Annotated in this window: 49 protein-coding genes and 1 tRNA gene (1 of these 50 running past the window's edge); 9 read left to right on the plus strand and 41 right to left on the minus strand. The window is 43.5% G+C overall.

What is annotated here, in order from left to right; all coding sequences use genetic code 11:
* Nucleotides 1–442 precede the first annotated feature (442 nt).
* The 5 genes from CS948_RS03635 to CS948_RS03655 all read right to left on the minus strand — a co-directional run bounded on the left by CS948_RS03635 (nt 443) and on the right by CS948_RS03655 (nt 3,024).
* Nucleotides 443–1,069 (minus strand): DUF6266 family protein, encoded by a 627-nt coding sequence (locus tag CS948_RS03635; RefSeq protein WP_099290794.1) that lies wholly within the window; start codon nt 1,067–1,069, stop codon nt 443–445.
* Between the two features lie 80 nt (nt 1,070–1,149).
* Nucleotides 1,150–1,746, minus strand: a complete 597-nt coding sequence (locus tag CS948_RS03640; RefSeq protein ID WP_099290411.1) for an N-acetylmuramoyl-L-alanine amidase — start codon at nt 1,744–1,746, stop codon at nt 1,150–1,152.
* A gap of 17 nt (nt 1,747–1,763) precedes the next feature.
* A complete protein-coding gene (locus tag CS948_RS03645) occupies nt 1,764–2,135 on the minus strand; it encodes a 3TM-type holin (protein ID WP_099290412.1) in 372 nt (123 codons plus the stop codon).
* Entirely contained in the window at nt 2,132–2,758 is a 627-nt protein-coding gene (locus CS948_RS03650; RefSeq protein ID WP_099290413.1) for a DUF6266 family protein, read from the minus strand. Before CS948_RS03650 ends, CS948_RS03645 begins: the two co-directional genes overlap by 4 nt.
* On the minus strand, nt 2,758–3,024 hold the full coding sequence (locus CS948_RS03655; protein ID WP_141560876.1) for a hypothetical protein: 267 nt from the start codon (nt 3,022–3,024) through the stop codon (nt 2,758–2,760). The genes CS948_RS03650 and CS948_RS03655 overlap by 1 nt, the downstream gene beginning before the upstream one ends.
* Nucleotides 3,025–3,254: 230 nt before the next feature.
* Here CS948_RS03655 and CS948_RS03660 point away from each other — a divergent pair, with 230 nt between their 5' ends.
* Nucleotides 3,255–4,145, plus strand: a complete 891-nt coding sequence (locus CS948_RS03660; protein WP_099290415.1) for a hypothetical protein — start codon at nt 3,255–3,257, stop codon at nt 4,143–4,145.
* A 22-nt stretch (nt 4,146–4,167) separates the two neighbouring features.
* Nucleotides 4,168–4,527: a hypothetical protein gene (locus CS948_RS03665; RefSeq protein WP_099290416.1), complete on the plus strand. Its 360-nt coding sequence runs from the start codon at nt 4,168–4,170 to the stop codon at nt 4,525–4,527.
* A 51-nt stretch (nt 4,528–4,578) separates the two neighbouring features.
* Here the strand turns inward: CS948_RS03665 and CS948_RS03670 are convergent, their stop codons facing one another.
* The 17 genes from CS948_RS03670 to sufB form a co-directional block, all read right to left on the minus strand.
* Nucleotides 4,579–5,022, minus strand: coding sequence for a LytTR family DNA-binding domain-containing protein (locus tag CS948_RS03670; protein WP_099290417.1), 444 nt, complete (start codon nt 5,020–5,022; stop codon nt 4,579–4,581).
* Nucleotides 5,023–5,155: 133 nt separating this feature from the next.
* The gene (locus CS948_RS21585) at nt 5,156–5,299 is read right to left on the minus strand and encodes a hypothetical protein (protein ID WP_176554903.1); all 144 of its coding nucleotides are present in this window, start codon (nt 5,297–5,299) and stop codon (nt 5,156–5,158) included.
* Nucleotides 5,300–5,394: 95 nt separating this feature from the next.
* Nucleotides 5,395–7,398: a TlpA disulfide reductase family protein gene (locus CS948_RS03680; protein ID WP_176554904.1), complete on the minus strand. Its 2,004-nt coding sequence runs from the start codon at nt 7,396–7,398 to the stop codon at nt 5,395–5,397.
* Between the two features lie 44 nt (nt 7,399–7,442).
* Complete coding sequence (locus CS948_RS03685; RefSeq protein WP_099290420.1) at nt 7,443–8,369, minus strand: hypothetical protein; 927 nt, start codon at nt 8,367–8,369, stop codon at nt 7,443–7,445.
* A gap of 12 nt (nt 8,370–8,381) precedes the next feature.
* On the minus strand, nt 8,382–9,866 hold the full coding sequence (locus CS948_RS03690) for a RagB/SusD family nutrient uptake outer membrane protein (RefSeq protein ID WP_099290421.1): 1,485 nt from the start codon (nt 9,864–9,866) through the stop codon (nt 8,382–8,384).
* 22 nt (nt 9,867–9,888) lie between these two features.
* Complete coding sequence (locus CS948_RS03695; protein ID WP_099290422.1) at nt 9,889–13,416, minus strand: SusC/RagA family TonB-linked outer membrane protein; 3,528 nt, start codon at nt 13,414–13,416, stop codon at nt 9,889–9,891.
* Nucleotides 13,417–13,558: 142 nt separating this feature from the next.
* Nucleotides 13,559–14,707 (minus strand): FecR family protein, encoded by a 1,149-nt coding sequence (locus CS948_RS03700; protein ID WP_099290423.1) that lies wholly within the window; start codon nt 14,705–14,707, stop codon nt 13,559–13,561.
* 192 nt (nt 14,708–14,899) lie between these two features.
* Entirely contained in the window at nt 14,900–15,976 is a 1,077-nt protein-coding gene (locus CS948_RS03705) for an alpha/beta hydrolase (protein WP_099290424.1), read from the minus strand.
* A 120-nt stretch (nt 15,977–16,096) separates the two neighbouring features.
* A complete protein-coding gene (locus tag CS948_RS03710; RefSeq protein ID WP_099290425.1) occupies nt 16,097–16,942 on the minus strand; it encodes an AraC family transcriptional regulator in 846 nt (281 codons plus the stop codon).
* A gap of 5 nt (nt 16,943–16,947) precedes the next feature.
* Nucleotides 16,948–17,511: an RNA polymerase sigma-70 factor gene (locus CS948_RS03715; protein ID WP_176554905.1), complete on the minus strand. Its 564-nt coding sequence runs from the start codon at nt 17,509–17,511 to the stop codon at nt 16,948–16,950.
* Between the two features lie 59 nt (nt 17,512–17,570).
* A complete protein-coding gene (queG, locus tag CS948_RS03720; protein ID WP_099290427.1) occupies nt 17,571–18,488 on the minus strand; it encodes a tRNA epoxyqueuosine(34) reductase QueG in 918 nt (305 codons plus the stop codon).
* An 85-nt stretch (nt 18,489–18,573) separates the two neighbouring features.
* Nucleotides 18,574–18,888, minus strand: a complete 315-nt coding sequence (locus tag CS948_RS03725; protein ID WP_099290428.1) for a metal-sulfur cluster assembly factor — start codon at nt 18,886–18,888, stop codon at nt 18,574–18,576.
* 6 nt (nt 18,889–18,894) lie between these two features.
* Complete coding sequence (locus CS948_RS03730; RefSeq protein WP_099290429.1) at nt 18,895–19,311, minus strand: SufE family protein; 417 nt, start codon at nt 19,309–19,311, stop codon at nt 18,895–18,897.
* Nucleotides 19,312–19,316: 5 nt separating this feature from the next.
* Nucleotides 19,317–20,537 (minus strand): cysteine desulfurase, encoded by a 1,221-nt coding sequence (locus CS948_RS03735; protein ID WP_099290430.1) that lies wholly within the window; start codon nt 20,535–20,537, stop codon nt 19,317–19,319.
* A 3-nt stretch (nt 20,538–20,540) separates the two neighbouring features.
* A complete protein-coding gene (gene sufD / locus CS948_RS03740) occupies nt 20,541–21,902 on the minus strand; it encodes a Fe-S cluster assembly protein SufD (protein ID WP_099290431.1) in 1,362 nt (453 codons plus the stop codon).
* 6 nt (nt 21,903–21,908) lie between these two features.
* Nucleotides 21,909–22,676, minus strand: coding sequence for a Fe-S cluster assembly ATPase SufC (gene sufC / locus CS948_RS03745; protein ID WP_099290795.1), 768 nt, complete (start codon nt 22,674–22,676; stop codon nt 21,909–21,911).
* 124 nt (nt 22,677–22,800) lie between these two features.
* Nucleotides 22,801–24,246, minus strand: coding sequence for a Fe-S cluster assembly protein SufB (sufB, locus tag CS948_RS03750; protein WP_099290432.1), 1,446 nt, complete (start codon nt 24,244–24,246; stop codon nt 22,801–22,803).
* A gap of 508 nt (nt 24,247–24,754) precedes the next feature.
* Between sufB and thiL the strand changes: the two genes are divergently transcribed.
* Complete coding sequence (gene thiL / locus CS948_RS03755) at nt 24,755–25,807, plus strand: thiamine-phosphate kinase (RefSeq protein ID WP_099290433.1); 1,053 nt, start codon at nt 24,755–24,757, stop codon at nt 25,805–25,807.
* Nucleotides 25,808–25,817: 10 nt separating this feature from the next.
* On the plus strand, nt 25,818–26,420 hold the full coding sequence (locus CS948_RS03760; RefSeq protein ID WP_099290434.1) for a hypothetical protein: 603 nt from the start codon (nt 25,818–25,820) through the stop codon (nt 26,418–26,420).
* A gap of 344 nt (nt 26,421–26,764) precedes the next feature.
* Here the strand turns inward: CS948_RS03760 and CS948_RS03765 are convergent, their stop codons facing one another.
* The 9 genes from CS948_RS03765 to CS948_RS03805 all read right to left on the minus strand — a co-directional run bounded on the left by CS948_RS03765 (nt 26,765) and on the right by CS948_RS03805 (nt 39,821).
* Nucleotides 26,765–29,062 carry a Gldg family protein gene (locus CS948_RS03765; protein WP_099290435.1) on the minus strand — a complete coding sequence of 766 codons (2,298 nt, stop codon included), beginning with the start codon at nt 29,060–29,062 and terminating at the stop codon, nt 26,765–26,767.
* A gap of 20 nt (nt 29,063–29,082) precedes the next feature.
* Nucleotides 29,083–30,003: an ABC transporter ATP-binding protein gene (locus CS948_RS03770; protein ID WP_099290436.1), complete on the minus strand. Its 921-nt coding sequence runs from the start codon at nt 30,001–30,003 to the stop codon at nt 29,083–29,085.
* Between the two features lie 117 nt (nt 30,004–30,120).
* Nucleotides 30,121–31,746 (minus strand): hypothetical protein, encoded by a 1,626-nt coding sequence (locus CS948_RS03775; protein ID WP_099290437.1) that lies wholly within the window; start codon nt 31,744–31,746, stop codon nt 30,121–30,123.
* A gap of 37 nt (nt 31,747–31,783) precedes the next feature.
* Nucleotides 31,784–32,485, minus strand: coding sequence for a DUF4843 domain-containing protein (locus CS948_RS03780; protein WP_099290438.1), 702 nt, complete (start codon nt 32,483–32,485; stop codon nt 31,784–31,786).
* Nucleotides 32,486–32,508: 23 nt separating this feature from the next.
* Nucleotides 32,509–34,017, minus strand: coding sequence for a RagB/SusD family nutrient uptake outer membrane protein (locus tag CS948_RS03785; RefSeq protein ID WP_176554906.1), 1,509 nt, complete (start codon nt 34,015–34,017; stop codon nt 32,509–32,511).
* Nucleotides 34,018–34,029: 12 nt separating this feature from the next.
* Nucleotides 34,030–37,359 carry a SusC/RagA family TonB-linked outer membrane protein gene (locus CS948_RS03790; RefSeq protein ID WP_176554907.1) on the minus strand — a complete coding sequence of 1,110 codons (3,330 nt, stop codon included), beginning with the start codon at nt 37,357–37,359 and terminating at the stop codon, nt 34,030–34,032.
* Nucleotides 37,360–37,519: 160 nt separating this feature from the next.
* A complete protein-coding gene (locus tag CS948_RS03795; RefSeq protein ID WP_099290441.1) occupies nt 37,520–38,683 on the minus strand; it encodes a FecR family protein in 1,164 nt (387 codons plus the stop codon).
* Nucleotides 38,684–38,764: 81 nt separating this feature from the next.
* On the minus strand, nt 38,765–39,325 hold the full coding sequence (locus CS948_RS03800; RefSeq protein ID WP_141560877.1) for an RNA polymerase sigma-70 factor: 561 nt from the start codon (nt 39,323–39,325) through the stop codon (nt 38,765–38,767).
* 202 nt (nt 39,326–39,527) lie between these two features.
* On the minus strand, nt 39,528–39,821 hold the full coding sequence (locus tag CS948_RS03805) for an RNA-binding protein (RefSeq protein WP_099290796.1): 294 nt from the start codon (nt 39,819–39,821) through the stop codon (nt 39,528–39,530).
* Between the two features lie 304 nt (nt 39,822–40,125).
* Between CS948_RS03805 and CS948_RS03810 the strand changes: the two genes are divergently transcribed.
* Nucleotides 40,126–40,198, plus strand: a tRNA-Phe gene (locus CS948_RS03810).
* A 143-nt stretch (nt 40,199–40,341) separates the two neighbouring features.
* On the opposite strand, the gene CS948_RS03815 is transcribed toward CS948_RS03810, so the two are convergent.
* The 4 genes from CS948_RS03815 to CS948_RS03830 all read right to left on the minus strand — a co-directional run bounded on the left by CS948_RS03815 (nt 40,342) and on the right by CS948_RS03830 (nt 42,690).
* Complete coding sequence (locus CS948_RS03815) at nt 40,342–41,040, minus strand: nucleotidyl transferase AbiEii/AbiGii toxin family protein (protein ID WP_255301846.1); 699 nt, start codon at nt 41,038–41,040, stop codon at nt 40,342–40,344.
* Nucleotides 41,033–41,611, minus strand: coding sequence for a type IV toxin-antitoxin system AbiEi family antitoxin domain-containing protein (locus CS948_RS03820; RefSeq protein ID WP_099290443.1), 579 nt, complete (start codon nt 41,609–41,611; stop codon nt 41,033–41,035). Before CS948_RS03820 ends, CS948_RS03815 begins: the two co-directional genes overlap by 8 nt.
* Nucleotides 41,612–41,883: 272 nt before the next feature.
* Nucleotides 41,884–42,195 (minus strand): hypothetical protein, encoded by a 312-nt coding sequence (locus CS948_RS03825; protein WP_099290444.1) that lies wholly within the window; start codon nt 42,193–42,195, stop codon nt 41,884–41,886.
* Between the two features lie 96 nt (nt 42,196–42,291).
* A complete protein-coding gene (locus CS948_RS03830) occupies nt 42,292–42,690 on the minus strand; it encodes a hypothetical protein (RefSeq protein WP_099290445.1) in 399 nt (132 codons plus the stop codon).
* Between the two features lie 94 nt (nt 42,691–42,784).
* On the opposite strand from CS948_RS03830, the gene CS948_RS03835 reads away from it, so the two are divergent.
* The gene (locus tag CS948_RS03835; protein WP_099290446.1) at nt 42,785–43,810 is read left to right on the plus strand and encodes a helix-turn-helix transcriptional regulator; all 1,026 of its coding nucleotides are present in this window, start codon (nt 42,785–42,787) and stop codon (nt 43,808–43,810) included.
* 93 nt (nt 43,811–43,903) lie between these two features.
* Here the strand turns inward: CS948_RS03835 and CS948_RS03840 are convergent, their stop codons facing one another.
* From CS948_RS03840 to CS948_RS03855, 4 genes are read right to left on the minus strand one after another with little or no spacing between them, the layout of a single operon-like run.
* Entirely contained in the window at nt 43,904–45,517 is a 1,614-nt protein-coding gene (locus tag CS948_RS03840; RefSeq protein WP_099290447.1) for a PKD-like family lipoprotein, read from the minus strand.
* A gap of 17 nt (nt 45,518–45,534) precedes the next feature.
* Nucleotides 45,535–46,368 (minus strand): DUF4843 domain-containing protein, encoded by an 834-nt coding sequence (locus CS948_RS03845; RefSeq protein ID WP_099290448.1) that lies wholly within the window; start codon nt 46,366–46,368, stop codon nt 45,535–45,537.
* A 12-nt stretch (nt 46,369–46,380) separates the two neighbouring features.
* The gene (locus CS948_RS03850) at nt 46,381–47,856 is read right to left on the minus strand and encodes a RagB/SusD family nutrient uptake outer membrane protein (protein WP_176554908.1); all 1,476 of its coding nucleotides are present in this window, start codon (nt 47,854–47,856) and stop codon (nt 46,381–46,383) included.
* Nucleotides 47,857–47,868: 12 nt separating this feature from the next.
* A complete protein-coding gene (locus tag CS948_RS03855; RefSeq protein ID WP_099290450.1) occupies nt 47,869–50,979 on the minus strand; it encodes a SusC/RagA family TonB-linked outer membrane protein in 3,111 nt (1,036 codons plus the stop codon).
* A 410-nt stretch (nt 50,980–51,389) separates the two neighbouring features.
* Between CS948_RS03855 and CS948_RS03860 the strand changes: the two genes are divergently transcribed.
* From CS948_RS03860 to CS948_RS03875, 3 genes are all read left to right on the plus strand, one after another.
* On the plus strand, nt 51,390–51,638 hold the full coding sequence (locus CS948_RS03860) for a helix-turn-helix transcriptional regulator (RefSeq protein ID WP_099290451.1): 249 nt from the start codon (nt 51,390–51,392) through the stop codon (nt 51,636–51,638).
* 357 nt (nt 51,639–51,995) lie between these two features.
* Nucleotides 51,996–52,310 (plus strand): helix-turn-helix domain-containing protein, encoded by a 315-nt coding sequence (locus CS948_RS03865; RefSeq protein ID WP_099290452.1) that lies wholly within the window; start codon nt 51,996–51,998, stop codon nt 52,308–52,310.
* A 663-nt stretch (nt 52,311–52,973) separates the two neighbouring features.
* On the plus strand, nt 52,974–53,405 hold the full coding sequence (locus CS948_RS03875; protein WP_099290453.1) for a very short patch repair endonuclease: 432 nt from the start codon (nt 52,974–52,976) through the stop codon (nt 53,403–53,405).
* A gap of 122 nt (nt 53,406–53,527) precedes the next feature.
* Here the strand turns inward: CS948_RS03875 and CS948_RS03880 are convergent, their stop codons facing one another.
* Together CS948_RS03880 and CS948_RS03885 are read right to left on the minus strand one after the other, a co-directional pair.
* Entirely contained in the window at nt 53,528–55,180 is a 1,653-nt protein-coding gene (locus CS948_RS03880; RefSeq protein WP_099290454.1) for a response regulator receiver domain, read from the minus strand.
* A gap of 9 nt (nt 55,181–55,189) precedes the next feature.
* Nucleotides 55,190–57,671: the 3' portion of an ATP-binding protein gene (locus CS948_RS03885; protein WP_099290455.1), read on the minus strand. 419 nt of this gene lie beyond the right edge of the window; only the last 2,482 of its 2,901 coding nucleotides appear in the window; its start codon lies off the right edge, out of view — the gene reads right to left on this strand; it ends in the stop codon at nt 55,190–55,192.

The raw sequence follows: 57,671 nt of genomic DNA on the forward strand, positions 1-57,671 counted from the left end.
TCTCGTCTTCACCCTCGCCCTTTTCTCGAGGCGAAAGCGGATGCAAAGATAAAACGTTTTTCCCTTCCCTTCCAAATCTTTTTCAAAGTTTTTTCAAACTTTTTTCGCGGGGTGTCGTTACAACTAATTTTTACCCCCTCGCTTCATCCCGACAACATCTAAAGAACCTCGCTAACCGCTTCCCCTTCACTCGTCCCCTTCCGGTTTAGCGGGTGCAAAGATAACAGCATAAAATCCCCTTTTCCAAATTTTTTACCCTCTTTTTTTAAACTTTTTTACAAGACGCTAGAAAACAGAACCTTTCAGAAAACTACATGACACATGAGCTAAATAAAAAAACGAAGTAACACACGAGAGGGAGTATTTCGACACTCCCTCTCGTCCATAAAGTCTGAAAGTCCCTAAAGTCATAAAGTCAACGGACTTTATAGACTAATCAACTTCACGCTATCAACTTGCTATCCGACACTTCCTTTCCCCTCTTCAACATGGCAAAACAATACACTTTCACTTTCGTATTATCCCATTCTTCGGGAAGGGCATAACTTGTGCTACCGCTCTCGCCACGAGTTCTCAACTCCACCAATCTCGATCTGCCTCGCTCCGTTTCGTACAACACGGCATACACTTGGTCATCGACAAACGCGTAACCATCCTCTTCCGCTTGCTCCACTTGCGAGAACTGATATTTATTGTTTTCCTCGTCATACGTTACCGTCACCTTCGGCGGGTTCAATATTCCGGATGCTACCAACAACTGATCGAAATTAACGGTTGCCACGTTCTGTTCATTCACCTCTACCGCTTTCATATTCCGTGCCACGAAAGCATTCGAGGTAGAGCCGTTACCAATTCCCACGAATCCTTTTCGGATAACAGGTAAAAGATTCCGAGACAACTGCACCAACACTTTCATCCTTGCCCGTTGAGCTAACATCTCCGGTGTCGGGTTATCTTTCCTTGAAAAAATTTTCGCTTTCGCAATATTCTTTCTTCTCGTGTAACACAATGTGATGTTACCCACTGATTTTTTCGCTTTACCTAACAAATAAGAATTAAATTCTGCCATAATAATACAATTGAAAATGAATAATTGAAAATGAACTTTGCATCCCCGGTATAGATCCGAGTACCTCGGATGCATTTTTTTTAGTACAACGTAATTTCTGGTAGCGCCGGTCCCGGATCAATCTTACGGGGAGTAATATCCGAATGACGCAGAATATGCCTAATAGGGTATTCCGACACCAACACCCGACACACATCACGCAACACTCGTATTTGCCTATCCGTGTACTTGTGCCAATAAGAGATATTCCCACCCGAATCGTCCGCGTAAACATCTGATGCCGCTACCTCCGCACCACACTCTGCCACAAACCGTTTCCCGTCCCAACGCAACTTCCCGAGATTATCAAGCTCGATTCCAATCGAGAAATGATTGAACTCTGCACGTCCCCGGTAAAAACTCCTACCGGCATGCCACGCCTCGACATTAAACGACACCAGTTGAAACACCTTCCCGTCCCGCCCAATCACGACATGAGCGGATGCCCCCACGTCCGGGCGAGTAAGGTAGAACGATGACGTTTCGGCACTCCTGCCAGCCGTGTAATGTAACACGATAGTATTCGGATTTTTTAGCGGTCTGGTATTCTTCGAACAAACCAAATGCACCACCTCACCATCCACCAAACGATGGTTCACGATTGAAAATTGAGAATTAAAAATTGAAAATGAACTCATAACTCATAAATCTAAAATTAAAAACGTCGTTTCCGCGCGAAGACTTGTAAGATTTTCTCCCCACTTCTCCCCATCACGTACCCGCCTATCCCCACCTCCAGCAAATCCCAGAACCGGGAGGTATCGGCAAGAATCGGCAAACTTGTGAATGTCCCCACGAGCACAATCAAGGCGAAAGTCAACATCACCAACGGTCGCCACGAACGTTGCAACCAATTACCCCGGGCCTCTTCCGCCAGCACCTCCGATCGGGCTTCCATCACCCGTTGCTCCCACTCGACAAAAACTTTCAATAAATCAGTCTCCAGTTGTTTCTTCTCCCTCGCCGGAAGCGTCAGCCGGTCAACCAATTCGCTGACCGCACCGACAATACCTTTCACCGGACTCATACCTTCAAGTGTTGCGAATCCGAAACATACTCACCCCCGGGGGACACGAAAAAGCAATACAAATGAACCTCCACGTCTTTGATTCGCGACAACCGGAAGGTCACCGTTCCATCACGCCTCACGGCTTTCAAATCATCCACCACCTCCGGCGAGAACAACCGATCCCCGTAAAGCAAGGCCACCATCAAGCGATCATTCTCCCCTAGATAAAGGTCCTCGTCATCATCTCCCCACCGTAGCGTCACTTGCCCGGAACCATCAAGAGAAGCCTCAATATCGCGAGCGTCACAACGGTTTCCCACCGCCAAGCGTAACCCGTCAAAATCAACTATCCTGCCCTCGTGGTCGAACATATTCAAATTCTCCCTCATGAACAAAGTATAGCCCGTGAGTTTTGCCCTCTTCCCCGACAATCTCCAAATCTCCCCCAGCGGGGTATCCTTCAATCGCTGGTAAAAACGAAGTGCCACCCGAAACCTGGCACGCACCATTTGTTGCTTCGGCGTATTCGGGTTTGTCACCTTTGTCGCCACTGCCCGAGCGTAACATTTCCCGTTACGCCCGACAAAAATCGTGTTACCGATTCGTCCCCTGATCTTAAAAATACTGCTTACTTCTGCCATCACGCCACGTTTTTAAATGAACAATCCACGTTTCTCGTCCTATTTCCCCCGCGTACAAGAGGAAATGGAGATATAATAAAGATTCGCCAAGGACACTCAATCACGACAAGAATCGTATCACGATAGTCATGTCCGGTGTTAGTCAAATGGTTCTCGGGAGTATCTCTGGAGTTGTAGCCCGTTCTCTTCCTCTTCCCTCCCTGTTTTCTTCCCCTTCTCAACGGGAAACACGCCTGCTCCCCGGGGATGTCTGTCAATAATCTCATAACTTTGTTTTTTTTAATTACATCCCAAAAGTAACACGCTGTATAGCCGAACGCAAGTTTATTATTCGAGCTCGGGAGAACAAGACGCCCACCGGAAGTATTCTTCGTCTGAGAATACACAAGAATTTAAACTTCTAATTAATAAGATTTAATTTCACGCAATCTATCGAAGAAATTACATACACTTACAAAACTTATACACTATATTTGTACTGTATAACAATACTATTATGCATATAAATAGAAATATAAACATACAAGACGAAAAACTATCTAATGGTTTACAAGAAGTTTTAGTAATAATGGATCAAATCCAGAATAGTACAGACACCAAACATATTATAGATTTTAGCCACACTACATTTGTATCACCGACATTTGTACTTCCTTTAATGCTTTTTGTCAAAAGTTCTGACAAAGAAATCCACTTCATGAATATCACACCTTATATGAATCTTCTACATTTTGGCGATGGATTTTCCCCTGATCAAATAAGAAAAACCGAATTTACCGCACGAATGGAAGAGTACACAAGAAAAACATATATCCCTATCATCAATTTTCCCGCAACAGATAGTCACGAAGATGATAAAAACAATATTCTTTCAACAATAGAATTTATTATAACGAAACAACTCAATTTAACACCCAATATTATTACCGGATTAAAATATATGATTGGAGAAATTGTTGACAATATCACAGAACATTCTCATTCTGAACGCGGATATATATTTGCACAAGCGTACCCGACCAAAAAATATTTAGATATTTGTATCGCAGATAGTGGTATCACTTTATTAGGTAGCTATCAAAAAAATAATGAAGAAGAAATCGCTTCCGACCTCGAAGCGATTCAAGCTGCCAACAGGGGAATCTCCACGAAAAACCTTCCTAATGCAGAGAATAGAGGGTATGGTATCATAACCTCTCGCAGAATGCTAACGGATGGATTAAACGGACAATACATCATGATCTCTGGTAGTGCCATGTATGCACGTGACAGAAATTTAGATCAGTTTATTGTACTACCCGATAAAATTTATTGGAAGGGTACTATTATTGCTTTACGAATCCCATATATAAATCGTAAATTTCAATACATTAACTATATTGAATAAATAAATTTTGTAACTTTGCAATATGGATAAGATAACAATAGATATTTCAGCGATAATTAGCCAAGACCTTAAATCTAGAGTTGTGGTTCGAGATTTTGAATTATATATTAAAAATCTCCACGTTCCCGTAGTTATTGTTGATTTTCGTAATGTAAAATTTGCAACACGTAGTTTCATCGATGAATTTTACAATACATTTTTAAAATCAGAAAACGCTGAAACAAAAGTAGAACTCGAAAATATTCCCTCTGATTTACAAGCAATTTTCGAGGCTGTCAAGCTAACACAAAATCGTCCGAAAAGTAAAGACAACACAGGTGCTGTTGTTTACTTGGACAATATATCAGATATTAAAAAATTTTTTAGCACGTTAGCTTTATAAGATTTCACGAACCTGCCCGGGAGGTTGCCTCTCGGGACGGGTTATACATGTTTATTTATTATTTTTCACGAGTTTAGATTTGTGCAAGCCTTTTACCTTTCCTAAAAAGCGGAAACGGGAGTGTAAATCCTCCCTGTAGGCAGGACTCACGGGAAAATCCTGTTTGCCGATATAGATCGTGTTCCCGACCAACCGATCCACGAGGTCAAGGCAAACGGCGTAACTCCGGTGAACCCGAACGAAATCTTCCGGGGGAAGCATCGCCAACACGTCCTTCAACGGGTGAACCACGAGCATTTTAGTACCATTCTTGAAATGAAGGTAACAATAATCACGATCCGCTTGCAACCAAGCGATATTGGAACACAAGACAATCCGGTACGCGTCATTGTACCACACGAAAAATCGATCGTTACGACAACGATCACTTACCACGACGGCAATATCTGCCGGGAGGTTGTTTTCTATCTCGACGTTAGTTTGTTTTTCTGTCATAATATTTGAATATTATGTCCCGAGAAATAAACCTCCCAACAGATTACTATTTGTATTAAAAAAGCGGCACCACAAGTAGTACCGCTTTATCTCGAACTACATCGAGGTGATTTATAGAAAAGCACGCATCGAGTTAATTTACTTGTCCCCGAATAATCTCCACGATTCGTTCGTTATTGACAACAATCATCCTGCGTTTATCACCAGTAACTCCCGACTCCAAACGATAAGTACACATCGGCACGTTGCCCCGCATCATTGTAGATAAGTACCACATATCCCTTCGTTTCGTCAATCTCTCCCAATGTTTTCCAACATTCCCCCTCCCTTCTTGGATATAATTCTATTGATTCAATGTATTTTTCAATCTCATTATTTCTCATTCCTTAACATCTCAACCACATAAATTATCTCATCCATCAAAGCGCTGGGACTTCCAGCATAGCCTTCCGAACGATAACGAATTCGCCCATTCTTGAGTATCGCTTTTTGAGGGATCCCCGAAGTCCCTGCAAACATTGATTTATATACAGCATTTCTACTATTCTTTTTGCCTGTTTGATCAACATCATAAAGAACTTCCATATTTTCAAAATTACTTCTCTTCCATAAAGCATTGATTTTATCTTTCTTGGGTAAATCTTGTGTCATAATGAAATAAAATTTCACATTACTATCCTCCTTATAATGATTAACAGCCATTTGCATTCCATCCAATGCTGCAATACAAGGTCCGCACCATAATGCCCAAAAATCAATAACTACAATAGCATTCCCGAAATCTTTAGAATTCACAATACCTCCATTATGAGATTCCAAAACAAAAGGTTCGTAAGGTTCATTCACCATTTTTGCCCTAAGTTTCTCCTTTATCTTTTCCACTTCTTCTTCAGATTTTAATGACGTAAGCCACTCTTCAAAAGTAGTTGCGGGCTTCTTTCTCAAACTGCCATAATAAGCCTCTAGTTTTTTGTATATATGTGGTGTCATCTTGGATGCTTTTGCACATTCTATCATAGCCGAGGCTGCCCTCTTTTTTTGACCCAATTTTTCAAGACTTTCTATATACGCCTCATTCCCATGAGGATAAGAACGATACCTTTCTTTTTCATCGAGTAATTCCATTACATTTACAACATCTTTATATCGCCCTGCTTTTCCTGCAATTTGGGCGTACACGGCAATATTGTATCTTAAATTTAAGCGAGCAAAAATTCCCGCTTGCATAGGAGTATATTTATTATCCTGCATATATGAATACGAATTATCATTTACTTTGAGCAGCATTTGATCTATGAATTTTTTAGTGATATCAACGTAAGTTTTAGCAGGTGTAGGCAATTTCCGAATAGAATACTCTGCCGTTTTATGAAACAAATTACAAAGCATCACCATATTCATTTCCGGCAAGACTTCCGCTAATTTCTCGTACTCTCCATTTTTGTAATAATCCGCACCCATACACGAATAAAGGTTACGATAAACAAACCCTTGAGGGTAAGGATTTTTATACCATTCCGTAACTGGGAAATCTTTCCTAAATTTATCAAAGGCGTTAGCACGTTCTTCCCCTTGTAAAGAATTTATCGCTAGCCCTTGCACACGACAAGCTGTTTTACCGAATGGGAAACGATTTAAAATCAAACGATCTATACTATCCGCTTTTATTTTATCTTTCAAATCTTTCCGATACACATCACTTATCAAAATATATTCATCTTCGGATACTTGAGGCTGCCCTTGTACCGCCTCGATAAAACGTTTCACATTATCAAGATAATGCTCACCTTGAATTCGCTTCATAATCGCCCTAAGTACTCCTATATAATGTTTCCCGTACGCCCCATAATTAGAAGTTTCTTTCTGAAGCCTAAAATAAATTGCCTCATCCGAGATTTCCTTATAACTTCCATTAAAATAACTCGGTATACCAAAACCAAGCGACGGCATACGGGTTATTCCCCAAGCTAAATGCGTACCCGGCATGAAGTTTCCCGCATGCTTCCGAACAGAATAGAAAAAACCTTGATCATCATTATTATCTGTTGTATCCGGTTTTATCGTTAAAGTAGATTGAAACTTGAAAGCTACAAAACCACAATTTTCAGGAAGCGTGTACGTACCTTTCCAAATATCTCCCTCTCGTTTTAATACAACATCACCAATTGTCCACTTGTAACAATCATACGTATAAACGATTCCCACGATATCATGCTTCCCTTCCAAGGGACCACCTTTAGGATTATACGCCAAGTTTATCACACAACCTGCTACCGGTTTTTGCGGTTCGACTTCCAAACGGGAATCTTTTTGTTGCCCGAACGCAGTTGCGATTACCAGTAAATACACAATTGAAATACAAACAATTCTTTTCATTACATCCATATTTTAATTACATAATTTTTTCTTTCATTTCGCTATTACTCGTAAGTTGTATTACCTATCTTTCGGATATCTATATTGTATTTCTCCTTATAATAATTAATTAACACATTCCATTTGTTCTGAATTAATTTATACTCGGAGTTATTTAAATAGATTTCCATTTGTTCATCACTCCGGGAGAATAAATGATACAAAAAGGATTTTAGATCATTTGTTACTGCATACTTCCAAGAAGAAGGATACACGTACCATTCTTCCGCATAATTATCCCCATAATAACGACTAGGGAGAAAACCTCTTTTTCTATATGTATCCAGAGTCTTTTCTGTTAAAGGTAATTCTGGAGCTGTATTATAATCTGTTCCATCGTAAAATTCTTCAGGGATATCCAATATACCTTCTGCGATATAATAATCCCACATGGCAGTTATCAATTCCAGTTTTCTCGCCCTTTTAGTCTCGGCATTCATGGTAGTCAAATTCGCATTCATTCCTGATATCGCAACAGAATTACCATTTAACATGTAATTGTAGAGTATAAGACGTGTCATCTGAGGGGTGGAGCGATCCAAATAAATAGAATCTGCTAAAAACACGCGATAAGGTAATCCTCCTTTCTTCAAAAATTCAGGAGGAAAAAATTGCAACCAAATGGCGTCAATATAATTCAACATGGCGTCAACGTATTGTACGTCTCCCATGCTAATAACATATTTTTGAACAGCACCCGTTCCCGCTGCTTGTTTCCATAACGCATCTTTTTGTGTATAGTTATAAAGCACGTATGAATCATATGTCTCATATATCTCTTGAATACGGGCATTGGCTTCTACCGATGCATTACCCTGCGGAAACTTGTAATCCTCTATAATTTCAATAGGAATTCCTACTTCCTTGTCTTCATTACAAGAAAAAATATTCATCGAAATCAATCCTAAAATAAAATATATAGTTTTTTTCATGATTTTTACTTTTTATATTATAGTATTTCCTTGTCTATCTCCATTTTCTCTTGATGAATTTTGCAAAAGCCCAGAATTTTGCAGAAGTAAACTATTAGGCAAAGGAATCGTATAGAGAGGATCTTTTGCTTTCAACACGAAATTGTAAAGAGTACCTCCTTTTTCAAATTTATACGAATGTTTAATTTCCGGCATTCCTTGACGGCGTAAATCAAACCAACGATGTCCTTCAAAACAAAGTTCTTTTCTACGTTCCAATCGAATTTGTTCAAGAAGCTCTTTCTCGCCATAATTCTCGTCCGTGTATCCGATAATACGCTTTTTTCTGAAATTGTTTAATTCTGCCAAAGCAGATTCATTATCTCCCAGCAAAGCGTATGCTTCCATCCTATTCAAAACAGCTTCCGCAAAACGGATTGATTGTCCGAAATTATTTCCCCCGTATGGTTTAGTCATTAACACATTATTAGTAGGTACATCATTATAATCCTTTTGGGATTTGAAATTATTAGCTAAGAAACGTTGGTCATTTATTTCATCCCATAATTCCCTGAATTCGGGAGCTGTACCAGGCTGATAAGCGTAAGCACTGGAAACGGCAGATGGACCAAAAAGCCATTCTACTTCTGGATTATCATACGTGATGGGATAATACAGGTTACCACTGGCAATATAATCCAGCGCATTTACCATATCCAATAAAATAGCTCCTTGTTCAATCGCTTTATCCACTTCCGCAATACATTCCTCGTAACGTTCCATGTAAAGATACACCCGCGAAAGAAGAATGTGAATCGCTGGTTGATTTACGCGATAATTTTTACGAATAACCGGAAGGGGATCCATCAATCGAGCAGCCTCTTCTAAGCCTTTCGCTATAACTTCTTCATAAATATAAGCTACGGTTTCCCGTTTCAAATGCTCTTCTGTCAAGTCTGCGGTCAGGCGAACCGGGACTCCTAAAGCTTCCTTGTTATGATTGTACGGTTCCCCGTAAATATTCACCAGTTGAAAATAAAGCAATGAACGTACAGCTAAAGCTTCCGCCTTTACCCGCTCCTTTTCGTTATCTGGACCGACAGCATCATCAATATAATCAAGAACCGCATTACAACCTAATATTTTCGCATAAAATGCCCCGTATGTAGTAGAACTTGGAGAAACATTTATTTCATTTCCATAGCCATCATAATCCGAAGCATAAGGTTGCCACGAATAATACGGGAAGTTTAAAATTGCCGAATTACTACCCGCATATTGGTCACTCTCTCTTCCCACGTATGTTAGGAATAGTGCACAATCATCATCCATTAGCGAGGTAAAAGAAAAACTTGGTGAATTCACATCTGGATATCCCGTACCTAACAAGAGTTCCGAGAAGTCTGCCGTTGTTTTCGGAATTACCTCGCTTTGAGATTCTTCTTTCAGAAAATTACTGCAAGCTCCAGTCCCTAGCCATGCAACAATTAATAATAAAATAATTATTTTATTTCTCATAATTTCGTTATTACAAGTATTATTAAAAACTAAAACTCAAAGAACAAGATGCCGTCCGACGGGCAGGCCAATTCGCCGTTTCCGGATCTCGTCCATCCCATTTCTCATCAAAAGCAATAAAAAATGGATTAGAAAGACTTAAAGAAAAAGAAGATTGCCTAATGCCTATTTTCTTCAACCAACCAGAAGGAAGATAGTAATGTAGAGAAATCATTCGACACCGAATAAAGTCTGTTTTCGCCACTCGTAAATCCGATTGATTATACATATCATATGGATTCAATTTTTCTCCCGTGGGTAAAGTCGTACTCATCGAGTTCGGGTTTCCCGCTGGAATTGATGGGATATTGGTGATATTTTCGTCTCCCGGTTTACGCCAACGCTTGAATAGATAACGAGGAGCATTTCGCTCTGGAGCCGGAGCACCGGAGGCGGCAAAAAAAGTTGGAAGAAAAGTTTTTGCCCCGAATGACATAGCGAAATTAGCCCGCAAACACCACTTCCTGTAGCGCAAAGAAGTACTAATTCCACCTGTGATATCCGGCTCTCGGCATCCCACTTTAACTAGATAGTCCAAATCATTTTCCGTATCCTCTACATCCATATACTTAAACAAGGGACGTCCATTTTCAGCATCTAACCCTTCGAATGCGTAAGCATAAAATGTTTGATATTTTTCATTTTCCACGATAGCATTACCTTGAATATAATCAAGTCGCGTATTTACTCGTTCATTTTCTCTAATAGAATTTTTCACTTTACTAGTGTTGAAGGAAAGTGACCATGAAAAATCTTTTGTCTTAACCGGTGTCACGCTCACGTATAATTCATATCCTTTGTTTTTCATTTTCGTGCCATCTACATAAGCATTCTCCACCCCATTCTCTATAACCACATTGCGTGAAGCTAAAACGCAACTTATCTTATTATAAAAACTTAATCCCGCACTCACACGTCCTTGAAAAAATGAAAAATCAATACCCAAATTCCAGTCTTCCGTTTTCTCCCAACCCAAGTTAGGATAAGGTAAAGATTTCAATTTTAACGTGTACTGTTGAAAATAGGAATCCAAACCTCCGTCTGAGGCTATCATATAGGGAGATACAGCTTGAACTGCATTACCTCTCCAACCATAAGAAAACGAAACATCAAACATATCATACCACGAGGAAGCCCATGCCATAAAAGGTTCATTACCAATACGCCACTTCATTCCTAATGACCAACTTGGATTAAATTTCTTATTCTCATCCTGCCCAAATCGATTAGAGGCATCCAGCCGCGCATTAAAATTCAAAACGTAACGTTGCTGGTAACTATACACTAGTGTAAGATATTCACTTAAGGTGTTGGACGTTGTTGTTGTCACGGTACTTCCGGCACGCATATTCTCGTGCAAATCATTAGTATTCTCTCTCAACCCATCTACAGCTGTAACACTTTTGGGCACCGTCGCAAACTTTTCTCCCCGGTAATAGAGGTAACCATATCGCATATTCGCACTTCCCTCCATATTTGTTGAATTAACCTCAAACCCAATGTTCGCTATTAATTTATGTTGTACCCCGAATACTTTATCATACACAAGACTTGTCCTAAAAGAATAATTATTATTTTGCCCATGTTCTTGTCGCAACAATCCCCCAAACGGCAAGATACTGGCATGCTGCTCAACTGAATTGGGCAATACTTCTCCAACCTCATAACCGCGAATATTGGCAATATAATAAGAATATTCCGTCGCCCATGACTTTACTTTATTAGAAGCCAACGAGTAAGAACCTCCAACTTGCCATTCTAAATCTTTCAACAAATTCAATCGAATATTTAACGCAGCCTGCAAATTAATCCCATCTGTTTCAGTCCCAGTATTATCCATTTCATTGATGATATTGTAGTTGTATGCGTATTTATCAAGTATAGACCAACTTGTACTTCCTGATTTTTCATGATAATACAATCCACCATTTTCATCTCGTACAGGTATAGCACGTGTCGTATTCATCGCATAATCATAAGGACTAACCCCAAAAGCAAAATTTTCCGTCGTGCGATAACCACCATTCAATTGAAAATCTAGACTAAATCGATCCTCCTGTCTAAAAGTGGTATTAGAACTTACAGTGAAACCCGACATATTATTTCCCTTCGCTTCTCCTAAAGTACGATTCACCCCCATGGAAAAACGACTCGATAATTTTTTCCCGTTACTAGAAATACTCACGTTATGATTATGACTAAAATTGTTTTTAAACAAAATATCAAACCAATCCGTATTCATATTTTCCATCTTGCGAAATTCCTGTTCAAATTGTTCTCGAGAGATTTCTTTTCCTTGCAATTTTTGGATTAGACCAGCATAAGCAATTGGCAAAACATCCAATCTATAACTTTCCCTGTCTTCCCACAGCTCCTGGGAAAATTGCATATATTCCTGTGAATTCATCATATCGTACATACGATACGATGGTTTCTGCCCAACACTGATACTACCATTGTAAGAAATACTAAAACCTTCACCTTTTGCTTTTTTAGTCGTAATCACAATTACCCCATTAGCAGCTTGGGTACCGTAAATAGCCGTAGCAGAGGCATCTTTCAACACGGTAATTGTTTCAATATCATGAGGGTTCAACCAAGATATTGCATTACCCACGGTTTCTTGCAAACTCTCCATTTCTGATGAAAGAGGGCTTGCATCATCGGGAAGCGGAAGAGGATTCGCTTGTATCACGCCATCCACTACCCAAAGCGGTTCTTGATTACCCAATAAAGTCGAAGTCCCCCGGATACGAATTTTCGGGGTTCCTCCCACTTTACCAGTCTTGTTAATAACTGACATTCCCGGCACCCATCCTTGCAACATCTGGTCAATTGTGGACTCTCCGGCTACCTGTATTTCTTCCGCCCGCAATTGCGTTACTGCCCCCACGTAACGACTGCGATCAATCGTTGCGTATCCCGTCACCACAACCTCTTCAATAGTTTTTACATCCTCCCGCATGATCACCCGCAAAGTATCCTTTGCCGTTTCTTCTGAAAAACTTATAATTTGATTTTGAAACCCTACAAAAGAAAATTCCAGTTGCCCTTTTGTTACTAGTAATTCTAACGAGAATCGGCCGTTAACATCCGTTGCTGTCCCCACAGAAGTTCCTACCAACTTCACTGTCACGCCCGACAAAGGCTGCTTTTTTGTATCGTACACAAAACCTTTCACACGAACAGACTTCCTCTCCGGCTCATCAGTTTTCGCTCGAAGTCGAAAGACTACCAACTGACCATTCACTTCAAACTCCAAATTCGTTCCTTGCAAACAATGCTCCAACACGGCAAACAAATCCTCGTTTTCCGCCTTTACAGAAAGATTAGTTATCTCCTTTATGTCTTCACTAGAAAACAGAAAAGTATAACTCGATTGTTCTTGTAACAAATCCAAAACATGTAGAAGTGTTTCATTCTTCACATCCAAACTCACTTTCTGTTGAGAAAATGTGGTCGCATGCACTGATGTCAAACTTAACACCAAGAGGAAAAATCCAATTTTCATCACTCGTAACATTTTTTTTAGCCATTGCCTTCGGCAATAGCACGCATTAAACTTTTTTTTCATACATTTGTAATGACGTTAATATTATGGACTGTTTCCAGCAGTCCGTTTGATTAAACCCGAGGGATGTTTCCAGCATCCCTTATTTTTTTACAATAACTTTATTCCCTTGATATTCAAAACGCACTTTACCTGTTTTCTCAAACTGTTCCAACAAACTCTCCACTCGCTCAAAGCGATTGATCACACCATAGAAACATAGTGCTTCCAATTCCGAATCGGTAAATTCATACTCCATCTCGTACCAACGTGCCAACGTTCGCATGATATCCCGTAAAGGAGTATCCCGGAAGACGAATTGTCCCTTTATCCATCGGGTATAAAGGTCTGTGCTCACTTGCTCCACATCCAATTGCCCACTTGCCCGGTCAAGTATAGCCTGCTCCCCGGGAATCAATATACGCTGCAAATCATCCTTCACTGTTAATACCTCCACCTTTCCGTGAACCAAAGTAGTTCGTGTGGCAGCCTCGTCACTGTAGGCATTCACGTTAAACGCCGTGCCAAGCACCCGCACGTTCATGTCATCTGTTTCCACCACAAAACGTCCTTTCCCGGGTTCCACCTCAAAATAGGCTTCTCCCTCTAAACGCACCCGACGTTCAGACGCCCCGAACACCATGGGATAGGTCAAACGACTCTCGGCATTCAACCAGACCCGTGAACCATCGCTCAACGTGAGGTGGTATTCTCCGCCCCGGGGAACTTCCACCGTGTGATAAAGCGTATCTTCCACGACGGGGTTATTCTCGTAAGAAAGCGACTCTTTTTTCAGATGCACGTTCACACCTTTATCTATAATAGTCTGCCCCGGCTCTTGGGTAGTTAAATCAATTCGCGTTCCGTCCGAAATAACCAATCGGACACTGTTATTCCCGAAAGCAATTGCCGAAATAGGTTTTCTGCTCGAAATTTCTCGGGTATTCGATGCCCAGAACCAAGTCCCGGCAACCAAAAGAATCACGGCCGCAGCACTCCACGTACACAAAGAGAGTATCCGTTTTCTCCGTTTCTCCTTGCGTCCACGAGAGAAACGTTGCCACGCTTTCGCTACCCGAGCTTCATCGACCACGGGTAAATCCCGTTCATAATACCGACAAGCATGTTCCACAAAACGCCGCCGTTGTTCATCCCCCGCTATCCAACGCTCCAAGCGCTCCCGCTCCTCATCGGTCAGGCAACCGTCCACTCGCTTCCGGATTAAAGTCCAATCTATCTGTTCCTGATTCATATCTTTTCCTCAAATTTCCCCTAAAAGACATGAACTTCAATTTTGGGTGACACGAAAATGATTTTTTTTCGATTTTTTTATTCAACAAACGGGATTTGATGTATTCTTCTATTTCTTGCGCTATAACAGAATAAACAGTGGCGCCTCGTGAAAGGCGCCACTGCATTTTTCAGTTCTCCAACTGACAATTCCTTATTTGAGATTTTCCCTGAAAAACTGTTCGATTTTATCGTAGGGTATCACTCCTGCACGATTGTCGTAAAGATCCACGTGAGAGGCCCCGGGGATAATCATCAGTTCCTTGTTATCGCCCTTCAGTTTCTTGAATGCATCCTCGCTGAAATAACGGGAGTGTGCTTTCTCCCCGTGGATTACCAGAACAGCACTACGGATTTCATCGCTATATGCAAGTAGAGGCATATTGATAAACGAAAGAGCCGATGTCTTGTTCCAGCCGCCATTCGAGTTAAGAGAACGCTTGTGATAGCCGCGTTCCGTCTTGTAGTAATTGTGGTAATCTTTCACGAACCAAGGGGCATCGTCAGGCAGCGGATCCACCACGCCACCGCCGAGAGCGTATGAACCGTTCTTCGCATCAATTGTACGCTGGGCATTGAGCTGTTTGCGGAGTTCGTAACGTTGCTCGGCATCCATCGAGTCAAAATAACCATTGGCATTCACCCGGCTCATATCGTACATTGTAGAAGTAACGGTCGCTTTGATCCGGGTGTCGATGGCAGCCGCATTAATTGCCATTCCGCCCCATCCGCAGATACCGATAATTCCGATACGTTCGGGATCCACGTCATCACGCGTAGAGAGAAAATCTACCGCCGCACAGAAATCCTCCGTGTTGATATCGGGAGAGGCAACATAACGAGGTTCCCCACCGCTCTCGCCCGTGTACGAGGGGTCAAAGGCAATAGTCAGAAAACCGCGTTCTGCCATCGTCTGGGCATAAAGTCCTGATGACTGTTCCTTCACGGCACCGAAGGGACCGCTTACTGCAATAGCGGGTAATTTCCCAACGGCATTTTTGGGTATATACATATCGGCGGCAAGCGTGATGCCGTAACGATTGCGGAAAGTCACTTTACTGTGATTCACCTTGTCACTTTTAGGAAACACTTTGTCCCACTCTTGAGTTAAATTCAAGTTTTCGTTCTCCATGGTATTAGAATTTAAATTATCGTTTGTTGCAAATAAACTTCCAACGGTGCAAAAGCACACGATTAAAGCCGTGGATAGTTGTCTAATTGATTTTTTCATATCATTTATGGTTTTAATTGTTTTATCTTATAACGCAAAGGTAAAGCAAAAGCCCCACGGCATAATTGCTGTGAGGCTCAAAGATTATTTCTCAAAAGCTCAATTTATCTTCCCGTGAAATCAAGAGAAAACGGCAGTCGGCGGTACCCCGTACTGCTTCTTGAACGCCGTAGAAAAATGCGACGGGTTCTTGAACCCGACCTCAGCGTAAACATCCGCAACCTTTCTCCCACCCTCTTTCATCTTGGCGTAAGCTATCTCAAGCCGTTTGCGAATCAACCATTTTTCCGGCGTGAGGTCACTTATCTTCTTGAAATCACGCTTGAACGTGGCAAGGCTTCTTCCCGTGTAGTGCGCCAATTCGTCCAACGTGAACTCGTACATATAATTCTTGCCCATGAAGTCCAGAATATCAATCTTCCACGGCTCGTTGAAATCGAAAAGCATCGGTGCGAACCGTTCGTCAATATGTAATAGAGCGAGCAACCCTTCCTGCAACTTCAGGTTCATAAAATCATCTTGCGGCTTTACCTCCGGGTCGAAATAGGGCGTCATCGAGGCGAAAAGACTCGCGATTTCCGCGGTTTTAGGCAGCTTGATTACGCCGGCATCCAACTTGGACGTAGAGGCAGGAAGTTTGTAATGGTCTAACTTACCGTACATCTCCCGCAGGAAATTCCTTTTAAAATTCAAAAAGATACCGCAATAACGTTCGCCGTCACACGTCTTTTTATACATTGTAATATGGTGGTCACGGGGAATGAACACGCATTCGCCTTTTCCGACACGAATCTGTTCTTTACCATTATCAAGAATCATCTCGCCCGAATAGACATAATTCATCGCGTACTCGTGCGAACGATGGATACAACCGCTCTCGTCATCATAAAAGAAACTGAAAAACACGTCGTTATAAGCGAATATAACCTTCATTGGTCCTACTTGGTTAGCATTTTCTTGTTCCATAGTTCTTAAATAAAAATATCCAGAAAAAGACAGGAAAGATTTTCCCTCAGAATTTTATACGCCCGTTTCAAATGAGTGCGCACGGTGTTCTCGGACAACGCTAATTGCTCGGCGATTTCCAAGTATTTTTTACCTTCCATCACGTGCAACTCCACAATCTTACGCTGTTGCTCGGAAAGTTTTGACAAAGCCTGTTGTACCAAAGCAACTAATTCTTTGTCGTCTTCCACATCATCATCAGCGAAAGAAAGTACCAAAGCCTCCGCTTGTCGCTTTTTGTACTCGTCCAAAAGGCGGAGCCGTCTGAAATAACGTAAACAGGCATGTTTCACGGAAGAATAAAGATAGGCTTTCAAATTCAAGTTCTCCGGCAATCGCTTCCGGTTCTCCCACATCCCGGCAAAGACGGATTGAACGATATTCTCCGCCTCTTCTTCACTCATCACGTAACCGTACGCGAATAAAAACAAAGGACGATAATAATAACGGAAAGCCTCTTCGAATTCTTTTTCCGATGACATCCGATTATTTACCCCTTCACTATTTTTATTCAATTTATCCATATCCATAACACACGTAATCCAATATTGTGCAAATGTAGTAAAAAAAGGAAATAATGCAACCATAGTTACAGCAACAGCAGTTGCGATAGATTCCGCTTTATCTGTTCCAGACCGGGACGGGAGAGCGGGGAATCTTTGAAATGGCTTTTGAAAGTTTCCGCATCCAATTCAAGCCAATCTTCACGGCTCATGTGCATCAGCCACTCGTCAGGCAAAAATTCTTTCACGCGGTGCATCACCGCCTTCCCGTTCCACGGGCATACTTCCTGACAAGCATCACACCCGAAAAAGCGCTGTCCCATCTTTTCTTTGATTTCCAGCGGAATTTCATCTTTACGCTCAATCGTGTTATAAGAAATACAAAGGTTGGCATTCACTTCGCGCGAAGACAAAGCTCCCGTGGGACAAGCCTCCACGCAACGGTTGCACGTCCCGCAAAAATCCCGCTCTTCCGGAAGAGAATAGCCGGAAGGTTCGAAATCGGATATAATCACCCCTATAAAGCAAAACGATCCCAACCGGGGATTCACCAACAAAGTATTGCGTCCTATCCAACCTAACCCCGCCCGCCGTGCCCACTCGTGCTCGAACACCGGGGCGGAATCGACAAACACCCTCCCCCGAATATCACGTCCGGTCTTCTCCTTTAAAACAGAAAGCAACCGGAATAACCGTTCTTTCAGCACGATATGATAATCTTTCCCGTAAGCGTAACGGGCGATGACAGGTACATCCTTCTCCTGACGCCGGGGGGTATAATAATTAGTCAATGTTACAATCACGGAACGGGCTCCTTCAACAAGTAAAGCGGGATTCTCCCGCTTCTCTATATTCTTCGCTATGTATCCCATTCCCGCATGAAACCCTTTCTCTATCCAACGAAGCAAAACCTCTTTCTCCCGAGTCAGCGTATCGACCGGAGCCACCCCGCAAGCATCAAACCCTAAGAGCCGGGCTTCCTCTAAACAGTTTATAAGGTTCATAAGGTTTATAAAGTTATAAGGTTCAAAAGGTCCTATAAGGTCTACTAACTTTATGAACTTTATAAACCTTACAAACCTTATGAACTCAAATCCCGAATCCCAATTCCAACTTCGCCACCTCGCTCATCCGATCGGGAGTCCAAGCCGGTTCAAAAGTCAGATTAACGGTAACCTCGTCAATCCCGTCAAGCGTCAATACCACGTCGTGTACTTCCTGCACGATCTGATCGGCAATGGGACATCCCGGAGCTGTAAGCGTCATTGTGACAATTACTTCGTTCTGCTTCGGGAACTCGATACCGTAGACAAGCCCCAACTCCCATATATTCACCGGCACCTCCGGGTCATACACCGTCGACAACTTCTCTATCACCAAATCTTCCATTAAACTTTTTCCCATATCACATCATTTTGCCTCGTAAGCCAAGGCGTAATACTTGATTTGCTTTATCATAGACAACAACCCGTTCGACCGCGTGGGCGACAAATGCTGGGTTAATCCAATCTTGTCAATAAAATCCAGATTAGCGTTCACGATGTCGTGAGGCGTCTGCCCGGAAAACACCCGAATCAACAACCCGGCAATACCTTTCGTGATAATCGCGTCACTGTCAGCCTCAAAGTATAATTTACCGTCTTTCAGTCCGGCATGGAACCACACCCGCGACTGACACCCTTTTATCAAGTTGTCGTCCGTCTTGTGCGCCTCGTCCATAGCCTCCAAACCATTCCCGATCTCGATCAGGTAAGCGTATTTATCCATCCAATCATCATACATGGAAAACTCTTCCACGATTTGATTCTGAATCTCTTCTATCGTCATTGTCTTTACATTTTGAAAATCTGTTCTATTTTCTTCAACCCGGCACAGAACACATCTATTTCCTCCCGGGTATTGTACATGGCTATCGATGCGCGAGCCATTGCGGTTACCCCGTAATGTTGCATCACCGGCTCGGCACAAAGCTGTCCCGTCCGCACGGCAATACCCATTTTATCCAACAGCGTCCCGAGGTCAAACGGGTGAATCCCCTCTATCCCGAAAGAAATCACGGAAGACTTTTCCGCCGCTTCCCCGTAAAGGATGATACCGGGAATCCGGCGAATCTGCTCCATCGCGTACCCCAACAACTCGTGCTCGTAACGGGCTATCCCGTCCAAGCCAATCCGGTTCACGTATTCCAACGCCTCGCCCAAGCCAATCACCCCGATAAAATCGGGTGTCCCCGCCTCGAACTTGAAGGGCAACTCGTTGTAAGTCGTTTTCTCGAAACGCACTTCCTTAATCATCTCGCCCCCCCCCTGCCACGGCGGCATCTGTTCCAACAGGCTTTTCTTCCCGTACAACACGCCAATCCCCGTGGGACCGTAAATCTTATGACCGGAGAACGCGAAGAAATCACAATCCAATCCTTGCACGTCCACCGGAATATGTTGAATAGCCTGCGCCCCGTCCACCAGAACGTATGCCCCGCGGGCGTGGGCGGCATCTATAATTTGCTTCACGGGATTCACCGTTCCCAGTACATTCGACACGTAAGCCACGCCAACCAGTTTCACCCGCTCGTTCAACAACTTCCCGAACACCTCCATGTCCAACTCACCCTTGTCATTGAAAGGCACCACCTTCAACACCGCTTTCTTGCGATCGCACAACATCTGCCACGGAACGATATTCGCGTGATGCTCCATCTCCGTCACGATAATCTCGTCCCCCTCGTTGATAAATGCCTCACCGAAAGAGTGCGCCACGAGATTGATACTCTCCGTGGTTCCCCGGGTAAAGATAATCTCCTCGGTGAACGCGGCGTTGATAAACTTCCGCACGATTTCCCGTGCTTCCTCGTTCGCATCCGTACATTTATTACTCAGGTAATGTACCCCGCGATGCACGTTAGAGTTATAACGCAGGTAATATTCCGTCATCTTATCGATCACGGTCAGCGGACGTTGCGTGGTTGCCCCGTTATCCAGATACACCAGCGGTTTATCATAGATTTTTTCCTCCAGTATCGGAAAATCCTTCCTGACTTGACTTACATCGAACATAATTTATTGCTTACAGTGCATCACGCAATTGTGGCACTTCGTTAATTCTCCTCTTAAACGTTTATCCACCAGATTGTCAATCTCCTCCCGCAAAGGTTCCAGTTTCACCCGCCCGACAATCTCGTGCGCGAAGCCGAACATCATCATCAAGCGGGCTTCCGCCTCACCGATACCCCGGCTACGCAAGTAAAACATAGCCTCTTCGTCGATCTGTCCCACGGTAGCCCCGTGACTGCATTTCACGTCATCGGCATCAATCACCAGTTGCGGCTTCGTGTTCACCTGTGCCGTGTCAGTCAGCAACAAGTTATTATTCGCCTGAAAAGCCTCTGTCTTCTGGGCATCCGGTCGCACGGTAATCCGTCCGGCAAAATTCGCCAGAGCCGCGTCGTCCAACACGCCCTTGAAATGCTGGTTACTCGTGCAACGCGGGGCAATATGGTCGATAAAGGTGAAATTATCCACCTGTTGTTTCTTGTCAGACAAGTACATCCCGTACAGGTTACACTCGCACCCCTCCTCGCTCAAGGCGGCGTACAAATTGTTACGAATGAACCCGCCGTAAAGCGAGATCACGTTGGCATCATAACGCGAGTTCCGCTTCTGGCAAACAAACACGCTGTTAATCTGCGACGCCTCTATATGTTGATTCTGCACGTGATAGTATTCAAACGCGGCATTCTCCCCGACGACCACCTCCGTGGCATTATTCGACAGGAAAACATCATCCGACAAGGTATGGTCACATACCAGAATCGTCGCTTTCGCGTTACGTCCCAGCACCACCATATTTCTCTGGAAAGACATCAAATCCGCGTTAGCCCGCATCAGATTCACTATTTGCAACGGACGCTCCATCACCACGTTATCGGGCACGTACACGAACACGCCGTCCTGCGCGAAAGCCGTGTTCAGCGCCACCAACCCGTCCGAGTCAGCCGGACGCGTGTATTGGTCATAGTGTTGCTCGAAAATCTCCTTGTACTTCACGCTCGCCTCGGCAAGACTGCAAATAATTACCCCTTCCGGAATCCCGGGAACACGGTTTTCCTGCACGAACCACCCGTTGATGGTCAGCATCAGATTGGTTTCCAGATTCGGCACATGGCACTTGAACAACTCGTTCAAATCAACACCCTGCTTGATATGTTTCAATACCACCTTGTAATCCCGGTCGAAAACAGGCAACGTATCCGCGTACAGGTAATCTTCCGTCTTGTACGGGACACCGCCCAGCGCCACGAAACGCCCGAACGCTTCCTCCCGGTGACGGTTCATCACCTCGCCGCATCCCTCCCGGAGTAACTGTTGTCCCTCCCGGAAAAGGGTGGCAAAATCGTTATTTATTTTCTCTAATCTCTCCATTGTCTATTACTTACCGGAATGTACTTCCTCTTTTATCCAATCATAACCGTGTTTCTCCAACTCCGCAACCAACTCCTTGCCGGCGGTTTTCACGATTCGACCGTCATACAGCACGTGCACCACATCGGGCACGATATAATCCAACAACCTCTGGTAGTGCGTGATCACGATCGTGGAATTATCCGGACGACGCAACTTGTTCACCCCGTTTGCCACGATGCGCAAGGCGTCGATATCCAAACCGGAATCCGTCTCGTCAAGAATAGACAATTTCGGCTCCAGCACCGCCATCTGGAAAATCTCGTTCTTCTTCTTCTCCCCGCCGGAAAAGCCCTCGTTCAACGAGCGGTTCAACAAACGGCTGTCGATGCTCACAAGTTCCATCTTCTCCCGGATCATCTTCAGAAACTCACCGGCAGGATAAGGCGGCAGCCCCTTGTATTTACGCTGTTCATTCACGGCAGTCTTCAAGAAATTGACCGTGCTTACACCGGGAATCTCCACCGGATACTGGAAACTCAGGAATATCCCTTCCCGCGCCCTGTCTTCCGCCGGCAACTCCAACAAGTTCTTACCGTTAAACCAAACCTCCCCTTCCGTCACCTCGAAACACTCCCGTCCCGTCAACACGGCGGAAAGTGTACTTTTCCCTGCCCCGTTCGGTCCCATAATCGCGTGTATCTCGCCCGCGTTCACCTCCAAGTCAATCCCCTTCAAAATCTCCTTCCCGTCTATCGAGGCGTGCAAATTCTTTATCTTTAGTAAACCCTTCATATTCATTTTAGATTTTAGATTTTAGATTTCAGATTCCAACCGCACCAACCGCCCTCGTCCAAAACCATAAATCATAATTTGTCATTCATAAATCGTAAATCTCAAATCATAAATCGCTTCCATATCATCCCACGCTTCCTTCCAAGCTAATCTGCAATAATTTCTGCGCTTCAACGGCAAACTCCATCGGCATTTTGTTGATAACATCTCCGGCGTACCCCTTGATGATCAAGCCGACAGCGTCCTCCGTGGATATTCCCCGCTGGTTGCAGTAAAATATCTGGTCTTCACCAATCTTGGAAGTCGTCGCCTCGTGTTCCACCTGTGCCGTGGGATTAGCCACCTCAAGATAAGGGAACGTGTGCGCGCCGCATTTATCTCCCAGTAATAACGAATCACACTGCGAGAAATTACGTGCCCCGTGACAACTTTTCACCACTTTCACCTTTCCCCGGTAGGAGTTGGAACTATATCCCGCCGAAATACCTTTCGACACGATACGGCTACGGGTATTATTCCCGATATGTATCATCTTGGTTCCCGTGTCCGCCTGCTGGTAATTATTCGTCACCGCCACGGAATAGAACTCGCTCACGGAACCGTCGCCCTTCAATATCGTGCTCGGGTACTTCCACGTGATCGCCGATCCGGTTTCCACTTGCGCCCAAATCAACTTGGCATTCTCCCCCTTGCAAATTCCCCGCTTCGTCACGAAATTATAGATACCGCCCTTCCCGTTCTTGTCACCCGGGTACCAGTTCTGCACAGTACTGTATTTCACCTCGGCATTCTTCTCGATCACGATCTCCACGATAGCGGCGTGCAGTTGATTCTCGTCCCGCTGCGGGGCGGTACACCCTTCAAGGTAACTCACGTAACTCTCCTCCTCCGCCACGATCAGCGTACGCTCGAACTGTCCCGTCTTCGCCGCGTTGATACGAAAATAAGTCGACAACTCCATCGGGCATCGCACCCCTTTCGGGATATACACGAACGACCCGTCACTGAATACCGCCGAATTTAACGCCGCGAAATAATTATCGGAATAAGGCACCACGGAGCCCAAGTAACGTTTTATCAAGTCCGGGTGATTCTTCACCGCCTCGGAGAAAGAACAGAAAATAACTCCCCGTTCAGCCAACGCCTCCTTGAACGTCGTTTTCACCGACACGCTATCCATGACCGCGTCAACGGCTACCCCGGAAAGCGTCTTCTGCTCGTCCAAGGGAATCCCCAATTTATCGAAAGTAGCTTTCAACTCGGGATCAACCTCATCCCAAGACTTTTTCACTTCCTGCTTCGGGGCAGCGTAATACACTATATCCTGATAATCAATCGGCGGTATCTCCAATTGCGCCCACGCGGGCATCTTCATGGTCAACCAATGCCGATACGCTTTCAACCGAAATTCCAGCAACCACTCGGGTTCCTCTTTCTTTTGTGAAATCAACCGGACAACAGATTCGTTCAATCCCTTGCCGATCATCTCGGTTTCCACGTCAGAAACAAAGCCGTATTTATACTCACCCTCGGTTACTTCATTCAATATATCGTCTTGTTCTTTAGCCATAACTCATTAATTGAAAATTGAAAATTGAAAATTGAAAATGACAAGGATATACCCCCTGACAAGACCTAATTATTCAATTTGTGCAAAAGTACAAAAAAATATCACCCGCCCAATTATCTATGGGGTAGATAATATCTATTACGTGATAAACCAATATTATGATTCAACCGCCGAGGCATAAACCCGCGAACAAGAAAAACTTGCAACCTGCCAACCCGTAACCTGCAACGTGGCAAAACCACAGGAGAAATGCGCCAAAACGCTTTTCATCCGGTCCATAAAGTCGAGCCTTCGGCTCTTAAAATTCATAAAGTCTATAAAGTCACGGGCGTCCTTCGGACTGTGTTCATCGGCAGCAAAGCTGCCGTAGGTTAAGCACCCGCAAGATCTACGGATTTTACGAACCTTATGGACTTTATGAACCTTTGACTTGAGCGAAGCGACTTCCCATTTGCGTCATTCGGCAATTTAGTGTATTTTTGTACACGAAACAAGAAAGACACGAAGTATGAGTGAAAACAAACCATTGACAAAACTATCCACGTTAGGGGAATTCGGGTTAATCCGCCACTTGACACAAGATATAAAATTAAAAAATTCTTCTTCCGTGAAAGGAGTCGGCGACGATGCCGCAGTTCTGGACTACAAGGATAAAAAAGTGCTCGTCAGCACGGACATGTTGATAGAAGGCGTACATTTCGACCTCACGTATGCCCCATTGAAACATCTGGGATACAAGGCCGTAGCGACCAACGTCAGCGACATTTGCGCCATGAACGGCACGGCGAAACAGATTACCGTTTCGTTAGCCATATCCAACCGCTTTTCGCTGGAAGCCGTGGAAGAATTATACGAGGGGATTTACCTCGCCTGCGACCAATACGGGGTAGACCTCGTGGGCGGCGACACGACATCTTCCAAAACCGGCATGTGTATCAGCATCACCGTGCTCGGGGAAGCAGACGACGAAGAGATCACGTACCGCAACACGGCAAAAGAAAACAACTTAATCTGCGTAAGCGGGGATTTGGGAGCCGCCTACATGGGTTTGCAATTACTGGAGCGGGAAAAAGTGGTATTTCAAGAAAACCAGAGTTCCCAACCGGACTTCTCCGGCTACGAGTACATACTGGAACGCCAGCTAAAACCGGAAGCCCGGCAGGATATCGTCCGCCTGTTGAAAGAAAAAGGCATCAAGCCCACGGCCATGATGGACGTTTCCGACGGCCTCTCTTCCGAGGTATTGCACATATGCCACGATTCCGGTCTGGGTTGCAAAATATACGAGGATAAACTCCCGATTGATTACCAGACTTACAAAATGGCGGAAGAACTGAACATGAACGCCACCGTGTGTGCCCTCTCCGGCGGTGAGGACTACGAATTGCTGTTTACCGCCCCGCTGGAAGATTTCGAGAAATTATCCGCCATGGAAGGAATCAGCATCATCGGGCATACCTGCGCCAAAAGCGAAGGATATAACTTGATCACGAAAGACGGCAATTCTTTCGAACTGAAAGCACAAGGCTGGGTAAATTTTAACCCCGACAACCAACAATAAACGACCGACCATGAGCAAACTGGACAATATATTGGACGAATCTTTACTGCACAGTGCCAGCGGCGACCGGAAAGCCCTCCGCCTGTTGTTGAGAAAAGTCATCCCCGACAGATTCCGCTATTATCACGAGAGCCGGGCAATAACCCGCCAAGAGGAATTTTCCGATATGCTATACAAAATCCTCTTGCTCGAACTGGATGAGGAAGAAGAAGAAAGCATCGAACTGGCTGAACTGGCATACTTGGGCATCAGCGAAAGAATCACGTGTTCCCCGGAAAACATCTACGATTGCGTGAAGAAACGAATCATATTGATGCATTATTTCGCGGACTATTTCACGGATAGCATGATTGAGGTATTTCTGAAAAAATACAGGGCGGACAATCTATTGGAAGCCCGGAAACTTGCGTTGGAATCCCTCGAACGGATGCAGCTATTCGATATTTTCTTTATGGAACAAAACTTCGGCAACCGTATCGACCGGGACGAACAACTCTCCGACGTCAACAATGACATTGAACTCGCTCCCAACCTCTCGGACGAGGAACTGGAAGAAGCCGGACTGATGCACCGGGTGCTGTACGCCTATTTGAAAATGAAGTACAGGGAATAAACAACCCTTTACTCGGGGGAAAGCTACCGCGAAGCATTAAATTAGCCTTTCTCCCACATCCCGAACACGAGGAACAACATTTCGCCAGCGTGTGTTAAAAAAGCATATACTTTACTAAAACGTGGGCGAAGTGTGGGCGAAATACAGGCGAAGAGTGGGCGATGTCGCCTAACACTCGGGCAACACCCACCCTAAACCCTTCCTAATCTATTAGCTATCCCTTGAGTTAGGGATACTAAAGTATTGGCAAACTACTTAATTCATGCCATACAGAAAGAAGAGTGCACTTTTTACAGCACACTCTCCATGAAAAACACGTCTGATAAAAAGCACACTCCGGCGAACTATCTTCCCCGGCGACGAAGCCAGATATAGAGTCCGCACAAAACCATGAGTACCGGCAACACCCACATAAACACGATTTTCCAAACGGCCGCCCCGGTCTGTCCTAAATAGAAATCCGTATCCGTGGGCGCGGGTCTGCGAACGTCGATAGGTACTTCCTCGTCCGACATCCAATAGAAAGTTCCCATGATGACGGAAAAATTGGAAGCATTGATTCCTTTGCGCCCTGTGCTTAATTCACCGTTACTGATACAATCGGCATCACCGAAAATCATTATTTTCTGTTCCCTGCCTGCCACCTCCCGGGTCAAAGCAACAGTAGTCACGTAGGATTTCTGCACCTCCCCGCTTCCCGAATCCAAAGTCACCGTATCATCCACGAAATTCACGGTCTGCAATTCGTTCCATACTAAAGAATCGGTTCGGAATAACGGACTTACCTTAAAGCCTTTACCCGTGGTATACTCCAACCCGGACACGTTCGGCATAGTAACTACCGATTCATACTTCCGCATATCCGCAAAATGATAAACCAATTCCCCAGCCTCCTCCGTCGGGTAGGCTTGAATAAGTTCCGGCGCGTAATTCTCCGTGGTCCGGACAAGGATTCCCGGAACGAGTTTCACCCCGAACGATTCCAAAATCAGGCTCATCACGTCCCCCCGTTTCGGTTCGCTCAAGATTAAAAGATTGCCCCCGCGGGCAACGTACTTATCCCAATTCACCTGTTCTTCCGGCGTGAACGGGGAGCGCATCTCTGCCACCACAATGATATTCACGTCTTCCGGTACTTCCCGCTCCAACGACACTTCCGCCACGTCAAAACCTTGGTTCATCAGAGCATAACGGAATTTCTTGTCCTTCGTGAAAGCACTGTAATTCCGGTCACCGTCTTGGCGGATGTTCCGTTCGCCATGCCCGGTCAGAAAGCCCACTTTCGGCAATCTCATCGCGAGACGTTTGAAGGCAGCCGTGATTTCGGTTTCCCCCGGGTGATGCATCATATCGTTAAAAGTTCTCAAGAACGTCTTTTCACCGCTCTCCCGTTCCAATATCCGGACAAACAAGTTTCCTTCGCCGGAAAGGTCGATTTGTTTCTTGATTTGTTCCGGAGTGATGAATAAATTGGAATCTAAATTAAAAATACGCATGTACTCTTTTGCCCGTTGTTCCGTATTTTTACCCGGGAAACGCTTGTCCATTTCCGGATTGACCACGGTATCGTAATAGTAGACATATTTCATTTTAATATCCGGCTTGAACCGGAGATAATGACGGAATCGCTGTTCATCATATTTCACCCGATCCGGCAGTGCCGTCCACACGTCTTTTTCATCCAACACGTTCACGTAGGTCGTTATCGTCATACCTCCTTCCAGACGTTTGATTACATCCTGACTGTTAGGTGTCAACGTATTCGTCTTGGTTGCTGTCGCGTCATAATAAGTCATCAATGACGGGCGGGAAGAAAGGTATCCCAGCAACATTGCCAGAAACAGCACGGAAAAGTATTTACCAATAGTAGACACCCACGGACTCTTCTGCCGCACGGATTGCATCCGTACCACGGCAAGCGCGAGGAACATCGCCACGACAATAATAAAATACAGCACGTCTTCGCTACAAATCAACCCGTTGACAAATTCATTGCAACGCCCCGATATGGAAAGCCAATAAGTAATCTCCCGTACCAGAGCTACCCCCTGCCACATATCTTTCACGAAATTCAACACCGCCAACATGGCTAAGGTCAACACGGCGGCAACCACTTGATAGGAAGTCAAGCTCGACATGAAAAGACCTATCGCCGCGTACGCGCAAATCAAAAGATACAACCCCAACAAGCCGGAGAGTACCGCCGGAAGGTCAAAGTCCTTCACCACGATTGCCGAAAAAATAATCATTAATACCAGCACCCCGATCAACGCTAACCCGTAGATCATCATCGACAAGAATTTGCCCAGTATAATCTGGGTATTGGTCACCGGCGAGGAGTACAGCAACTTGATAGAGCCGCTTCCCAGTTCCCGGCTCATCAATCCCATGGTAAGCAAAGGAATATACAGGTACAGGTAGCCTTGAATATCCGCGAATATAGAGTATTGAGAACTGGCGAACAGTATCGGGGTAAGGGGAGGGAGGGAATATCCCATCGTTTGCCCTTGGGCTATCTGTACCAGATATTGCCCGAACGCCATACACCCTTGAAAAGAGAAAATCACGAGTATCAACCACGCCACCGGTGAATAAAAAAGAGTTTGCAACTCTGTTCTAGCTATTTTATATATCGTTTTCATTGTATTTGTTTTTAATCTGTCTACTTTTTAGATAATTCAGCGAAAATAGCATCCAGAGAACTTCTCTCCAGATTGATTTCCGTCAAACGCCATCCACGGGCGACACTGGTTTCCACGACCCGCTCCATGACTTCCTGCGCATCGGAGAATTGCAACCGGTATTTCATTCCTCCCAATTCTTCCACGCGCAACACTCCCGGAAGGGATTGCAATTCTTCCACCGGGGGCATAGCTACCAGATTGACCATTATCGTGTTCGGGATGATGTAATTATCAAATTCATCCACGGAACCGGCGAATACCAGCGAACCTTGTTCTATCATGCGGATATAGTCACAGGTAGCCTGTACTTCAGACAAAATATGAGTGGAAAGCACCACGGTACAATCGCGGGCGATTTCCTTGATCAGATTCCGAATTTCCACGATTTGATTCGGGTCCAGCCCATTCGTGGGTTCGTCCAGCACGACAAAATCCGGACGATGGATGATGGCTTGGGCAATACCCACCCGTTGCTGGTACCCACCGGAAAGATTACGGATCAGACGCTTTTGGAAATGGGTAATCCCGCATCTCTCCATGACGTCCCCTACCGCCTTACGTGCCTCGCTATCCGACATCAACCTCATGTTAGCGCTGTAAATCAAATATTCCTCGACCGTCAAATCCATTTGCAATGGCGGTTTCTGGGGCAAAAAACCGATATGACGTTTCGCCTCCACGGGATTCTCCCGCATATCGATTCCCTTGATAAATACGTTTCCTTCCGTTTGCTTCAATACCCCGCAGATGATGTTCATCGTTGTTGATTTCCCGGCTCCGTTGGAACCCAATAATCCATAGATACCATTTTGAGATATTTCAAAATTAATATCCCGAACCGCCCACTGCACGCTATAGCGGTGTGACAAATTCTCTACTTTTACAATTGATTTTTCCATTCTTGTTATTTATACAGTAAATACTTTCGTTTATGCACACGACACCCTGACCACCCGGTAAACAAGCGGTCTTTTGGAGGTACTCCCGAACAAAGTACCTCCAAAAATCAAATACATCTATTGCGGGTAATATCTCATAAAAGTGACGCCGCCGTCATAGTGTTTCTCCCAGATAATCCGGTATAACGTTTCGCCCGGTTTCCGGGGGTCGGTGTACACTTGTACCAGTTTCATATCTCCCGTGTCAAACCCCACGGTGTACACGGCTCCATTCACATAACCGTCCGCCGCACTCGAGAAAGAACGCCCGGAAGACGCCGTCAATGCCAAATGCGTGATATTCCCCGTCACCCCGGTGCACTCGAACACTTTCTCCAACCCGGTTCCACTCGTTGTCATCCGGTAAAGTGCATTCCCCACGGCGAAATAAATGTATTCCGGTCCAAGCACACCTATTTTCCATGCTTGGAATACCGCCGTACCGGATCGCCACAGGCTTGCAATATCCTCCGAAACCCTGAAAGCCGACGTGGGCGAGTACGTGATTTGCGTTTGATATACCCGGTAAGTGAATTGTTGCATATAATAATCCCCGTTTTTCTTGTATACAAGATACCACGTACTCTCGGGCGTTATCGTACCGGAATTGAGTACTTCTATTAACTCCGCGTCAAAATTACTCAATGACATATAATTATCCGGCAACGCGGGATATTCCGGGAAAGCGGAAACGACTGTTTTGTCCACAACCGATGCCACAATCAAGAAACGCTTTTTCTCCCGCTCGTAAACCATCCCAACCGGGAAGATTCGAGTAGCCTTGATTTCTTCGCTTCCTTTATCCGGTATATCATAAGGATCATCAAACGTCAACGGCTCGGAAATAAAAGAACCCGTGCAGGGGATGCCGTCGTCATAATTGATGCGGGAGTAAATTTTACCCGACTCGTCCAGCAACAGGCTGATCGCCCCCGTGTTCACGAAGTCTACCGGTTTCAAATTAGCCGGAATTTCAACAAACTCATCCCGCAACATGGTAATTTTCCTGATTGTTTTCTGCTTCACGGTCACCGCTTTCGTGTAATCCTTATCCAACAGTTGGAAATATACTTCATCCAAATTCCACGTCAAGCCGGTCATACGTTCTACTTTCACGACATGCTCACAAGGAAATTCCTCGCCGTCATTGCACAAGGGATAGATATTTTCATGACCTATATATTTAGTCACGCTAAACCCTTTCAACGACTCCCCGAAGAAGTCAATGTCTTCCTTGACATAAGAGAGTTCCACGAAATCGAAAGCTCCCTTTCCCCCGTGATTTCCCATAATCATCACCCCCCGCTCGAAAGGAGCCGCCATTCTTATTACAAACGTGTAGACGAAAGCGCTCTCCCCGCCTTCCCGCCAGATATACAAAGCCCCCGACGTTTCATTCATAAACGTATCCTCGTACACTTCCTTTTCTGCAACCACCTTGCCATCTACCCGCCACTCGTAGGTCAGTTTTTCCGTACCCCGGTAATATGCCCGTGCATTCATTTTCAATTCAGTACCGGGAGATACGGTAAAACTAAAACCGCTCTTTTCTTCCAATACCACAATCTTTGTCCCCGCATTCTCGTTCGTGATAATGACCGAGTCCGGCAGTAAAATAGCAGATGTATTCAAATTGGTTTTATCGTCCAGACAACCGATGCCGAAAAACCAAAGTATATTGCATAGCCAAAATAATTTTCTCATAATTGTTCATTTAAAAGTTTTGTACTTTTATATCATCTTACCCGGCAATAGGTACTTTCATTGTAGTGCCGTCCACATCCTCACGAGGTTTTGCCTCCAGAGCCCGCTTGAATTTTATCGCGTAATGCCGTTTCTCGGAAGGGGTCAACACCCCGAAATCCTGAATTCCGGTTTCCTCAGCGAAAGCCAAATACTTCAAGTAAGAATATTTACCCAGATAGGACAATTCCACTACCCCACCTTCTTCCCACCATTCGGGACGATCCACCACGTCGGACACGTGCAGTTCGATGTACACCGAATCCCGCATATAGGGCTCGAAATTCTCGTTCTTCACCAGTTCGAACCTCAATACTTTTACCCCTTCTTTCAGCACCGGCTTCCGGTGAACGGTAATTTCTACCGTATCGACATTCCCCCGTCCCCCGCGAAACACCTGTTCCAACGGCAAATCATAACATTCCGCCGGCAAGGTCGTCATCGTGTCGACCACCGCTACGCGGAATTTCAAATCCTCGGTCAAATCATTCCCGTTGAATTGTACGGGGAAACGGAACACTTTATCGGTCACGCCATCTTTCTCGAAAGCGAACGTGTAACTTCTCTTGTAATAATTCTCTCCCGGATTGCTGCCGAAAGTCAACCGGATATACCTGTCAGGAGAAAATAATTCAGGCTTTTCCTCTTCGCAAGCCACTAAAGCAAAGAATAAAAAAGATATGATATATAGATATTTCATGTCATTGCATTTTATTGAATTAATTACTGTATCGCAGACTCGTTATTCGGTATTGGCATTACCAATTTCCCATGGTGATCTACCGTAACACCCTCTTCTATTCTCAAGGGAAGATTTAACCGCTTATAAACGTAAACCAGATACCCTTCCCCGATAAACTCCCGACGATACTCCCGAACAATAGCTTCACGGAAATTATCGGCAGAAATACCCTCCGACAATTTTAATGAACTGTTGCTCCGGGCATCAGCCATTAAATTAAAAATCTCGATTGCCCGTCCCGGGTTCTTCTCGAAAACACTCTCCGCAGCAATATAATAACATTCCGGGAAACGCAAGACGGGGATGAAATTCTTGGTCGCATTCATCAACCGGACGTTTCCTCCCATATCCTCGGTCACGTTCCAATAATATTTCATCAAATAGTCCGCATAGAATCCTCCCGTATACCTTACATCCGACAAATTCCCGGCAAATATATCCCGTATCCCGGCAACATTAATTTGCGGTCCCCGCATCCCGAAGTAGAGATCCGTCCAATCCGGATAGTCCGTGCGATAGAGCCCCAATAACATCTCTTTATGCAGGCGGGGTTCGGCGCTGTACACGAACACGGGACAAGCGATAGCACTCGGATAGGTGAAACTGTAAAACTTTTTGGATTCCACCATATTCACCACGGCTGACGCGTAAGTGTACGCTTTATCTTTTTCGCCGGCATACAGGCACACGCGTGAAAGTAACTGGAGCATAGCCCAATAATTAAACCGGAGAGCCCGATACTGGAAAAACTCATCCTTGACGGAAGTCACGTAACCGTCACTCAATGGCAAGCGAGTGGATACATTGTTATATTGGAAAGAAATATAGCCTTTGTTGCCTTCCAAGGTATCCATCGGGGCAACGAGGTCTTTCGCTTTCTCCAGATCGGCTATTATATTTTGTAACACCTCTTTGGTCGGTAGCGGAGTATTAATTTTAGAGGGGAAAACAGTCACGTAAGGCACATAGGCAGTGACACCTCCCCCATCCGACACGGGAGCCTGCGCAAATACACGCACGAGTTCAAAGTGCATCATGGCACGAATCGCGTACGCCTCCCCCAGAATCATATTCTTGGTCAAGTCGCCCTCCGGAAAACGGGTTTCAGTGTCCTTATTCAAGTTTTGGAGCAAATTATTCGCCTCGGCAATCACGTTGAAGGCATCCAACCAAATACCGGAGGCAACGCCTTGGGCTGCCGTATTCTCGTATTTGAAGTTAGCGATCTCGTCCCAGCTCTGGTGATTCTCTTTATCCAGAATATAGCTTCCGCCCCAAGCCTCAACAGCACCGAAGGTCAATTCTTTCCCGTATAGATTCTGTCCGCCCATCGCTATATAAAGCCCGTTCAACGCAGCATAGTATCCTTCGGCTTCTTCAAACAATGTTTCTTCATAAATGTCCAGTTCGGAATTGACATCCAACCATTTCTCGCATGACGTGAACAACGTCAACGTGATCAACAAACTTGTCAAATATTTTACCTTCATAATCATACTATTTTAGAATCCCACGTTTATTGAAAAATTAAAACTTCTGGCGAACGGGTAGGAAGTTCCCCTCTCCCGCTTTATCGTAGAAACACGGAACACATCACTCGTGTTAAACGAGAATCTCATTTGCCGTATAAACATTTTACGCAATAGTTCCCGCGGCAATTCATAACCCAACGAGAGTGATTGAAGGCTCAGCGTGTTGTCATCCTGCACGAAACGGCTAGTGGCGTATGTCGGTTTTTCCCAATCCTTTATGCTTTTGAATTTTGCCCGGTCGCCCGACTCTTTCCAACGCTCGGAAAACACCCGCTTGTCCACGTTCCCTTTCAAGTCGACATTCTCGATTTTCCCCTGCAAGGTTTCATTATACTGCTGCCCCCCGTAAGTATAAGTAAAATAAATATCCAGCGTGATTCCCTTGAAATAAAGGTTTGCAGACAACGTCCCGTTGAGCTTGGGTTCACTATTACCACATACCACGTTTTCCGAAGCCAACCACTTCGTGGCAATAGCACCATTCCGATAACGGAACATTTCCTGCCCGGTCTGCGGATCAATCCCCAGCGACTGCATGGCATAAATGGAAGAAGTCGATGCTCCCTCGGTAAATTTAATCAACGGCTTCATTGAAATTTCCTCCTCCACGTAATACCCATGTTCCTTGTCATCCAATAGCTTCTGGTAATTATCCTCTATCTGCTGGTTGTAGGACTTCAACGCGTCCGAAACCTTAACGATCCTGTTCTTGTTTGTCGCCAGATTGCCGGAAACATAGCATTGAAAATCATTTTTATTCAACACTTTCAACCGCAAACTCACCTCATGCCCCTTGTTCAATATCTGTCCCACGTTCTCTTTGTAGGAAACAAAACCGGAAGAGGCGGGAATATACATATCCGCGATCAAGTCCACGGTGCGTCGCTCGTAATAAGCATACGTCACGTCGATCCTCCCGTCAAACAGGCTCACGTTACCGCCCACGTCGGTAATTTTTGTTTTTTCCCATTTCAAATTCCGGTTCCCCATAGCCGCCATATCCACCCCGACACCCGTGGGGTAGACGAAATCATTCCTCATCGTGTAGACCGTGCGGGCTGTTCGCGCCGGGAAATTAGCTTTCCCCGTGATACCGTAAGACCCGCGTATTTTCAGTTCCGACAACCACTTGACAGATTTCATGAATGAATAATTATGGATATTCATCCCCAATCCAAGAGACCAGAACGGAGCAGTCCGAGACTCCGACCCGAAAGCCGAATTTCCGTCCAGACGCCCGGTAAAGTCAGCCAGATAAATGTTGTTATATGTATAGTTCATGGAAAGCATGGCACCGAATAAACGGGTTTTCTGTCCGGAACTGATAATAGGTCCCGATAGCTCCCGGGCAAATTGAGGGTTCGTGAATGTTCCGCGGGGAAGGTCCCTCAACGATGTCGTTTTATCTTTGTCCTTACTCTCTTTCCAGTTTATTCCGGCTACCAGATTGATATTGTGGTGACCGATCAGATTGTTGTAATAGAGATTGACATTCCCGTCCATCGTGGTAACCTGCCCGTCACCCAGAACCAGTTCCCCTTTATAGGACGAGCCCGCCACATCGTATTTACTGGCATCCGGGGAAGTGAAGTTTTCACTCGTGTTTATCTTGTGCGCCAAAGCGATATTAGCTCGAAGATTCAAAGTATGCGAAAAAAAATACTGAAGGCTGAAATTATTGAGAAATTCCTTGTATTCCGATTCATTATAACTACCTAAATTCGCATCCCATAACGGGTTTGCTTTCCGGTTTCCCTCGATGCTCTCTATCGTTTTCAAGATATTGCCGTCCTCTCCCAAATACGAGTAATAGGGATTCATCACCGTGTATTGGGCAAAAGAACCGTAAGGCGACTCCTCGGATTTCATTCCCGTGTACTGGGACATATTGGTAAAACGAATCTTCTTATAATTATACTGCAATTCGACGCCTATCCCGGAAGTCTTGCGGGACGAACCTTTCATGACACCGTTATTCGCTTGATAGTTGGCATCGAGAGCATAACGCAGACCATTCGGGTTACCACCCTCCAAACGTATAGTGTGCCTGCTGCTCGCCGTGTTGCGCAAAGGTTTCCCAAGCCAGTCCGTCTCGGTACCCTCTTCTATTTTCCGAAGTTTCTGTTGATACACCCGCTCCAGATGAGAGTAACCGTCATACATACCCGCCACTCTCTCAGCCTCCAACTTCTCTCTGGCATTCATCAGGTTATAATCCCTTAAATCCGGTAACTGTACATCCAAACCATAATTGTAAGTAATCAGTATTTCCCCCGTCTTAGGTGCCACGGTCGTGATCACGACCACCCCATTAGCCGCTCTCGAACCGTAAATCGCTGTCGCAGCAGCATCTTTCAACAAGGTGATCGACTCGATACGATTGATATCCAAGTCATATACCTTACTGACAGACACCTCGAACCCGTCCATGATAAACGTCGGCAAATTCGGATCATTCTGCAAGGCTGTTTTGGAAACACTCGCCGCATCCAATTCCGTCAAACCAATCCCGGAAGCCCCCCGGATATTAATCTCCGGCAACACGTTCGGATTCGAGCCCATGTCATTATTCACCGTTATCCGGAATGAAGGATCCAACACCTGCAAGGATTTCAACACGTTCGTCGGAGATACCCTTTTCAATTCCGCCGCAGAAATGGTTTTCACGTTACCGGTAAAGGATTGCCTGCTGATATTGGCATAACCCGTTATCACCACGTCTTCCAAAAGAATCTTATCCTCCTTCATCACGACATTAATCGTATCCTTCCCGGTATATTTCACCTCGACCGTTTCCATCCCGATAAAAGAAAAGACCAGCACAACGGTCTTCCCCATATCCGGGAAATTCAAAGCATAGCACCCGTCTTTGTCGGTCGCCGTCCCCAGCTTCATCCCTTTCAATTGCACGGTCACACCCGGCAAAACGGTCTTCGTTTCATCCACGACTTTCCCCACGATCCGAATCTCTTTTTGCTTTCTTTCGTTAGGGCGGCTATCCTTCTCCCGGCGGATCAAGATCAAATCATTACTGAACTCGTATGTCAAGCCAGTACCTGCAAATATCCGTTTCAACACACTCTCCAACGTCTCGTTCTCCGCTTTCACGGTAAACTTCCCCAAATCCCGCGTCTGATCAATACTGAAAACGAAATTAAAACTCGTCTGTTTTTGAATTTCCCTCAGCAATGTATTAATCGACACGTCTTTCAGGTCGAGATTCACTTTTTCTTGCTGAGCCAGAGTTTTCGCCGTCAACGTGAAGGTGAAAACAAAGATGAATAGAATACACAATCTCATAATCAAAAAAATTTTACGACTTCGATGCCTATATTTTAGGCACGATTGCTTTTTTTTCATAACTTTGTATTTATAGGTTAATACTGCTTGAGGAGTTGGTGGTACAATCGCCTCAAGTTCTATCTATTACACAGGAAATGCTACAATCATTTCCTGTTTCTCATTTTTGCACGGTCACAGTCTTATCCTTCACGACAAATGTCACTCCCACGATTCGGCTTATCGCGTCCAATATCACGTCTATATTCTCGTATTTTTTCAGATAGCCTCCAAAATTATACTGTTTCAACTCCGGATTCTGGAAAACCACATCCACGTCATACCACAAAGCCAACACGTTCATTATATGTTCCAATGATTCATTCTCGAAAATCAGCACGCCATCTTTCCAGCCCGTGTACATCTCCGTATCCACTTTCCTAATGCCGACAAATTTCCCGTCCCGACCGAACTCTGCCAATTCCGACGGATTCACCTCGTATTCCCATGAAGAATTTTTTCCCTGTATCCCGATCCTCCCCTTGACAAGCACGGTCTGTACTTTCTCCCCGTAAGTATTTACATTGAACGACGTCCCGTACACCCGTATCCTCATGGCATCCGTGACGACATAAAAAGGTCTGTCCGTATCCTTTTCCACCTCGAAATAAGCCTCCCCGGAAAGATACACCTCCCGCTTTTCCCGGTCAAAGGTTACCGGGTATCTCAAACTCGTCGCGGCATTGATTTTCACCCTCGTACCGTCGGAAAGTTCCACACTGTACTCCCCTCCTCTTTCTGTACGGAGCACATTATATTCCTGTTTCCCAATTACACCCGAATCCCGGCTGTACATGATTCCCCCACCCGAATTTATAATACGTCCCCCCGTCTTTTCCATGAGCTCTTGATTCCCGTCCGAACTCAAAGCGATTTCAACCCCTCCCTCTATCTGTAACGTGGCTTTCACTCCTCCCGGCAATATCCCGGAAACAATAGCCACATCTGCCTTCTGCTCTTTTTCCAACAACTTTACCCCTATGCACACACATATCAATGGCAACATGACCACCGCCGCATACTTCAACACTCTTCTTCCCACGTGACGGGAACGTTTATGCCCGATTCGTTTTTCAAAACGTCGCAATAGCTGTTCTTTCCGTTCTTTATCATATATGGCGAATCTGGCACCTATCTCTTGGCTATCTTTCACTTCCCTGTAAAAACGGGCATTCCGGGCAGCATTCCCGATCCATCGCTCCAATTCTTCACGCTCCTCATTCGTGAGCACCCCCAACAAATCCCGTTGAATCAATCTGACAATCCGATAATCATTATAATCCATATTTTTCTCGTTTTACATCAATAAAACGTTCAAGTACTCCAAACGAAGTATCCGAAATCAAAAAATATTTCAATTTCTTACTCAGATCAACTTGAATACGGTCAGCAGGAAGAACAGATGCCCCATACGCTCCTTTATATATTGTACGGCTTTCACTTTCTGTGTCTTCACCGTGAACACGGACAGATCCATGATTTCGGCTATCTCGGCATTCGATTTTCCCTGCATGTGATACCTGAATATCTCCCGCCGTCTGTCAGGTAATTCCTCTATAACCGCAAAAAGCTCCCGGTAAATTTCCTCCCGCATCACTTTATAAGCAAAATCTTCCTCGTCATCCGAGGTTTCCCGCCGCATCACATCAGCGTATTTCTTCTCCACTCGTTGATGTCTCAGCCAGTCTACACAGGCATTTCTCACGGAAGTATACAGAAAAGTTTTCAAACTATTGTAAGACTGGAATTTCATCTTCCCCTCCCATATATCTACAAAAACTTCCTGTACAACATCCTCCGCCACCTCTTTACATTCCACGTATCCCGTGGCAAAATAAAGCAACGAATCAAAAAAATCCTTGAACAAACGGCAAAAAGCATCCGTCTGTCTCTCGTTTATTTGCCTTGTGAATAATATTTCGTCCATTTCCACCAATATCGCTTTCTACAAAAATAGAGATTAAATTTATAAGATTATTCACACGACTTAAAAATATTTATCTCTAAATCTTTCGATATACACGTACCGCCTCGATCAACAATGCCGGACAACAAGAAAAGAACTCAAAATCGACACAAAAAAGAGCCATGCTTTTTTACACGGCTCTCTTAATCTTTAGCGATTGGGATTAGAATCTTCTTTCTCTCGGTGCTCTATAACCTCTATTATCGCCTCCTTCTTCTCTCGGTCTTGCTTTTTTCACAACAATTTTCCGTCCTTGAAAATCTGACTCGTTTAAAGCATTGATCGCGTTGAAACCTTCCGTCTCGTCTTCCATTTCAACAAAACCAAAACATTTAGAATTACCAGTTTCTTTGTCCATAATTACTTTGGCTGAAGAAACAGAACCGTGCTCCGCGAAAAGAGCTTGCAAGTCTTCACTCGTGGTGGCAGAACTTAGCTTTGCAACAAAAATATTCACAATAAAAATAATTAAAATTAATAATACATGTAGAAGGGTACGTAGATAGATATCTTTGGTTTCAACGATAAACAACTATTTAACTTCTACCGCAGCAAATATAACTAATTTATTAATAATCAAAAATTAATATCACTTTTTTTCGCTAATTCCTTAAAATTTATCTCACCCCCGAAAAACACTCGCCGGAAGCCACCTATTCTCCATCTCCCCTATTTTTTTCATCCCGATTCTATTTTTTCTTTATAATCGCTTGCAATTTCAAAAAATTCCCCTACTTTTGCACCCGTTAAAACATAACAATGGTGCCATAGCTCAGTTGGTAGAGCAAAGGACTGAAAATCCTTGTGTCCCCGGTTCGATTCCTGGTGGCACCACTGAATAAGAGAGAGTTACAAAAGTGACTCTCTTTTTTTTGCCCAAAAATCTTGATATTTTAAGCCCAAAGTTAAACCAAGAGTTAAACCGGGATTAGCATGAGCACAGGTATTAACATCTTGTGTTGCAAATCTAAAACACCCTACGCAAGAATCGGAAATTCTTTATAGAACCGAAGCAGGGATATGGTTTCTGTCCGTAGTTTTGTACGAACGAATTTCTTCATATCCTCATCCATTAACTCACCTAAACCGTTCAGAATACCTCGGTCACTCACACTTTCGAGATGGTCGATACATTTTTGCATGTAATCAGCTAGTGACATTTCCATGCGTTTTTCAACAATCTCTTTGTTTATCGGCGTTTGTTTCTGCATGAAGAACCAACTATCAAAGATATCACGATTCGTTAATTCTCCACGGTCAAGTAAAGCACAGAGTTTATGAGCGAACATATCCGGAGCGACCATAACCTGCATGTTGATACCCAGCAAGTTTTTTCTTTCGTAATGGTTATTCCACTGCCGATTGGATATTTCTATTTTCAATTTCCGTTCACCGACACCATAATCCAGTACGATAATTGGACCATAGAACTTTATTGCTTCATCGAATATCTTACCATATTTCAACAAGATTTTTCGCACCTTTTCATACACCGTTTTTTCTTTTGCCAAATCGAGTAGATTGAAGTCCAAATCGACCGAAAAACGGGGCAAATCATAAAAAAACATCAACGCTGTTCCACCTTTGAAACCGAGGCTATTTGCCAACTCGATATCGGAATAGATGTCTTTGAGTATCTGCGTCAAAAAAAATTTATGTTTGTTGATGTTAATCATTCGCAAGCAGTTTTTTGACTCTTGCCGTAAGCGTTTTGGAATTATATATCGGCAAAAGTTTAGTTATTAAATTCTTATCAAGGGAATTTAGGTTGTCAAAATAGTATGTTGCATTTAAATACAAGATGTCCAAAAAGGCACGTTCGGGCGTGGCGATATTTACATTACCGATTTGACTGATACCTTGCGTGACGATAAGGATTTCACCCTTAATTTTTCGATAGGCACAAGTACGACCTTCTATATCGATACTACGACTCAAATAACTGACAGCAGTTATCCGTTCATCATACTGGAAAACAACACCGGCTTTTTGCAACACGTATTCCAATGAAATATAAGACGGAGTATAAAGCAAACAGACCAATTCTTCGGGGTTGTAGTTGGGTTTAACATACACACCTTTTCGTGGACGAAGCAACTTTCCCTTGCGGACATAGTAATTCAACCGTTCGTTCAACTTCTTAAAGTCACTCTCTCCGATAAGCATAGCAATATCGTTCAGAGAGAACACAGTCCGAGCGTCGCTAAAAATCGACAAAATCAAATCGCTATTTCGAGAACTATTCATTGGATTATTTTCAATGTTTAGTTCACAAAACTAAGAAATAATTCCGATTCGACCAAATATCCTGCATTGTTTCTGCTATGCGCTAGGTTACCCGATTTTGACCGAAATAATCTTACCCGTTGATTTTTTTGCCGCACACACCTCAACAACAAGACTTTATTAAAAAAGGACAATCGAAAAATCCATGAATGAAGTTTGTTTCAATTACTGATTTTCCGATTGCCCCTTGTTTAAACCATGTTTAAACCGGAAACTAACCTAAGATTCCTACTTTAATCCCAAGAAGTAATCTCTCTCACTAAAAGAGGGTGATCCGACGAATTTTTCACGTTCACGATAATTTTCATCTGCTCGAAAAAACGCCTTATCTTCTCGTCAATTCCGGAAACATAAATCATCTTTATCCCGCATTCCGCGAGCCATTGGACGAAATAATTCACGTTCCAGTTTTTCACCTCTCTGTTTTTTATAGAAACAACCTTATCATCCTCTGTCGTAATCGTTGACACCTTTATCGCTTTTCCTTCTATATTTCCACTAAGGTGGCAAAGTTGGTTATCTTCTAAAAACAATGCTGCTTTCATTCTTTCCTTTTAATAAATTGTATATGTTATGTTATAAAAATCACACCACTCTATACGGATAAAGGAGCAAAAAGGTTTATTCTTTACACGTTAATCTCATTTATCATTTGGCGTGAAAAGTATATAATTACAGGCAGAAATTATAGTTATTAATAATCCCGACACGAGTACGAACCAAGCAAACGGATTGTCAACCATAAAAACAACAGACACGATTCCATTGATAAGCACAAAAATACTTATCAACAAAATCGGGTAAGCAAGAAACGTATGTGTTACATTCTTGGGGAGTAATAGCAACAATAACCACCCACTCAAAACAAGGGAAGCCCCACACATCAAACTCATATATATCACGCTATTAAAATCACTTCTCGACAAGCACTCCAAGCCGTCTTGTACAAGTGGCGTGAATGTCGCGATCTCGTGTATAACTCCCAAACAGACTATCATGATGGATAAAATCTTACTCGCGGGTACCAATTCTATTTTCATATTTCAAGTTTAAAAAATGATAGAACAAATGTATATCGTATATCACTTGCATTATTGACAATAAAGCCATAATTTTGTCCAAAAGCGACAAAGCATGTATATATCGGCAGGTTTATTGAATATACTCATCAAGCAATTTCAAACGCCCACAGCGGAATTTTCCAAGTTATTCGCACAAAGAAAGTTTAACCAAGATACATTGCTAAACCCGACAACAAAAATTGACGCGAACATACTGGGATTATACTTGGAACACGTGGTAAAACAAAGCGGCAATAACAGAATAGGCTTAGAAACAGGATTTTTATTACCCTTTGTCTTAATCGGCAGTATGTACAATATTTATAACCGCAGTAAAAATGTCCGGGAGATTTTCGAGAATCCCGCACCTCTCGACCTCACGGCTAATGATATTCTAACCTACACGAACAGGGAGGACAACGATTATTTCTTTTTTGAAATATCAATGAATCGTGAATTCGCTCAACTATACCCGATAGCTTCCAGGCAATGGATGGAGATGCAATACGGCATTTCGCTTCAATACGCGTATAGTTTCACGGGAAGATATTTATATCCCTCGCGGGCTCACTCGATATACCCCAAGAAAGGCACGATAGACAAACTCGAAGAGTTTCTATATTGCCCGATAGAGTTTAATCAAGACAAGCTATCTCTCGCTTTCAAGCGTTCGGTACTGGATTTACCCATCATTACAGGAAACAAATCATTATATCCCGTCTTCGAGGACTACATGCACGAGATAAAACAAATGGATACGGAGCAAAGCAATAGTTTGGCAAGAACAGTTCGCCGCTATCTCATGCATAACCTTTCAAATACCGATTTATCTTTCAAACGCGTGGCAGAAAAATTCAACATGAGTGAAAGAAACATGCAACGCAAATTAAAATCGGAAGGCACATCATACCAACAGATATTAAATAACCTACGAATGGATTTAGCCCAAGAATACATCAGGGAAAAAGTACCTTTCACAGAGATTGCTTTTTTGCTAGGATTCGAGAGTCAAAGTGCATTCAACAAATTCTTTCATAAACAATTTCATACCACCCCCGGTCTTTACTCTGCCTCTTCCGTGTCCAGACAGAACGGATGACCTTCGGGGTCAAGCATCGTTCTGGAAGTTCTGAAAAACAGAGAGGGGAACGTACACGTTCCCCTCTCCCGAGCATAATAATCACCACGTCACCTATCGACGCTCACGATACACGACATCTTTTATTCGCGCGAAACCGTCATATTCCACCCGTTTCGTCACGGTATTATTCACCCCGTCAACCGGATAGAATCCTAACTTGCCCCCATTATTATCCGGGGCATCCGTGTTATAGGAAGCAACCATCAGTTCATATTGCCGAGCCATAAACTCTTCGGACTGATTGTTCAACTGACCTAAAGAACATTGGCGATACAGGTTGAATTTCAACATCGTCACCACTTCACGCTCCCCCAAAGCAATCGTACTCATCGGGTAAGTCGTGTTTGTTCCCAAGTTATGCAAATACACCTTATTCCCCACGGCATAAAACATATACGGGAATTGGGAATGAAAAGCGAAAGCCGTTGCCTTATCAAAATCGGGAGCATCCATATTCTCGTACTTGACTTCCTGCACGAAACCGTTACCGGACATATTAATCCCGTAAATGCGACGCCTTCCCCCGCCATCTTGCAAGACCGCGTACACCAATCCGTTAGAATAACGGGTACTCTCCATATGCACCAACTCCATGCCCGTCTTGAAACTGAACAAGCCGCTTTCCGGATCAGGCAACGGGGTTAAAGTCTGCATCGCGTCATCATCACTGTAATTGTATTTCCACCCCACGAACCTCCGGTTATCCGTGTCATACAGCAAAGCTGTCGACGCGTTCCCCGGACGAGCCATACTCACGCCGACATACGGGGCAACCCTGTATTCCGGTGCTTTTCCCCGTTCAGAAGTATTCACGGGATACTCGAAAGCTGCCCCGGCAGAACCCAGCACTTGTGCGTAAGCATTCCCCGCATCCGTCACGCAAAAGCAAGCCAAGGCTCCCGCCGTACTGCTGTTATTCACCGACGTGTAGCACACGACACGCTCATCTGCGGGAGGAATGATAAAATCAATATTATTGATATCCCACGAAACATCCGTCTTGAAGGTTTCCCGATCCAATTTATACGTGCCCTCACCCGTCATCACATAGATCACGTCATTAGGACTCGCGAAAAGATTCGGATAAAAACCGATACCTCTGGCATGCTTCAAATCCGGCAATCCCAACGGCGCCAACAAGTCATAAGCCGGGATAATCCGCTCCGCGGAAATAACCGAAATCATATCCATCCGCACACGTTCTTCCTCCCCCTCGTCACAAAGCACCATCCACCCCTCGTAGGTCGGGGACGACACCTTTATGTCGAAAGTAGCGGAAGCCTGTATTCCCGAACGCTTGTCCGTCACGGTAAACCACCCGATATACGTGTCCGCCACGAAAGCTGCCAACGTATCCAACTCCAGTGTTTTCGAGGGGTTCAAATCCACCCATCTCTGCCCGGACACCATGACGCCCCCGGACTTTTTCTCGATCCTGTAACCGAATTCGAAATTAGTGTTATCCGCCCCGATCTCCCCTTCCAGCGAAGAAACGATCTTCGGTTTCACGACAATATGATCGGAATTTCCCAACACCTCAACCACCTCCGGGATATTCTCGATAGTTATTTCCGCCACCTCGTGGTACTCGTAATTTCCCTTATCATCAAAACAAGCACAAAGGGAAAAAGCAAACAAAAACAATATAATACGATTCATTTTCATAACATCATTTTTTAATATTATTCATACCGGGAATAATCCACCGCATAGGAAGGAGCAAGCTGCATATACTTCCCGTCCGAATCCGATACCGGGGTTCCGGCATCCGCTTGTTCCTGCAAATACTTCTGCACGGTCATGGCAAAAAAACTAAAACGACCGTACTGCACCTTAGCCCCGGCATACCCCGCGTTACTCCAATCCGCGGGAGTCAAACCGCAAGCCGCATTAACAACCAGATACTTCTTGGGAGTCCAGTCCCCGAAAAAGCTCCCCCCGAACATCGACCAGTAACTCGGCTCCGTGTACATCTCGCTCAACGAGAAAGCGAACACATCCCCGTGAATCATCTCACCCGTCGCCGTATAAGCACTCGTGTTCTTGTACTCCGGGAAATAACACTTGAAATACTCGTTATCCTCCAAGCGAAGAGCCAAACGCACCGTTCTCTCCATCAAATCATCCGTGCGGTAAAAACGCACCCGCACGGATGCCGTACTGGCTCCTGCCGGAACCACCACCGTATCCAGATCCAACTCGTAATGCTTCCCCTCCACGGCTGTCGTTCCCGCCTCGTCTACCACCACTTTGAAAGGACGGTCATAATCCGCCACCTTTCCCATCGTCCGCACGGTAGCCGCAAGCATCACGCTCTTTGCCGAGGCTTGCGCCGACACGAACGAATAAGAAAGCGAATCCGCATAAAACTCCGTGGTACTGCCGTAAATATAACTCGTCACCCGTTGGAAATAAATTCCGGCATCATCCGTGGTAAAAAACGGGATATCCTGCTTCTCGCAAGCGCTCAAAATAAAACACAATCCCGCACCCCATAATATATTTTTCCATTTCATAATCTTATCCTTTTAACGATTAGCAATTTCACCGGAAGGCATAGGCAGCACGTAACGTTCCTCCCTTGCCCCGTAAGTACTGGTATCATACCCGTTCTCGTCACTGTTTATATTAATATACAAACGCTTGTACATGAAAAAGATTTGTCCTTCCCCGATAAACTCCCGCAAATACTCTCCCCGCAACCGTTTCATGAAATCATCTTCCGAAACCGCCGTCAAATTCGGCAATCCCCTCCGCGCACGGGCTTGATTCAGCCACTCGTACCGATCCGCCAACACGGGCTCACATTCTGCCGCGATATAATACACCTCACTCAAGCGAATCAATGACATGAAAACAGCATAGAAATACTCCGTTTCCGTCGTCCCGCTAGGCTGGTCGATTCCCTTGTACTTGATAAGCACGTGTCCGCTCTCTCCCACCCCGGAAGCAATCTGCCACCACGTCTGGAAACGGTAATCCTGTGTTTCTCCCGCGAAAAGATTCGTGTTCACGAAATCTTTCCGGGGATGCAGGTAATTATTCCCTGCTTGTTCCGCGCTGAAATAACCGGTATAAATATCCTTCCTGTCTTTCTTGTAAATACCCGCCAGCACCTCCGTCGAGAACACCCGATCGGGATTCGTCTGGTTTGCCAAAAGTTTATTCGGGTCTACCGCGGGAAAATGTTCATCCACCCTCGTGTCCGTCAGTAACTTTCGGGCAGCAGCCAAAGCATTCGCCTGTTCTCCCGCGTACAAGTACACCCTTGCCTTCAACGCCTGAACGGCATAATAATTCATCCGCAACTGGCGATAACGCAAATACACGTCTTGATCTTCCTCGAGGGAAGCCATAGGCCCCTCCGCGATAACCGGATCACTATCCGACAACAAACCCTCCGCTTCGTCCAAATCCCGCAAAATCTTCTCGTGAATTACCGAATCGGCAGGCAACAATGGCAAGGCTACCACTTTCGACGACTCGTTATAAGGGATTGATTCCGCTTGCGGTTGGAGCTTATAGACCGGACCGAACAAACGCAACATATCAAAATGCAAAAAGGCTCGCACGGCAAGCATCTCCCCTTTCAGCACCCGCGATTCCACCGTCGACAACACCCCCTCGCTCTTGTCGATATTCTCCAGTACCACGTTACAATTCAATATCGTGTTATAAGCCGCCGTCCACGTGTTCGACAACTCCGTTTCCACCGAATTATCCGTGTAAGCAAACGTGCTCAACGCCGTCAGATACGTGTTCACCGACAGCGGCTGATAACGTTTCGATATCACATCCACCAACTCGTAAGAAAGATTCTTCCCGTAAAGAGCCGCAGACGCCATCTTATTGTAAATCCCGTTCACCGCTGTATAATACCCGCCTCTCGTGGCGAACAACTGTTTCTCCGATTGCTTGTCCTTGGGTTGCACGTCCAGAAAATCGGCACACCCGACACTGCACGCCAACATCAACCCGCTCCAAATTATATTTCGTAATCTCATACTCATCTGTTATTAAAAATTAAACGAAAGTCCTGCCTCCATACTTCTCGCGAAGGGATACGCTATACCCCTCTCCGACCGAATCGTCGATGCCCGGAACACGTCACGCGCGGATGCCTGTATCTTCAAGCTACTCAACCCGAGCTTCTTGATCCACCCGTCATAGAACTCGTATCCCACGTAAACCGACTCCAGTGTCAACACGTTCTCCTTCTGCACGAAACGGGAAGACATCGGGGTACTCTCCGCGCTGGCGATATCCTTGAAACGCACCATATCCCCCACTTCCTGCCAACGCTCGTACAGCGCACGCTTGTCTTGATTCCGGTTCAAGGCACTCCTCGAGATATTCTCCACCTTGCTGTACAACGCCTCGTTGAACACGTCCGCCCCCATCTGGTAACGGAAATTCAGACTCACCGACAAACCTTTCCAGTTCAACGAGGTACCAAGCACCCCCTCCACGTCGGGACGGGTATTCCCGCAAATCACCTCGTCGTCATAGGAAAAATCATAAGTATAACTGCCATCCTTGGCATAGAACAACTCTTTCCCGTTCGAGGGATCAATCCCCGCGGACTTCACCGCCCAAATATCATCCGGGTCTGCCCCGTCATAATACCTCACCGTGTTCGCCCCCTTTCCACTGGCGTTCAACGTGGAAAGCTTATTCCCGATCTTGTCAATCTTACTCTTCTGCGTCCTCACGTTAGCCCGAATCATCCACGAGAAGCGCTCCGCGAAATTCTGGAAAATATAGTACGACACCGAAGCCGTCAAACCTTGCGACACCTGCTCCCCGGCATTCGTCATGTACGTCGGCGTACCGGAAGAAAGCGGGGTACTCACCTTAATCAATAGCGGGTCTGTCACCTTGTAATAATAATCCGCCGTCAGGGAAAATCGCTTGTTGAACAACGTCACGTCCAACCCGATATTCTTGTCCACGGTAATCTGCCACTCCAAATCCGGGTTCCCGACCTGCGACAACACGGCTCCCAGCCCGAAATAGTTCATCGCCCCGTATTGAAACGAGTACGTCAGCAACGACTGTGCCGAATCAAAACTCTGGTTCCCCGGGTTTCCGATCGACGCCCTCAACTTCAACAAGTCTATCCATCCCACGTGATTCATGATAAACTTCTCCTTGTGCAAATTCCATCCCAGTCCCACCGACCACGTCGTGTTATACTTCCGGGAGGTACCGAAAACCGACGACCCGCTTGCGCGCAAACTGAAATCCATCAAATAGCGGTCGTCAAAAGAATACCCCGTGTTGAAATACCCGTTCACCGAGCGGGACACGGACTCGTAATAAGTGGGCGTTCCGTTTTCGGGGTAACCGTTCGAGAACGAGGGATAAGAAAAATCACCCTCCGGGAACCCTTGCGCCGAATACCCTTGCGTGAGCGACTTATTGCTAAAAACATTTCCACCCGCCACCAGATTCACCCGGTGTTTTCCCAACAACTTCGCGTAAGTAACACTCAATTCCCCCTCCACCTGATTCGTCCGGGTATTTGCCGAGCGGTATTCCCCCTTCTTGATGGCCTCCACGTCCTCGTACCGGGTATCATTCCGGGAATAAAACTTCTCCGTGTCGTCATTCCCGTAAGTAATCCCCAACCGGGCACGCACCCGCCACTCCGCCGTGGGGAAATATTCCGCCATGAAATAATTACTCAACGAGAGGTTCTTCCCCTCGTCCCGGCTATTCTGACTGGCGTTCCACAACGGGTTTGATGCCTTAAAGAAATCATTTTTCTCCAACCATTTATCCACCGTCCCCGAATCATTATACTTCTTGTAATAAGGATTCGCCGCCGCGTACTCGCTGAATGCCACGATTGGGTTCTTGTAGTCGGTCGATGTCAACGAGAATTTATTCGAGAACTGGAATTTCGACACCCGGTAAATCAAATCGATATTACCGCTGATCACACTCCGGTCGGACTTTTCCATCACACCGGAAATCCCGTTATATCCCGCTCCCAGCCCGAACAGGAAATTTCCTTCACCTCCCTGCACGTACAGGGAATGTTTTTGGTTTACCCCCACCCGCAAAGGCTCAGCCAACCAATAGGTATCCACGCCACTCTCGATAGCCCTCAATTTCTCGTTATACAACTCGTTCATCTCCACCTCGCTTACCGCCGACCAAGATGCGGGTTCATACCTTCCCGCCAATCGTTCGAACTCCAACTTCTCCCTAGCGTTCATCAAATTATAACTCGACAAATCCGGCATCGACAGATTCATGTTCCCGTTATAACTTACCTGCAATTTCCCCGCTTCCGGCTTCACGGTTTCCACCACGATCACCCCGTTTGCCGCCTTCGACCCGTAAATGGCTGTCGAAGCCGCATCTTTCAGAATCGTGATCGACGCCACCCGGTTAATATCCAAATCATTAATTGCCGCCAACGTCGACTCGAAACCGTCCAGTATAAAAAGCGGCTGATTCGGGTCGGCATCCAATTCATCCCTCAACCCCAACATACTCGACTTCCCCCGAATCTCCATGTTCGGCAACCTGTTCGGGTCTGAGCCGAACTGGTTATCCTCGATAATCGCGAAAGCCGGGTCTAACGTCTTCAGGCTTTGCAGCACATTCTGCGTTCCCATCGTCTTCAATTCTGCTGCCGAGTACGTGGACGCCGATCCCGTGAAACTCTCCTTCTTGCGGGTAAAGATTCCCGTCACCACCACGTCCGCCAGTTCCACCTCGTCCGCCTGCATCACGATCGAAAGTTCCTTCCGCACCTCCCCACTCTTTAACCGTGGCAACTTCACGCTCACCGTCTTCATCCCGATAAAAGAAACCACCAGAGTAGCCGTGTCCGCAGGCAGCAACAACTTGAACTTTCCATCCACATCCGTGGCAGTCCCCACCAGCGTCCCCGCCAAACGTACCGAGACTCCCGGCAAAGGCACACCTTTATCATCCGTCACTTTCCCCTTCACTTCCTTACTCTCCACACCGGTTGAATCCCTCCCTCCGGCATTCGCCAACAGCGGGAATCCCAACAGCAAAACCATAAATAACCGGATAATCACGATTACCGCCATCTTCCGAGGTAGCAACTTTCGCTTAAAAACTTTCCTGTCATAAGTTTTTTTCATAACTTTGATTGTTAATTAATTAATAAAATTGATTTACACAAGGGGGTGATATTCAACGTTTCTCAGGCATAGAATACACCCTCTATTTTATTTTTCCGTTTTTACGATAGCAAAATTCCATTCAAGAAGAATCTTTTAATCTACAATCATTCATAATCTCGTAATCTTTTTTCATTTCATTTGTTATTAGTTAAATCACTACCCACCTCTTTTCTATACAAAAAGGATAAAAAACTTACTTGAATTATTTCTCGTTTCATTTTATCATATATTTATAATTAATTCGGAGAATTATTTAATTTATAATCCCCAACAACACCCACTTTAGTTCTTGTTTTTACCTCAAGTGAAGATATATATATCCTCACTTGAAAGCCGATTTATTCTTTTCTTTATAAAAAATTGAAACCATGAAATCGGAAATAGAGTTATATACTGCTCAAAAAGTAAAAGAACGCAGATTAAAACTAAAAATTAGCCAACGTTATCTAGCGGATTGCCTCAATATCAATCAACGATATATTAGCAAAATTGAAAATCCAGAATATGACGAAGCCTATAACGTTGATCATTTAAATGACATTGCCGTCATTCTTGAATGTTCCACACGAGATTTTTTCCCAGAGAAACCATTTAGAAGTAACAAAAGAAAACAATAAATATTTTTTCTACAATTCACATTTACTAGTAGTAAATAAGTTATAAGAAATTGTCCTTTTTTCATTGTCTTGATTTAATTAGAATTTTTAGAATAATGTCTATATCTATTTTGTCTATTACCAATACCTCAAATCATATTAAGTTCACCTCTCCCACTAACATATTACTTCAAACCCATTCTTTTGCACTTTTCCGCAAGTAACACAATTACACAACCTAGAACTCTCAAATTCTTCAACAAGAATACCACGAAGATATAGTTTAGAAAAATCACCTCCAAATAATTTAACAAAAATCTTCGTCGTGACGAAGTATGTCGATTCTGTTTATAACCTTTCTTTATAAAAAATTATACCATGAGAACAACAATAGATAAATACATTATCCAACGAGTAAAAGAAATCAGAAAAGCTAAAGGAATAAAACAAGAACAAATTATGGATCGCATGGGCTTAAGTTCCACATCTACATTTGTTTCCCAAGTCGAATCAGAAGATTATGAAGAAAAGTACAACATTTATCATTTAAACGAACTTGCCAAAATTCTTGACTGCGACATCGCAGACTTTTTCCCCCGCCCTTACCAAGAAGCAAACAGCTTACAGGAATATCGAAATGCAAAAGAAGAAGCAAAAAGAAAAGCAAAAGAAAAACGAGAAAAAAAGAAATAAGAACCAATGTGATTCGCTTAAATCTTCAAAAATCTTTAGTTTAAAATTTAAATATCTTGTTCCCGCATTCAATGACGGCTGCTTCCTCTAATTGCTTGAGATCACACCCCTCCGCCATTAACGGTAAGATTTATCGAAAAATCCAGCACCACAATCCTCATCCGTCATTTCATACGGATTAGTAAGGAACAGACCTCCCTGCATGGAACGAATCCTAATGGCAAGCGTTATCGATTCATCCTTGGTGAAAACTGTAGTTGCCCATTTTCAGGCCTGACTCTCTGCTATCTTCATGGGAAATAGGGCTTAACGAGACAACGGGTCAATCAGGCAATATATTTCCAAAGTATCATGTTTTTATCAATTTAGTGACTTGTATGTCACTAATGTACAACTCGAAATTAATAGAAGATTAATAGATAAATTAAAATTCGACACCCTCCCAAAAAGATTCTTCGTATTTTTGAAATCAAAAGTTGCATTGGAGAGTTGACTCTACCAGATTTAAGCGACTACTGATTGTAGTCGTTTTTTTGAAGATTTTCAGTAGTTTGTAGACTTTAGTTATTTCTTTTTATGCTAAATGGTGAACATTCCGGGAGTGGAATTTGGATAAAAATTAAGATTACATTATATTTGATAAAAATTGAGACTTGCTTTCTTATGACAGATATACATTCAAAAGAGGTTCGGAGTTATAATATGTCAATGGTTCGAGGAAAGAATACTCAACCTGAAATTACTGTTAGGAAGTATTTATTTAATCACGGGTTTAGATATAGAATAAATGTATTGAATTTACCGGGGAAACCAGATATAGTATTAAAAAAGTACGAGACTGTAATTTTTATTAACGGTTGTTTTTGGCATGGACATACTAATTGTTCTCGTTCCGCATTACCTAAAACTCGAACTGCATGGTGGTCTGATAAAATACAGAGAACAAAAGAACGAGATATACAGGATTATAATCAATTACAACAATTGGGATGGCGAGTTTTAGTTGTTTGGGAATGCCAGCTGCGCTCAAAAAAACAATTAGAAACACTTGATTCCCTCGCACAAACCATTCGCACAAAGTATAATAAAATGTGAATTTATGATACAAACTAATTGATATTTCGTAAAAAACAAGAACTCGGTTTTGAATAAAATAAACCGAGTTGTATGAGTAGCACTAAAAATAATCGAACCTATATTCAATAACAGACAATTTATTATTTATAATGCGGTAGATCTATTCCCATTCTCAAAGCGATATTGAATGTGGCGTTAATTAAACGTTGTGTGAATATTTCTTTTTGATTTCCAATATATACTAGTTCGTTAGCTTGTCCGTTTATAATTACGGGTAGAGGCATATTTGTGTCGAAAATATATTGTTCAATATATATGGTAAATAGCTTTAAATTCCATTGGATAGCTTTATTATCATTAATAAAGGAAAAGTGATCTGTTTCAACATTCCTAACGGCAATGTCTAATTCTGTAGTTTTGCCTCCGGTGAATGAAAAATTGTAGGATAATTTTTCGGCGGGACGTAAACAATCGCAACTTTGACTCACGCAAATTATATATTCAATATAAGGCTCCGGTTTGCCTTTTCTGGTAACGGGTTCTTGTAATTGAAATATATCTCCCGGTTTGATTTGATGATTGGGAACCGAATTTGCTTTCGTAAAAGTAAGAAATGAGTTAAGTGCTGCTAATTTCTCTTTTGAAGGCTTCGGGCTCTTTTCTGAGAATATTTTTTCTAATTCATTCAATTTTATATTTTCTATAATATGCTGAGTTACATGTGCCGAGAGACAAGATACCAGATATTCAAATTTATTTTCCCCTGTGTTTTCTTCATAATTGTTGGCATGATAGGTCAATGCTTCTTCGTCAATACCTCCCAGACCTTTTCCCAATACAGCCAATTTTCTATATAGTATTTCTTTGAGACGTAAGGCTAAAAGTAAGGACTTTGCATTGGGTATTTTTGAGATGATTTCGCAAGTTTGTTGGTATAATTTATCGGGTGTGATTCCCTTATTTGTCCCAATTTGTTGTTTTTCCAGGATGAAAATAATCGTGTTATTTATTAACAAACCAGGCAGACCTATTTTTGTTATTGGTTTTATAAAAAAGTTCTCATTTCCTTCTCGCAAACAGGGAACTTCATTTATATAGTTTTCATACCAAATCAAAAAATCATGCACGGACATCTCTAGTGAATCGAAAATAGGACAAAATTCATTCCATACACTTTTTATTAATTGTTGAATTTTTCTAACTATATCTATTTTGATTGCCTTTTGTTTATCCGGGTACAATGTATATCCGGGTAAGTTTTCTTTTATTATTTTTTCCAAATCATCAATTGTGCAATCACATCCTTTCCTAATCAGAAAGTCATTAATTGTTGAACTATACACTTCATATCGTTTAGCTTTTTCTTCTTTGGTAGAAGTCGAATAAAAAAAAGAATAAATTTTATAAGCGATAGCTTGAGTATTCGGTTCCTGCGTGTAGATTGCTGCAAATTGGATGAAATCGTTATGAACAGCATCCAGTAATATTTTTAAACTGTCATCATATTTTACTTGGGTTTCCGGTTGCAACTCCCAATCCAGTATTAATAATTCTTTATTACTAAAGAGATATTCTTTGGCTTGTTTAAAACTCTCGTATCCTTTAAAATTGTATATGTCAAGATCACATTTTCCGTTTTCCCGAAAAGATTGGTATAATATCTTGGGCGCTTGTTTTTGTAATTTACTTTCTTCCGGTATTTCCTGATAAGGTTCCGGGTATTCATCATCAATACATACTGCAGAGCGGATGGATGATGATATAATTTCTATGATTTCGTTTGTTTCAAGCATAATAATAAATTATACGTTTTCTTTTTTATAAGGACGGATTATAAAACATGCACCACCTAATTTGTTGTATTTTTTATCATTAGTGGCAATAATATCTAATTCCACGGAACGAAGGCTCGTACGTGCCAAATATAGTCCGATTCCTCTTCCGTCTTTTTTACGCGTAAAAAATAGGGTGAAAATATCATCGATAATACGTTCATCAATTTTTTCACCGTTGTTTAAGATAAGAATTTCATTTGTATCTTTCATATACTCTATCCGTATTTCCCGCGATTGAACCGGAATTAGCCAGTATAGTGCATTGTTTATGATATTGATAAATACAGAGGTTATGACCGATTCGTATGTAAAGAATTGGTAAGATAAAAATTCATCATTAGCACTCAAATTTATATCATATTGTTCCAGTTTTGAAGCAAAAAAGACTCTCATCCCGGATAGAATATCCTCTCCTTTTATTTCTGTACGTTGCCTGCGAGTTGTATGGTACAAGGGTTTAAGCATTTTGAAATTAGCTTCAAGATGTTGAAATGCCGTTTGGAGTTGATTGTATTGCATCTTTATCTCGGAATGGGTATCCGTGTAACCTTTGAGGTATTCGATCGCATTAGCCATTTGTGCGTAGAGTACATTTAACTCGTGATCGATAATTTCAACCGATATACCTAATTGTGCCAATTCGTTTGTTGTTTCTAGTTTTTCTTCTAGTTTTTCTTGTTGCTCTTTGTACCAACCAACCAAATAATCATCGTCAATATCAAAACTTAAATTTTCTACATGATTAGTAAACGAGGAAAATCTTTTTTCAATTTGATTTCGGGTTTCTTCTCCGACTTGTAAAACGATGTTGATCGCTTGTTCATAATCCTCTCTCGTTTTTGGGGTATTCGGAAAAGATTTATGGGTTTCTTCTTTGAAAGAATCTAAAAATGTAACCTGTTCTTTTTTGAATAAGGTCTCAAAGTTTTCTGTCACCATGAAAAAACGTTTCTTATAAGAAGAAATGAGTATACCTATTTCTCTTAATTCAGCTGCATATCTTTTTTCAAAATCCGTTTTTAGATTTTGAACGTCAAAACGTTGTCGAACTTTAGATATTTCTTCACTACAATTTTTTATGAATTCCTCTGTTTTAGTATACTCGTTTTTATATTCACTGTATTTTTTTTCTTGTGCAGAAGTTAGATTCGTCCGTTTGGGTTTGTTTAAACGCAGTGCTCGTAATTCTGTTTTTTTTGATTCAAGTAAAGATACTAAATTGTTATAGTCATTATAAACTAATTCTAGATTATTGGCTTGTGTAACTAACTGGTTGTATAGTTGGTTTATTTCTTCTTGTAATTGTTCTATTTTGATTTGATTATTTTTTAGATCAGTAGAGAATTTTGCTTTTGTTTGCCTACTTCTCTTCTTTTCATCCTCTTGTATTTTTCGATTTTTTTCTTGAATATCCTTCAATTGCTCAGAACGGGCATTTTTCTCTTCCTGATTTTCTTCATTTTGACTTTTAAAAAATGTCAATGAAAGATCGATAAAAAATCGTATTAGATCTTTCTTAAACTCCCGGTAAGCTTTATTCTCTATAAATCCTTCACGACCGGCTTTATCAGTTAAATTTTTATTTTGTTCTCTACTTATGGTTATATAACCAAACATATTTCGGTGGCTAAAGAAATAATATCCGGCACTTTTGGTTCTTCGTTCTTCAAATTTCAGAAAGTCATAATCAACTCTTCCGTAAGGGAGTACTCTAAATTTATCACGATATATATATAGTCCCCCGAACTTATCTGTTTTATCGCTTATAGAGTGATAAGCTTCTGATGATAAAGAGGAATTTGTACTTTTTCCTTCCAGAATTCCTAACTCTATACCCATGGGGCCATAAGGTGTTTTACCCGGTATACGTACAGGTTTGAAGGTGTATGGATATGATTCTTTAAAAACTCGTACCGTACCGGTAAAAAAACCATTTTCGTCAAAAGAACCTTTGATGTAATGATCTGTATTATCGAAATCTTTGTGTTCGAAGAAATCATTAATAATATTGTACCGTCCTCCTGAATCATAAATATTGAAAACAGTAGTAAAGTCGGGGTCTTCAAGGAAAACATTATAAATACCACTAAGTGAGCGTCTTATTTCAGTGATGGCATCACTTTCATCATCAATGTTTTTATAATTATCTGCTAATTCCAGTAACTGTTCATTGGGTTTGAAGATAAGAAATGTAGTGCCGTGGTATTCGGTACTGAAAAAATCACTAACAATTTCTTTGTTAATGAAATCCGGGATAAATAAATTGTTGATATCTTCCTGCATAACTTCCATTTGCTCTGTTTGGTCTTGCCATTGACTTTTATCAAAGTTTTTCTGAAATTCAGCCAGCATTTCCGGGACTAGCAGACGAAATTCATCTGGGTTTGAGAATTCCCCTAATGGAATATTGATGTCATCAACGAATAAATTGTAATTTTCAAGTATTCTC

Source organism: Butyricimonas sp. Marseille-P3923, from assembly GCF_900184685.1.
Lineage (GTDB): Bacteria > Bacteroidota > Bacteroidia > Bacteroidales > Marinifilaceae > Butyricimonas > Butyricimonas muris.

Excerpts from the sequence above, each read along its gene's own strand:
- CS948_RS03730 (WP_099290429.1), bottom strand. The coding sequence starts at position 19,311 with ATGACGATAGAAGAGATTCAGAATCAAATCGTGGAAGAGTTTTCCATG.
- CS948_RS03690 (WP_099290421.1), bottom strand. The coding sequence starts at position 9,866 with ATGAGAAATAAAATAATTATTTTATTATTAATTGTTGCATGGCTAGGG.
- CS948_RS03850 (WP_176554908.1), bottom strand. The coding sequence starts at position 47,856 with ATGAGATTACGAAATATAATTTGGAGCGGGTTGATGTTGGCGTGCAGT.
- CS948_RS03665 (WP_099290416.1), top strand. The coding sequence starts at position 4,168 with ATGGATAAGATAACAATAGATATTTCAGCGATAATTAGCCAAGACCTT.
- sufD (WP_099290431.1), bottom strand. The coding sequence starts at position 21,902 with ATGGAGAGATTAGAGAAAATAAATAACGATTTTGCCACCCTTTTCCGG.
- CS948_RS03695 (WP_099290422.1), bottom strand. The coding sequence starts at position 13,416 with ATGAAAATTGGATTTTTCCTCTTGGTGTTAAGTTTGACATCAGTGCAT.
- CS948_RS03710 (WP_099290425.1), bottom strand. The coding sequence starts at position 16,942 with ATGGAACAAGAAAATGCTAACCAAGTAGGACCAATGAAGGTTATATTC.
- CS948_RS03825 (WP_099290444.1), bottom strand. The coding sequence starts at position 42,195 with ATGAAAGCAGCATTGTTTTTAGAAGATAACCAACTTTGCCACCTTAGT.
- CS948_RS03765 (WP_099290435.1), bottom strand. The coding sequence starts at position 29,062 with ATGAAAACGATATATAAAATAGCTAGAACAGAGTTGCAAACTCTTTTT.
- CS948_RS03860 (WP_099290451.1), top strand. The coding sequence starts at position 51,390 with ATGAAATCGGAAATAGAGTTATATACTGCTCAAAAAGTAAAAGAACGC.
- CS948_RS03815 (WP_255301846.1), bottom strand. The coding sequence starts at position 41,040 with ATGATTAACATCAACAAACATAAATTTTTTTTGACGCAGATACTCAAA.
- CS948_RS03880 (WP_099290454.1), bottom strand. The coding sequence starts at position 55,180 with ATGCTTGAAACAAACGAAATCATAGAAATTATATCATCATCCATCCGC.
- CS948_RS03790 (WP_176554907.1), bottom strand. The coding sequence starts at position 37,359 with ATGAGATTGTGTATTCTATTCATCTTTGTTTTCACCTTCACGTTGACG.
- CS948_RS03660 (WP_099290415.1), top strand. The coding sequence starts at position 3,255 with ATGCATATAAATAGAAATATAAACATACAAGACGAAAAACTATCTAAT.
- CS948_RS03670 (WP_099290417.1), bottom strand. The coding sequence starts at position 5,022 with ATGACAGAAAAACAAACTAACGTCGAGATAGAAAACAACCTCCCGGCA.
- CS948_RS03820 (WP_099290443.1), bottom strand. The coding sequence starts at position 41,611 with ATGAATAGTTCTCGAAATAGCGATTTGATTTTGTCGATTTTTAGCGAC.
- CS948_RS03685 (WP_099290420.1), bottom strand. The coding sequence starts at position 8,369 with ATGAAAAAAACTATATATTTTATTTTAGGATTGATTTCGATGAATATT.
- sufB (WP_099290432.1), bottom strand. The coding sequence starts at position 24,246 with ATGGCTAAAGAACAAGACGATATATTGAATGAAGTAACCGAGGGTGAG.
- CS948_RS03835 (WP_099290446.1), top strand. The coding sequence starts at position 42,785 with ATGTATATATCGGCAGGTTTATTGAATATACTCATCAAGCAATTTCAA.
- thiL (WP_099290433.1), top strand. The coding sequence starts at position 24,755 with ATGAGTGAAAACAAACCATTGACAAAACTATCCACGTTAGGGGAATTC.
- CS948_RS03760 (WP_099290434.1), top strand. The coding sequence starts at position 25,818 with ATGAGCAAACTGGACAATATATTGGACGAATCTTTACTGCACAGTGCC.
- CS948_RS03700 (WP_099290423.1), bottom strand. The coding sequence starts at position 14,707 with ATGAATCAGGAACAGATAGATTGGACTTTAATCCGGAAGCGAGTGGAC.
- CS948_RS03785 (WP_176554906.1), bottom strand. The coding sequence starts at position 34,017 with ATGAAGGTAAAATATTTGACAAGTTTGTTGATCACGTTGACGTTGTTC.
- CS948_RS03865 (WP_099290452.1), top strand. The coding sequence starts at position 51,996 with ATGAGAACAACAATAGATAAATACATTATCCAACGAGTAAAAGAAATC.
- CS948_RS03780 (WP_099290438.1), bottom strand. The coding sequence starts at position 32,485 with ATGAAATATCTATATATCATATCTTTTTTATTCTTTGCTTTAGTGGCT.
- CS948_RS03635 (WP_099290794.1), bottom strand. The coding sequence starts at position 1,069 with ATGGCAGAATTTAATTCTTATTTGTTAGGTAAAGCGAAAAAATCAGTG.
- CS948_RS03840 (WP_099290447.1), bottom strand. The coding sequence starts at position 45,517 with ATGAAAATGAATCGTATTATATTGTTTTTGTTTGCTTTTTCCCTTTGT.
- CS948_RS03725 (WP_099290428.1), bottom strand. The coding sequence starts at position 18,888 with ATGGGAAAAAGTTTAATGGAAGATTTGGTGATAGAGAAGTTGTCGACG.
- CS948_RS03795 (WP_099290441.1), bottom strand. The coding sequence starts at position 38,683 with ATGGATTATAATGATTATCGGATTGTCAGATTGATTCAACGGGATTTG.
- CS948_RS03645 (WP_099290412.1), bottom strand. The coding sequence starts at position 2,135 with ATGAGTCCGGTGAAAGGTATTGTCGGTGCGGTCAGCGAATTGGTTGAC.
- CS948_RS03655 (WP_141560876.1), bottom strand. The coding sequence starts at position 3,024 with ATGAGATTATTGACAGACATCCCCGGGGAGCAGGCGTGTTTCCCGTTG.
- CS948_RS03715 (WP_176554905.1), bottom strand. The coding sequence starts at position 17,511 with ATGGATATGGATAAATTGAATAAAAATAGTGAAGGGGTAAATAATCGG.
- CS948_RS03770 (WP_099290436.1), bottom strand. The coding sequence starts at position 30,003 with ATGGAAAAATCAATTGTAAAAGTAGAGAATTTGTCACACCGCTATAGC.
- CS948_RS03830 (WP_099290445.1), bottom strand. The coding sequence starts at position 42,690 with ATGAAAATAGAATTGGTACCCGCGAGTAAGATTTTATCCATCATGATA.
- CS948_RS03705 (WP_099290424.1), bottom strand. The coding sequence starts at position 15,976 with ATGAAAAAATCAATTAGACAACTATCCACGGCTTTAATCGTGTGCTTT.
- CS948_RS21585 (WP_176554903.1), bottom strand. The coding sequence starts at position 5,299 with ATGTGGTACTTATCTACAATGATGCGGGGCAACGTGCCGATGTGTACT.
- sufC (WP_099290795.1), bottom strand. The coding sequence starts at position 22,676 with ATGAAGGGTTTACTAAAGATAAAGAATTTGCACGCCTCGATAGACGGG.
- CS948_RS03680 (WP_176554904.1), bottom strand. The coding sequence starts at position 7,398 with ATGAAAAGAATTGTTTGTATTTCAATTGTGTATTTACTGGTAATCGCA.
- CS948_RS03800 (WP_141560877.1), bottom strand. The coding sequence starts at position 39,325 with ATGGACGAAATATTATTCACAAGGCAAATAAACGAGAGACAGACGGAT.
- CS948_RS03855 (WP_099290450.1), bottom strand. The coding sequence starts at position 50,979 with ATGAAAAAAACTTATGACAGGAAAGTTTTTAAGCGAAAGTTGCTACCT.
- CS948_RS03735 (WP_099290430.1), bottom strand. The coding sequence starts at position 20,537 with ATGTTCGATGTAAGTCAAGTCAGGAAGGATTTTCCGATACTGGAGGAA.
- CS948_RS03650 (WP_099290413.1), bottom strand. The coding sequence starts at position 2,758 with ATGGCAGAAGTAAGCAGTATTTTTAAGATCAGGGGACGAATCGGTAAC.
- CS948_RS03875 (WP_099290453.1), top strand. The coding sequence starts at position 52,974 with ATGACAGATATACATTCAAAAGAGGTTCGGAGTTATAATATGTCAATG.
- CS948_RS03775 (WP_099290437.1), bottom strand. The coding sequence starts at position 31,746 with ATGAGAAAATTATTTTGGCTATGCAATATACTTTGGTTTTTCGGCATC.
- queG (WP_099290427.1), bottom strand. The coding sequence starts at position 18,488 with ATGAACCTTATAAACTGTTTAGAGGAAGCCCGGCTCTTAGGGTTTGAT.
- CS948_RS03845 (WP_099290448.1), bottom strand. The coding sequence starts at position 46,368 with ATGAAATGGAAAAATATATTATGGGGTGCGGGATTGTGTTTTATTTTG.
- CS948_RS03640 (WP_099290411.1), bottom strand. The coding sequence starts at position 1,746 with ATGAGTTCATTTTCAATTTTTAATTCTCAATTTTCAATCGTGAACCAT.